The organism is Pseudokineococcus sp. 5B2Z-1 (assembly GCF_037482305.1).
Taxonomy (GTDB): Bacteria; Actinomycetota; Actinomycetes; order Actinomycetales; family Quadrisphaeraceae; genus Pseudokineococcus.
This window is the reverse complement of sequence record NZ_JBBHZG010000005.1, coordinates 43,386-100,161: the sequence shown is the minus strand read 5'-3', so window position 1 is coordinate 100,161 and position 56,776 is coordinate 43,386. Positions and strand designations below refer to the sequence as shown.

General features: G+C 76.8%; 55 protein-coding genes and 1 pseudogene (1 of these 56 running past the window's edge). 38 read left to right on the top strand and 18 right to left on the bottom strand.

Features of this window, described 5'->3' with window-relative positions:
* A protein-coding gene (gene hisS, locus WDV85_RS13470; protein WP_339571114.1) for a histidine--tRNA ligase crosses the window boundary here: on the top strand, positions 1 to 919 show its 3' portion. Its footprint begins 458 nt before the window's first position; only the last 919 of its 1,377 coding nucleotides appear in the window; the start codon falls outside the window, past its left edge; it ends in the stop codon at positions 917 to 919.
* 541 nt (positions 920 to 1,460) lie between these two features.
* A complete protein-coding gene (locus WDV85_RS13465) occupies positions 1,461 to 2,549 on the top strand; it encodes an Rv2578c family radical SAM protein (RefSeq protein ID WP_339571113.1) in 1,089 nt (362 codons plus the stop codon).
* 40 nt (positions 2,550 to 2,589) lie between these two features.
* Here the strand turns inward: WDV85_RS13465 and WDV85_RS13460 are convergent, their stop codons facing one another.
* Together WDV85_RS13460 and WDV85_RS13455 are read right to left on the bottom strand one after the other, a co-directional pair.
* Complete coding sequence (locus WDV85_RS13460; protein ID WP_339571112.1) at positions 2,590 to 3,231, bottom strand: alpha-ketoglutarate-dependent dioxygenase AlkB; 642 nt, start codon at positions 3,229 to 3,231, stop codon at positions 2,590 to 2,592.
* 78 nt (positions 3,232 to 3,309) lie between these two features.
* On the bottom strand, positions 3,310 to 3,870 hold the full coding sequence (locus tag WDV85_RS13455; protein ID WP_339571111.1) for a YbhB/YbcL family Raf kinase inhibitor-like protein: 561 nt from the start codon (positions 3,868 to 3,870) through the stop codon (positions 3,310 to 3,312).
* Between the two features lie 206 nt (positions 3,871 to 4,076).
* Here WDV85_RS13455 and aspS point away from each other — a divergent pair, with 206 nt between their 5' ends.
* From aspS to WDV85_RS13435, 4 genes are all read left to right on the top strand, one after another.
* Positions 4,077 to 5,936, top strand: a complete 1,860-nt coding sequence (gene aspS, locus WDV85_RS13450) for an aspartate--tRNA ligase (RefSeq protein WP_339571110.1) — start codon at positions 4,077 to 4,079, stop codon at positions 5,934 to 5,936.
* Positions 5,933 to 6,457 (top strand): GNAT family N-acetyltransferase, encoded by a 525-nt coding sequence (locus tag WDV85_RS13445; protein WP_171202212.1) that lies wholly within the window; start codon positions 5,933 to 5,935, stop codon positions 6,455 to 6,457. The genes aspS and WDV85_RS13445 overlap by 4 nt, the downstream gene beginning before the upstream one ends.
* Positions 6,458 to 6,663: 206 nt before the next feature.
* The gene (locus WDV85_RS13440) at positions 6,664 to 7,281 is read left to right on the top strand and encodes a DedA family protein (RefSeq protein WP_339571109.1); all 618 of its coding nucleotides are present in this window, start codon (positions 6,664 to 6,666) and stop codon (positions 7,279 to 7,281) included.
* A 52-nt stretch (positions 7,282 to 7,333) separates the two neighbouring features.
* Entirely contained in the window at positions 7,334 to 8,143 is an 810-nt protein-coding gene (locus WDV85_RS13435) for an LLM class F420-dependent oxidoreductase (RefSeq protein WP_339571108.1), read from the top strand.
* A 34-nt stretch (positions 8,144 to 8,177) separates the two neighbouring features.
* Here WDV85_RS13435 and WDV85_RS13430 read toward each other — a convergent pair whose 3' ends face one another.
* Positions 8,178 to 10,199 (bottom strand): VWA domain-containing protein, encoded by a 2,022-nt coding sequence (locus WDV85_RS13430; protein WP_339571107.1) that lies wholly within the window; start codon positions 10,197 to 10,199, stop codon positions 8,178 to 8,180.
* A gap of 95 nt (positions 10,200 to 10,294) precedes the next feature.
* A complete protein-coding gene (locus WDV85_RS13425) occupies positions 10,295 to 11,722 on the bottom strand; it encodes a sigma 54-interacting transcriptional regulator (protein ID WP_445263331.1) in 1,428 nt (475 codons plus the stop codon).
* 148 nt (positions 11,723 to 11,870) lie between these two features.
* Between WDV85_RS13425 and WDV85_RS13420 the strand changes: the two genes are divergently transcribed.
* A complete protein-coding gene (locus WDV85_RS13420) occupies positions 11,871 to 12,374 on the top strand; it encodes a DUF6328 family protein (RefSeq protein ID WP_339571105.1) in 504 nt (167 codons plus the stop codon).
* Between the two features lie 3 nt (positions 12,375 to 12,377).
* Here the strand turns inward: WDV85_RS13420 and WDV85_RS13415 are convergent, their stop codons facing one another.
* The 7 genes from WDV85_RS13415 to WDV85_RS13385 form a co-directional block, all read right to left on the bottom strand.
* Positions 12,378 to 13,160, bottom strand: coding sequence for a GNAT family N-acetyltransferase (locus tag WDV85_RS13415; protein WP_339571104.1), 783 nt, complete (start codon positions 13,158 to 13,160; stop codon positions 12,378 to 12,380).
* A gap of 205 nt (positions 13,161 to 13,365) precedes the next feature.
* Positions 13,366 to 13,632 (bottom strand): hypothetical protein, encoded by a 267-nt coding sequence (locus tag WDV85_RS13410; RefSeq protein ID WP_339571103.1) that lies wholly within the window; start codon positions 13,630 to 13,632, stop codon positions 13,366 to 13,368.
* Positions 13,557 to 14,852: a thrombospondin type 3 repeat-containing protein gene (locus WDV85_RS17170; protein ID WP_445263323.1), complete on the bottom strand. Its 1,296-nt coding sequence runs from the start codon at positions 14,850 to 14,852 to the stop codon at positions 13,557 to 13,559. Before WDV85_RS17170 ends, WDV85_RS13410 begins: the two co-directional genes overlap by 76 nt.
* Positions 14,853 to 14,984: 132 nt before the next feature.
* The gene (locus WDV85_RS13400; RefSeq protein ID WP_339571102.1) at positions 14,985 to 15,137 is read right to left on the bottom strand and encodes a helix-turn-helix domain-containing protein; all 153 of its coding nucleotides are present in this window, start codon (positions 15,135 to 15,137) and stop codon (positions 14,985 to 14,987) included.
* On the bottom strand, positions 15,080 to 15,652 hold the full coding sequence (locus WDV85_RS13395) for a response regulator (protein ID WP_339571101.1): 573 nt from the start codon (positions 15,650 to 15,652) through the stop codon (positions 15,080 to 15,082). The genes WDV85_RS13400 and WDV85_RS13395 overlap by 58 nt, the downstream gene beginning before the upstream one ends.
* Positions 15,649 to 16,200, bottom strand: coding sequence for a sensor histidine kinase (locus tag WDV85_RS13390; protein ID WP_339571100.1), 552 nt, complete (start codon positions 16,198 to 16,200; stop codon positions 15,649 to 15,651). The genes WDV85_RS13395 and WDV85_RS13390 overlap by 4 nt, the downstream gene beginning before the upstream one ends.
* Positions 16,116 to 17,024, bottom strand: coding sequence for a hypothetical protein (locus WDV85_RS13385; RefSeq protein ID WP_339571099.1), 909 nt, complete (start codon positions 17,022 to 17,024; stop codon positions 16,116 to 16,118). Before WDV85_RS13385 ends, WDV85_RS13390 begins: the two co-directional genes overlap by 85 nt.
* Positions 17,025 to 17,257: 233 nt before the next feature.
* Between WDV85_RS13385 and WDV85_RS13380 the strand changes: the two genes are divergently transcribed.
* A complete protein-coding gene (locus WDV85_RS13380; RefSeq protein ID WP_445263330.1) occupies positions 17,258 to 18,613 on the top strand; it encodes a replication-associated recombination protein A in 1,356 nt (451 codons plus the stop codon).
* Between the two features lie 39 nt (positions 18,614 to 18,652).
* Here the strand turns inward: WDV85_RS13380 and WDV85_RS13375 are convergent, their stop codons facing one another.
* Positions 18,653 to 19,720 (bottom strand): beta-carotene 15,15'-dioxygenase, Brp/Blh family, encoded by a 1,068-nt coding sequence (locus WDV85_RS13375; RefSeq protein WP_339571097.1) that lies wholly within the window; start codon positions 19,718 to 19,720, stop codon positions 18,653 to 18,655.
* 4 nt (positions 19,721 to 19,724) lie between these two features.
* Positions 19,725 to 20,732: a bacteriorhodopsin gene (locus tag WDV85_RS13370; protein WP_339571096.1), complete on the bottom strand. Its 1,008-nt coding sequence runs from the start codon at positions 20,730 to 20,732 to the stop codon at positions 19,725 to 19,727.
* A 184-nt stretch (positions 20,733 to 20,916) separates the two neighbouring features.
* Here WDV85_RS13370 and WDV85_RS13365 point away from each other — a divergent pair, with 184 nt between their 5' ends.
* Positions 20,917 to 21,372: a MarR family winged helix-turn-helix transcriptional regulator gene (locus tag WDV85_RS13365; protein WP_339571095.1), complete on the top strand. Its 456-nt coding sequence runs from the start codon at positions 20,917 to 20,919 to the stop codon at positions 21,370 to 21,372.
* A complete protein-coding gene (locus WDV85_RS13360) occupies positions 21,369 to 22,694 on the top strand; it encodes a PP2C family protein-serine/threonine phosphatase (RefSeq protein ID WP_339571094.1) in 1,326 nt (441 codons plus the stop codon). The genes WDV85_RS13365 and WDV85_RS13360 overlap by 4 nt, the downstream gene beginning before the upstream one ends.
* Here the strand turns inward: WDV85_RS13360 and WDV85_RS13355 are convergent.
* Positions 22,667 to 23,572 (bottom strand): hypothetical protein, encoded by a 906-nt coding sequence (locus WDV85_RS13355; protein WP_339571093.1) that lies wholly within the window; start codon positions 23,570 to 23,572, stop codon positions 22,667 to 22,669. The two genes, WDV85_RS13360 and WDV85_RS13355, sit on opposite strands and share 28 nt — an antisense overlap.
* Positions 23,573 to 23,683: 111 nt before the next feature.
* Here WDV85_RS13355 and rpsD point away from each other — a divergent pair, with 111 nt between their 5' ends.
* From rpsD to WDV85_RS13250, 21 genes are all read left to right on the top strand, one after another.
* A complete protein-coding gene (rpsD, locus tag WDV85_RS13350; protein WP_339571092.1) occupies positions 23,684 to 24,319 on the top strand; it encodes a 30S ribosomal protein S4 in 636 nt (211 codons plus the stop codon).
* Positions 24,320 to 24,973: 654 nt separating this feature from the next.
* Positions 24,974 to 25,330 carry a DUF948 domain-containing protein gene (locus tag WDV85_RS13345; RefSeq protein WP_171203410.1) on the top strand — a complete coding sequence of 119 codons (357 nt, stop codon included), beginning with the start codon at positions 24,974 to 24,976 and terminating at the stop codon, positions 25,328 to 25,330.
* A 1-nt stretch (position 25,331) separates the two neighbouring features.
* Entirely contained in the window at positions 25,332 to 25,604 is a 273-nt protein-coding gene (locus WDV85_RS13340) for a DUF6167 family protein (RefSeq protein ID WP_339571091.1), read from the top strand.
* 101 nt (positions 25,605 to 25,705) lie between these two features.
* Positions 25,706 to 28,381: an alanine--tRNA ligase gene (gene alaS / locus WDV85_RS13335; RefSeq protein WP_339571090.1), complete on the top strand. Its 2,676-nt coding sequence runs from the start codon at positions 25,706 to 25,708 to the stop codon at positions 28,379 to 28,381.
* Between the two features lie 116 nt (positions 28,382 to 28,497).
* On the top strand, positions 28,498 to 29,406 hold the full coding sequence (gene ruvX, locus WDV85_RS13330; RefSeq protein WP_339571089.1) for a Holliday junction resolvase RuvX: 909 nt from the start codon (positions 28,498 to 28,500) through the stop codon (positions 29,404 to 29,406).
* The gene (gene mltG, locus WDV85_RS13325) at positions 29,403 to 30,563 is read left to right on the top strand and encodes an endolytic transglycosylase MltG (RefSeq protein ID WP_339571088.1); all 1,161 of its coding nucleotides are present in this window, start codon (positions 29,403 to 29,405) and stop codon (positions 30,561 to 30,563) included. The genes ruvX and mltG overlap by 4 nt, the downstream gene beginning before the upstream one ends.
* Positions 30,556 to 31,464, top strand: coding sequence for a shikimate dehydrogenase (locus tag WDV85_RS13320; RefSeq protein WP_339571087.1), 909 nt, complete (start codon positions 30,556 to 30,558; stop codon positions 31,462 to 31,464). Before mltG ends, WDV85_RS13320 begins: the two co-directional genes overlap by 8 nt.
* A 178-nt stretch (positions 31,465 to 31,642) precedes the next feature.
* The gene (locus WDV85_RS13315) at positions 31,643 to 33,322 is read left to right on the top strand and encodes a GspE/PulE family protein (RefSeq protein ID WP_339571086.1); all 1,680 of its coding nucleotides are present in this window, start codon (positions 31,643 to 31,645) and stop codon (positions 33,320 to 33,322) included.
* Positions 33,323 to 33,373: 51 nt separating this feature from the next.
* Positions 33,374 to 34,567, top strand: coding sequence for a type IV pilus twitching motility protein PilT (locus WDV85_RS13310; RefSeq protein ID WP_339571085.1), 1,194 nt, complete (start codon positions 33,374 to 33,376; stop codon positions 34,565 to 34,567).
* 26 nt (positions 34,568 to 34,593) lie between these two features.
* On the top strand, positions 34,594 to 35,823 hold the full coding sequence (locus WDV85_RS13305) for a type II secretion system F family protein (RefSeq protein ID WP_339571084.1): 1,230 nt from the start codon (positions 34,594 to 34,596) through the stop codon (positions 35,821 to 35,823).
* Between the two features lie 212 nt (positions 35,824 to 36,035).
* Positions 36,036 to 36,485 carry a type II secretion system protein gene (locus WDV85_RS13300; RefSeq protein WP_339571083.1) on the top strand — a complete coding sequence of 150 codons (450 nt, stop codon included), beginning with the start codon at positions 36,036 to 36,038 and terminating at the stop codon, positions 36,483 to 36,485.
* A 58-nt stretch (positions 36,486 to 36,543) separates the two neighbouring features.
* The gene (locus WDV85_RS13295) at positions 36,544 to 37,788 is read left to right on the top strand and encodes a type IV pilus modification PilV family protein (RefSeq protein ID WP_339571082.1); all 1,245 of its coding nucleotides are present in this window, start codon (positions 36,544 to 36,546) and stop codon (positions 37,786 to 37,788) included.
* Positions 37,785 to 38,420, top strand: a complete 636-nt coding sequence (locus tag WDV85_RS13290) for a PulJ/GspJ family protein (protein ID WP_339571081.1) — start codon at positions 37,785 to 37,787, stop codon at positions 38,418 to 38,420. The genes WDV85_RS13295 and WDV85_RS13290 overlap by 4 nt, the downstream gene beginning before the upstream one ends.
* 44 nt (positions 38,421 to 38,464) lie before the next feature.
* Positions 38,465 to 40,147 (top strand): hypothetical protein, encoded by a 1,683-nt coding sequence (locus WDV85_RS13285; protein WP_339571080.1) that lies wholly within the window; start codon positions 38,465 to 38,467, stop codon positions 40,145 to 40,147.
* A gap of 18 nt (positions 40,148 to 40,165) precedes the next feature.
* Entirely contained in the window at positions 40,166 to 40,948 is a 783-nt protein-coding gene (locus WDV85_RS13280; protein ID WP_339571079.1) for a prepilin peptidase, read from the top strand.
* A gap of 253 nt (positions 40,949 to 41,201) precedes the next feature.
* Entirely contained in the window at positions 41,202 to 42,251 is a 1,050-nt protein-coding gene (gene pilM, locus WDV85_RS13275; RefSeq protein WP_339571078.1) for a type IV pilus assembly protein PilM, read from the top strand.
* Positions 42,248 to 43,075 (top strand): hypothetical protein, encoded by an 828-nt coding sequence (locus WDV85_RS13270; protein WP_339571077.1) that lies wholly within the window; start codon positions 42,248 to 42,250, stop codon positions 43,073 to 43,075. The genes pilM and WDV85_RS13270 overlap by 4 nt, the downstream gene beginning before the upstream one ends.
* 1 nt (position 43,076) lies before the next feature.
* Complete coding sequence (locus tag WDV85_RS13265) at positions 43,077 to 43,886, top strand: hypothetical protein (protein ID WP_339571076.1); 810 nt, start codon at positions 43,077 to 43,079, stop codon at positions 43,884 to 43,886.
* Positions 43,883 to 45,586, top strand: a complete 1,704-nt coding sequence (locus tag WDV85_RS13260; RefSeq protein WP_339571075.1) for a hypothetical protein — start codon at positions 43,883 to 43,885, stop codon at positions 45,584 to 45,586. The genes WDV85_RS13265 and WDV85_RS13260 overlap by 4 nt, the downstream gene beginning before the upstream one ends.
* A gap of 104 nt (positions 45,587 to 45,690) precedes the next feature.
* A complete protein-coding gene (gene aroC, locus WDV85_RS13255) occupies positions 45,691 to 46,899 on the top strand; it encodes a chorismate synthase (protein ID WP_339571074.1) in 1,209 nt (402 codons plus the stop codon).
* Positions 46,900 to 47,100: 201 nt separating this feature from the next.
* Positions 47,101 to 47,565: a hypothetical protein gene (locus WDV85_RS13250; RefSeq protein WP_339571073.1), complete on the top strand. Its 465-nt coding sequence runs from the start codon at positions 47,101 to 47,103 to the stop codon at positions 47,563 to 47,565.
* A 23-nt stretch (positions 47,566 to 47,588) separates the two neighbouring features.
* On the opposite strand, the gene WDV85_RS13245 is transcribed toward WDV85_RS13250, so the two are convergent.
* The 3 genes and pseudogenes from WDV85_RS13245 to WDV85_RS13235 form a co-directional block, all read right to left on the bottom strand.
* Positions 47,589 to 48,104, bottom strand: a complete 516-nt coding sequence (locus WDV85_RS13245; RefSeq protein ID WP_339571072.1) for a shikimate kinase — start codon at positions 48,102 to 48,104, stop codon at positions 47,589 to 47,591.
* 77 nt (positions 48,105 to 48,181) lie between these two features.
* Positions 48,182 to 48,598, bottom strand: a pseudogene (aroQ, locus tag WDV85_RS13240) (type II 3-dehydroquinate dehydratase); the annotation flags it as partial.
* Between the two features lie 104 nt (positions 48,599 to 48,702).
* Entirely contained in the window at positions 48,703 to 49,629 is a 927-nt protein-coding gene (locus WDV85_RS13235) for a DUF559 domain-containing protein (RefSeq protein WP_339571070.1), read from the bottom strand.
* Positions 49,630 to 49,881: 252 nt separating this feature from the next.
* Here WDV85_RS13235 and aroB point away from each other — a divergent pair, with 252 nt between their 5' ends.
* The 4 genes from aroB (at position 49,882) to nusB (ending at position 52,659) form a co-directional block, all read left to right on the top strand.
* Entirely contained in the window at positions 49,882 to 50,946 is a 1,065-nt protein-coding gene (gene aroB / locus WDV85_RS13230) for a 3-dehydroquinate synthase (protein WP_445263329.1), read from the top strand.
* A 59-nt stretch (positions 50,947 to 51,005) separates the two neighbouring features.
* Complete coding sequence (locus tag WDV85_RS13225) at positions 51,006 to 51,476, top strand: VOC family protein (protein WP_339571068.1); 471 nt, start codon at positions 51,006 to 51,008, stop codon at positions 51,474 to 51,476.
* A 195-nt stretch (positions 51,477 to 51,671) separates the two neighbouring features.
* Positions 51,672 to 52,232, top strand: coding sequence for an elongation factor P (efp, locus tag WDV85_RS13220; RefSeq protein WP_171202611.1), 561 nt, complete (start codon positions 51,672 to 51,674; stop codon positions 52,230 to 52,232).
* 1 nt (position 52,233) lies between these two features.
* Positions 52,234 to 52,659: a transcription antitermination factor NusB gene (nusB, locus tag WDV85_RS13215; protein ID WP_339571067.1), complete on the top strand. Its 426-nt coding sequence runs from the start codon at positions 52,234 to 52,236 to the stop codon at positions 52,657 to 52,659.
* Between the two features lie 289 nt (positions 52,660 to 52,948).
* Here the strand turns inward: nusB and WDV85_RS13210 are convergent, their stop codons facing one another.
* Positions 52,949 to 53,449: a transcriptional regulator gene (locus WDV85_RS13210; protein ID WP_298802979.1), complete on the bottom strand. Its 501-nt coding sequence runs from the start codon at positions 53,447 to 53,449 to the stop codon at positions 52,949 to 52,951.
* A gap of 271 nt (positions 53,450 to 53,720) precedes the next feature.
* Here WDV85_RS13210 and pyrR point away from each other — a divergent pair, with 271 nt between their 5' ends.
* The 3 genes from pyrR to WDV85_RS13195 are packed head-to-tail and all read left to right on the top strand — an operon-like array spanning position 53,721 to position 56,670.
* A complete protein-coding gene (pyrR, locus tag WDV85_RS13205) occupies positions 53,721 to 54,344 on the top strand; it encodes a bifunctional pyr operon transcriptional regulator/uracil phosphoribosyltransferase PyrR (protein ID WP_339571066.1) in 624 nt (207 codons plus the stop codon).
* Positions 54,341 to 55,294: an aspartate carbamoyltransferase catalytic subunit gene (locus WDV85_RS13200; RefSeq protein ID WP_339571065.1), complete on the top strand. Its 954-nt coding sequence runs from the start codon at positions 54,341 to 54,343 to the stop codon at positions 55,292 to 55,294. The genes pyrR and WDV85_RS13200 overlap by 4 nt, the downstream gene beginning before the upstream one ends.
* Positions 55,291 to 56,670, top strand: a complete 1,380-nt coding sequence (locus WDV85_RS13195; RefSeq protein ID WP_339571064.1) for a dihydroorotase — start codon at positions 55,291 to 55,293, stop codon at positions 56,668 to 56,670. Before WDV85_RS13200 ends, WDV85_RS13195 begins: the two co-directional genes overlap by 4 nt.
* The last annotated feature ends 106 nt before the right edge of the window (positions 56,671 to 56,776 follow it).

Here is a 56,776-nt window from a genome sequence, read left to right as displayed (position 1 = left end):
CGAGCTGCCGCTCGTCATGGCCGACGCCTTCGCCCGCCTGCCGCTGCCGCCCGTGGTCATGCAGGTCAACAACCGCCGCCTCGTCGAGGGCTTCTACCGCGGCCTCGGGCTCGCGGACACGGCCTCGGTGATGCGCGAGGTGGACAAGCTCGACAAGACCTCGCCCGAGCGGGTCCGCGCCTCCCTCGTCGACGGCGTCGGCCTGGGGGAGCGGGAGGCCGACGCCTGCCTGGCGCTGGCGACGCTGCGCGCCGAGCCCGGCAGCACCGGCTTCGTCGACGAGGTCCGCGGGCTGGGCGTGCGCGACGAGCTGCTCGACCAGGGCCTCGACGAGCTGGCCGCCGTCGTCGCCGCCACGGGGGGTGTCGGGGGCGGCTCCTTCCGGGTCGTCGCCGACCTGTCCATCACCCGCGGTCTCGACTACTACACGGGCACCGTCTACGAGAGCCGCATGACGGGTTACGAGCACCTCGGGTCGATCTGCTCGGGCGGCCGCTACGACGCCCTCGCCGACGACGGCCGGACGACCTACCCGGGCGTCGGGCTCTCCCTCGGGGTCACGCGCACCCTCGTGCCGCTGCTGCAGCGCGGGCTGCTGCGCGCCTCGCGGCCGACGCCGACGGCCGTGCTCGTCGCCGTCGCGGACGAGGAGCACCGCGCGGCCTCGGCCGCCGTCGCCGCCGCGCTGCGGGCCCGCGGCGTCGCCACCGAGGTGGCGCCGTCGGCCGCGCGCTTCGGCAAGCAGATCCGCTACGCCGACCGCCGCTCCATCCCCTTCGTGTGGTTCCCGCAGGAGGACGGCGCGCACGAGGTCAAGGACATCCGCTCCGGCGACCAGGGGCCCGCGGACCCGGCGACGTGGGCGCCGCCCGCCGAGGACGCCCGCCCGACCGTCGCCTGGCACGAGCCCACCGCCTGACGGCGGGCCGTCGCGGCCCGCCCTCAGGGACGGGTTCGGGAGGGCGAGTCGTCGCCTGTTCGCCCTCCGGGCGGTGGTCGGGAGGGCGAGTCGTCGCCTGTTCGCCCTCCGGGCGGTGGTCGGGAGGGCGAGTCGTCACCTGTTCGCCCTCCGGGCGGTGGTCGGGAGGGTGAGTCGTCGCCTGTTCGCCCTCCGGGCGGGGGTCGGGAGGGCGAGTCGTCGCCTGTTCGCCCTCCGGGCGGTGGTCGGGAGGGCGAGTCGTCGCCTGTTCGCCCTCGGGGAGGGGCTCGGGAGGGCGAGTCGTCGCCCGTTCGCCCTCGGCGCCCCTAGCGCGGACTTCGCGGGCCGACGCGCCGTGACGGCAGCGCGCGCGGACCTCGCGGGGCGGCGCGCCGCCTCGTCGCCCTCGACGTCCGCGCTCGTGGCCCCGGTCGCCGCCCCGCCTGAGCGCCGAAGTCTCGGACCACCCGAGCGCGGCGACCGCGACGCGCGGCGACGCCGATCGCTTGACGCCTCGTCGGACAGGTGTTCGACTCGCGCCGTGAGGTGGCAGACGCAGACGCTGGCGGCGGTCGACGACGGCGCGCTGCCCGGGCTGGCGGCGGCGAGCATCCCCGGGCTGCAGCGCACGGTGCGGACGCCGGAGTTCGCGGGCGTCACCTTCCACGAGGTGCGCGCCCGCAGCGCCCTCAACGCGGTGCCGGCGGGGTCGGCCATGCCGTTCCGGTGGACGGTCAACCCCTACCGCGGCTGCAGCCACGCCTGCGTCTACTGCTTCGCCCGCGGCACCCACGCCTACTTGGACCTCGACACCGGCGAGGGCTTCGACCGCGAGGTCGTCGTCAAGACGAACGTCGCCGAGGTGCTGCGCCGCGAGCTCGGCCGGGCGTCGTGGGAGCGCGAGCACGTGGCGCTCGGCACGAACACCGACCCCTACCAGCGGGCGGAGGGGCGCTACCGGCTCATGCCCGGCGTCGTCGAGGCGCTCGCGTCGTCCGGCACGCCGTTCTCCGTGCTGACGAAGGGGACGCTGCTCGCGCGCGACCTGCCGCAGCTCGCCCGGGCCGCCGGGCAGGTGCCCGTCGGGATCGGCGTGTCCCTTGCCATCTGGGACGACGACCTCCACCAGGCGCTCGAGCCGGGGACGCCGTCGCCCCGCGCCAGGCTCGAGCTCGTGCGCCGCGTCCGCGACGCCGGGCTGCCGTGCGGCGTCTTCGTCGCCCCGGTGCTCCCGTGGCTGACCGACACCGTCGAGCACCTCGACGAGGCCCTCGGGCGGGTCGCGGAGGCGGGCGCGACGGGCGTCACCGTGCTGCCGCTGCACCTGCGACCCGGCGCGCGGGAGTGGTTCTGGGCGTGGCTCGAGCGCACGCACCCGCGGCTCGTGCCGCGCTACGCCCGCCTCTACGGCCGCGGCGCCTACGTCCCGCCGCACTACCGGTCGTGGCTGCAGGAGCGGCTCGCGCCGCTGCTGGCCCGCCACGGCCTCGACCGCCAGCACGGCGGGGTCGCCCGCGGCGTCCCCGGCGACGACGAGGGCGCCTTCCCCGCCGGCAGCCTGCCGACGGGGGCGGGTCGCCGCCCGCAGGCCGTCGTCGCGGAGCCCGAGCAGCTGCCCCTCGCCCTCTGAGCGCGGCGCGTGTCCCGGGACCACCCGGGCCGCGGCGTCGTCAGCGCACGCCGCGCGGGCGCAGCTGGACGCTGACGCGGGGCCCGACCGGCCGGCTCGTCTTGGGGACGGCGTGCTCCCACGTGCGCTGGCACGAGCCGCCCATGACGAGCAGGTCGCCGTGGCCCACGGGGACGCGCAGCGCCGTCGGGCCGCCGCCGCGCGGGCGCAGCACGAGGGGGCGCGGGGCGCCCAGCGACAGGATCGCGACGACCGTGTCCTCGCGGCTCGAGCGCCCCAGCCGGTCGCCGTGCCACGCGACGCCGTCGCGCCCGTCCCGGTACAGGCACAGCCCCGCGGTGCGCAGGGGCTCGCCGAGCTCGGGGAGGTAGTGCGCCGAGAGGGCGTCGCGCGCACGGGCGAGCAGGGGGTGGGGTAGGAGCGCCTCCTCGCCGTAGAAGCAGAGCAGGCGGGGCACGTCGACCTCGCGCTCGTACATCTGCCGGCGCTCGGCCCGCCACGGCACCGCGGTGAGCAGGTGCTCGAAGAGCGCGCCCGACGACTCGACCCAGCCCGGGCGGACGTCCACCCAGGCGCCGCGCGAGAGCTCGTGCCGCACGAGGCCCTGGGTCAGCTCGCCGAGGCGGGGCCCGGCGTCCTCCGCGACGTCGTCGAGGAGGGACGGCTGCGTCGTCAGCGACATGGGCCGAGCCTACGCCACAGGTCGAACACGCGTTCGACCCGTGGCGCAGGCGGGACGGGCGCCGGGGGAGGGGGCTGGTCAGGCGTCCTGGGCCGGCAGGTCGTAGGTCGCCACGAGCGTCGCCCGGGCGAGCGTGTGCGGGAAGAGGTTGAAGCCCAGCTGCGCGGGCGGGGCGTCGGCGTCGAGGCCGAGGCTCTCGACGTCGACCGCGTGGACGACGACCCAGTAGTGGTGGGTGCGGTGCCCGGGCGGGGGAGCGGCGCCGACGAAGCCGGCGAAGCCGCCGTCGTTGCGCAGCTGGACGGCGCCCTCGGGCAGGCCGCTCGTCGCCGCGCCGCGGGGGAGCGACGTCGTGGAGGTGGGCAGGTCGGCGACGGCCCAGTGCCAGAAGCCGGACGCCGTCGGCGCGTCGGGGTCGTAGACGGTGACGGCGAAGCTCTTCGTGCCCTCCGGGGCGCCCGACCACGACAGCTGCGGGGAGACGTCCTCGCCCCCCTCGACGCCGAAGGCCCCGCTGGCGTGCCGGTCCGCGAGGCGCTCGCCCTCGGCGACGTCGTCGCTGGTCAGGCTGAAGGACGGCACCTGCGGGAGGTGCTCGTAGGGGTCGATCAGGCCTCGGCCGGTGGTCGGGTCGCTCACGGTGGTCTCCTCCTGCGGGGCGTGCGGCGGCCGCTCGGGGCGGCGCCGCCGGTCGGGGGCCATGCTCGGCGGCGCGGGCCGCCGTCGCACCTCGCCCGTAGGATCGCCGCGCCCGCCGGCGGGCGCCGGTGCTGCACCGGCGGCCGCGGGCGCGACGACCGCCCCGGTCCAGCGACGCCGGGGACACGACCCCGAGAGGACCCACCGTGCTCCGCACCCACGAGGCCGGCACCCTGCGCGCCGACCACGCCGCCGACGCCCCCGCCGCCGAGGGGACGGCGCCCGACGCGGCGACCGTGACGCTGGCGGGCTGGGTGGCCCGGCGCCGCGACCACGGCGGGGTGGCCTTCCTCGACCTGCGCGACGCCTCGGGCGTCGTCCAGGTCGTCGTCCGCGACGAGCTGCTCGAGTCCTCCGGCGCCCACGACCTGCGCAGCGAGTACGTCGTGCAGGTCACGGGCGCGGTGCGCCGGCGTCCCGCGGGCAACGAGAACCCCGACCTGCCCACGGGCGAGGTCGAGGTCGTGGCGTCCCAGCTGGTCGTCCTCTCGACGGCCGACCCCCTGCCCTTCCCCGTCGAGGCCTCCGGCTCGGGGGAGGTCGGCGAGGAGGTGCGCCTCAAGCACCGCTACCTCGACCTGCGCCGCTCCGGCCCCGCCGCGGCGCTGCGGCTGCGCAGCGCCGTCAACCGGGCCGCCCGCGGCGTCCTCGACGGCCACGGCTTCACCGAGGTCGAGACCCCGACGCTCACCCGCTCCACCCCCGAGGGCGCCCGCGACTTCCTCGTGCCGGCGCGCCTCCAGCCCGGCAGCTGGTACGCCCTGCCGCAGAGCCCGCAGCTGTTCAAGCAGCTGCTCATGGTCGGCGGCGTGGAGCGCTACTACCAGCTCGCCCGCTGCTACCGCGACGAGGACTTCCGCGCCGACCGGCAGCCGGAGTTCACCCAGCTCGACGTCGAGATGAGCTTCGTGGACGCCGAGGACGTCATCGCCCTCACCGAGGAGCTGCTCACCGCGCTGTGGCGCACGGCCGGGCACGAGATCGAGGGCCCGATCCCGCGGATGACGTACGCCGAGGCGATGGCGCGCTACGGCAGCGACAAGCCCGACCTGCGCTTCGGGCTCGAGCTCGTCGAGTGCACCGACTACTTCCGCGAGACGCCCTTCCGCGTCTTCCAGGCGCCCTACGTCGGCGCCGTCGTCATGCCGGGCGGGGCGAGCCAGCCGCGCAAGCAGCTCGACGCCTGGCAGGAGTGGGCCAAGCAGCGCGGCCACCGCGGCCTCGCCTACGTCCTCGTCGGCGAGGACGGCGAGCTCGGCGGCCCCGTGGCCAAGAACCTCTCCGAGGCCGAGCGCGCCGGGCTCGCGGCCCACGTCGGGGCGAGCCCCGGCGACTGCGTCTTCTTCGCCGCCGGGCCGGCGTCCTCCGCCCGCGGGCTGCTCGGCGCCGCCCGCCTCGAGGTCGGTCGCCGCACGGGCGCCATCGACGAGGGCGCGTGGGCCTTCGTCTGGGTGGTCGACGCCCCGCTGTTCGAGCCCGCCGACGACGCCACGGCGTCCGGCGACGTCGCCGTCGGATCGGGCGCGTGGACGGCGGTGCACCACGCCTTCACCGCGCCGACCCCCGAGTGGGTCGACCGCTTCGAGGAGGACCCGGGCGCGGCCCTGTCGCAGGCCTACGACATCGTCTGCGACGGCAACGAGATCGGCGGCGGGTCCATCCGCATCCACTCGCGGTCGGTGCAGGAGCGGGTCTTCGCCGTCATGGGCCTGGCCGAGGAGGACGCGCGGGCCAAGTTCGGCTTCCTCCTCGACGCCTTCGCCTACGGCGCCCCGCCGCACGGCGGCATCGCGCTCGGCTGGGACCGCATCTGCGCGCTGCTCGCGGGCGTCGACTCCATCCGCGAGGTCATCGCCTTCCCCAAGAGCGGCGGCGGCTACGACCCGCTCACGGCGGCGCCGGCGCCCATCACCGCCGAGCAGCGCAAGGAGGCCGGGGTGGACGCGAAGCCCCAGCCCGGCCCCGGCGAGCCGCCGACGGCGCCCGAGCGCGGCGGCACGTCGTGACCGTCGTCGTCCGCCCCGAGGGGCCCGAGGACGAGACCGCCGTCGCCGCCGTCGTCACCGCCGCCTTCACGGGGGCGGGAGCGCAGCCGGGCCCCGAGGCGGCCTTCGTGCACGAGCTGCGGCTGGAGCCGGGCGCCTACCTCGCCCGGTACAGCCTCGTGGCGGTCGACGACGGCGATGTCGTCGGGCACGTGCTGGCCAGCCGCATCCACGTCGGCCAGGCGCCGGCGCTCGCGCTGGCGCCGGTGTCGGTGCACCCGGACCACCAGAGCTCCGGTGTCGGGCGCCAGCTCGTCGAGCGCGTGCTGGCCGAGGCCACGGTGGCGGGGGAGACCCTCGTGCTCGTCCTCGGCGACCCGGCCTTCTACGGGCGCTTCCGCTTCGAGCCGGCCTCGGAGCTCGGCATCACCGGGCCCTACGCCGGGCCGGAGTTCATGGCGCGGCGGCTGGCCGCCGACGCCCCCGTGGGGGAGGCCGTCTACTCGCCCGTCTTCACGCGGCTGGAGCAGGGGCGGCTGTAGGCCCGTCGCGCGCCGGCCGTGGCGCGGGCCTCCAGCCCGCGCACGACCGGTGGCACGGGTCGCCGGGGGAGAGGATGGGGAGGTGAGCCTCCTCGACCCCCAGCACCTGCTCGCGACCTTCGGGCTGGTGGGGCTCTTCGCCGTCCTCNGTCCCCCCCCCCCCCCCACGACCGGTGGCACGGGTCGCCGGGGGAGAGGATGGGGAGGTGAGCCTCCTCGACCCCCAGCACCTGCTCGCGACCTTCGGGCTGGTGGGGCTCTTCGCCGTCCTCTTCGCCGAGACCGGGCTGCTCGTCGGCTTCTTCCTGCCGGGCGACTCGCTGCTGTTCTCCGCGGGCATCCTCACGGCGACGTCGGCCGGCGACGCGGCCCACCTGCCGCTCGGTGCGGCGATGGCGGCCGCCGCGGCCGGGGCGCTCGCCGGCGCGGAGGTCGGGTACCTCATCGGCCGCCGCGCGGGACCGCCGCTGCTGGACCGCCCCGACCGCCCGCGCCTGCAGGCGGGGGTGCGGCGCGCCGAAGGGGTCCTCGAGCGCTACGGCTACGGCAAGGCCGTCGTGCTGGCGCGCTTCATCCCCGTGGTGCGCACCCTGATGAACCCGCTCGCCGGCGCCGTCGGCATGCGCGCCAGCTCGTTCGCGCTGTGGCAGGCCGCGGGCGGGCTCGTCTGGGCGGTCGGCCTCGTCCTCGTGGGCCACGAGCTCGGCGCGCGCATCCCGGGCATCGACACCTACCTGCTGCCGGTCATCGCCGTCGTGGTCGTCGTGTCGCTCCTGCCCTTCGCCGTCGAGCTGCTGCGCGCGCGCCGCCGCAGCGCCTCCTGACCTCTCCCGACGGCGCGCCCCACCGGGGGCAGTGCGCTCGTAGTCTCCGGGCGTGACCACCGCCGAGACCGGCCAGACCCCGGACGCCGCCCGCCCCGTGCGCGTCGGGGTGCAGATCCAGCCGCAGCACGCCGACTACGCCCAGATCCGCCGTGCCGTCGCCGCCGCCGAGGAGGCCGGCGTCGACCTGGTGATGAACTGGGACCACTTCTTCCCGCTGTACGGCGAGCCCGACGGCAAGCACTTCGAGTGCTGGACCATGCTCGGCGCCTGGGCCGAGGCCACCGAGCGGGTGGAGATCGGCGCGCTGGTGAGCTGCAACTCCTACCGGAACCCCGACCTGCTGGCCGACATGGCCCGCACGGTCGACCACGTCAGCGACGGGCGGCTCGTCCTCGGCATCGGCGCCGGCTGGTTCGAGCGCGACTACGACGAGTACGGCTACGACTTCCGCACCGCCGGCGCCCGCATCGGCGACCTCGGCGAGGCCCTGCCGCGCATCGAGGCGCGCTGGGCGAAGCTCAACCCGGCCCCCGTCCGCGACATCCCCGTCATGGTCGGCGGTAGCGGCGAGAAGAAGACGCTGCCGCTCGTCGCCCGCCACGCCGACATCTGGCACGCCTTCGGCGACGCCGAGACGGTCCAGCGCAAGGGCGCGATCCTCGACGGCTACTGCCGCGACCTCGGCCGCGACCCGCGGGAGGTCGAGCGCTCCGCCGGCGTCGAGGGCGACCCGTCCGCCGTCGGCGACGCGATGCTCGGCGCCGGCGTCACCCTCTTCACCGTGAGCACCGGCGGCCCCGACTACGACCTCGGCCCCCTGCGCGACTGGCTCGCCTGGCGCGACGAGCGCAACGCCTGACCGTGGAGGTGACGCCTCCTCCTCCGGAGCGCGGTCAGCCGCGGGAGGCGCGGGCGTCGAGGTAGTCGCTGACGACGTACTCGCCGAGCCGGTCGGTCGACGGCGCCAGCACCCGGCCGCCGTTGCGGCGGGCGAGGGCGTCCACGAAGCGGCGCAGTCCCGGGTCGTCGCCGAGGACGAAGGTGCTGATCGGCGTCCGCATCCGGGTGAGCGCGTCGACCTCGTGGACGGTCGCCTCGATGGTCTCGGGCAGGCTCGGCCACCAGAACACGGCCTCGCCGTCCTCGAGGTGCGCCGTCGGCTCGCCGTCGGTGACGACGAGGACCACCGGGTCCAGCCCGGGGTGCCGGCCGACGTGCCGGCGCGCCAGTGCGAGCGCGTGCTGGAGGTTGGTGCCCTGCACGCCGGACGGCTCGACGGCGGCGAGCTCGGCCGCCGTCAGGACCTCGGCGGTACGCCCGAAGCCGATGATCTCCAGCTCGTCGCCGGGGAACCGGGTCGCGATGAGGTGGGACAGCGCGAGCGCCGTCTGCTTCATCGGCGCCCAGCGCCCCTCGGCCACCATGGAGAACGACAGGTCGACGCACAGCGCCACGGCGGCGCCCGTGCGGCGCTCGGTCTCGACGACGGCGAAGTCCTCGACGTCGAGCGCGACGACGCCGCCGCCCGTGCGCCCGGGCGTCCCCGCCGTCCGCAGCACCGCCCGCTGGACGGTGCGGACGGCGTCGAGCGGCTGCTCGTCGCCGAACTCCCACGCGCGCCAGCTGCCCGTCGCCTCGCCGGCGGCGCCGGCCGACCGGTCGTCGTGCTGCCCCCGCCGCCCGCCGCGCAGGCGCGAGAAGACGGCCGCGAGGGCCGTCTGCCCCAGCCGGCGCATCGCCTTCGGGGTGAGGGACAGCGCGTCGGCGCCGTCGCGCGAGAGCCAGCCCTGGCGGCGGAGCTCGGCGTCCAGCTCCTGCAGCGCCCGGACGTCGGCCGCCGCCCCGGCACCGAGCTGGCGCTCGACGGCCTCCACGTCGACGTCGTCGAGCGTCGCCCCCGGGTAGTCCTGCCCCAGGGCCTGCGAGAGGGAGTCGAGGTCGGAGAGCTCGGCGAGGGCGTCGGTCGCCTCGCCCACGCCCATCGGGTCGGAGCCGGTGAAGCGCTCCCGCGAGCGCCGGTCGAGGCCCGGCCGCAGGGCGCGCAGCGCGTTGCCCAGCGCCGCCATCTCCGCCTCGAGGCCGGCGTCGCCGAGGGCGTCCGCCATGAGGTCGGAGAGCTCGGCGCGCTGCTGGGGCGACAGGGACGAGAGCATCCGGTCCATGGCCGCCTGCCGGCGAGCCAGCTCGTCGACGAGCTCCTCGACGCTCTCCGGGCGGTCGTCGCCGAAGGCGTCGCCGTGGCGCTCCATGAACTGCTCGAACTGCTCGGTCGTGTCCTCGCCGCGCGCGTGGGCGGCCAGCAGGGCGTTGAGGTCGGCGAGCATGTCCTTCATCTGCGCCATCGCGGCGGCCTGCTGGGCGCGGGCGCCCTCGGCGTCGCCTCCCTCCTCGGCGGCCCGGCGGGCCTCCCGCGCCGCGGCCAGCGCGTCGCGCAGCCCGGCGAACTGGGCGCCCATGACGTCGTCGCGCAGCTGCTCGCGGATCTGGCGGTAGAGCTGCTCGGCCACCGGGCTGCGCCACTCGTCGTCCTCGAGCTCGCGCACCGCCTCGGCCGTGTCGCGGGGGAGGTCGTCGAGGCGCTGCTCGCGCTCGCGAGCGGCGTCGTCGTCGGACATGGCCAGGGCCTCGCGCTCGGCGTCGAGGGCCTGCGCGAGCTGCTCGCGGGCGCGCTGCAGCGGCCCCGCCAGGTCGCCGGAGCGTCGCAGCTCCTTCTGCCGCCGCACCGCCCGGGCGGCGAGGTCGCGCAGCCCGCGGCGCCCGTCCTCTCCGCGCTCGAGGAGGTCGCGCAGCGCGTCGCGCACGCTGCGGCCCTCCATGACCTCGCGCCCGAGGGCGTCGACGGCGGCGCGGACGTCGAGCGGGCCGGCCAGCGGGTCGGGACCGCCGGCCCACGCGCCGTAGGAGAAGCGGGCCATGAGGACCTCCCGGGGAGGGGCGTGCGGTGCGGGACGGGCGCCGGCCCGGACCGGCCCTGGGCGGACCTGTCCGGGCGCGGACCGGGGCGGGGCGGTCAGCCGCCGTAGAGCGTGCGGGGCCCGCCGGGAGCCTCGACGACCTCCTTGCCGAGGCGCCGCAGCAGGTGCAGCCCCTCGAGGACGAGCTCGACGGCCGAGGCGGCCTGCGGGGCGCTGGGCTCGTCGCCGAAGCCGAAGGCGTCGAGCACCTGCGCGAGGCCCGGCACGGCGCCGAGCGAGGCGAGGACGTCGGCGGCCGGCACGAGCTCGCCGGTCTCGACCGTGCCACCGTCAGCGACGACGGACGTGAAGCCGGAGAGGTCGAGCCCGCGGGTGCGGCGCCGGAAGACCTCGGCCACGGCGGTGCGCCGCAGGTGCTCGAGGACGTCGTGCTCGCGGCCCTCCTCGCCGGACTCGAACTCGACCTTGCCGCGCAGCGTCGTCACGACCGAGGCGGTGTCGCCGACGCGGGCCACGGCGGGCTGCTCGCCGACGAGGGCCGAGCGGCGCAGCGCGGCGGCGGCCGTCGTCTCGGCGGCGGCGACGGCGAAGCGCGCCGAGACGCCGGAGCGCTGGTCCACCGACGGCGACTCGCGGACGGCGCGGGTGAAGCGCACGAGGACCTCGAGCAGGACGTCCGGCAGCTCGGCCGCGAGCACGGCCTCCTGCCGGACCAGCGCGACCTCGGCGTCGACGTCGAGGGGGTAGTGGGTGCGCACCTCGGCCCCGAAGCGGTCCTTCAGCGGCGTGATGATCCGCCCGCGGTTCGTGTAGTCCTCGGGGTTCGCCGTCGCGACGACGAGGAGGTCCAGCGGCAGGCGCAGGGCGTACCCGCGGACCTGGATGTCGCGCTCCTCGAGGACGTTGAGCAGCGCCACCTGGATGCGCTCGGCGAGGTCGGGCAGCTCGTTGACCACGAAGATCCCGCGGTGGGCCCGCGGCACGAGACCGAAGTGGATGGTCTCGGGGTCCCCGAGGCTGCGGCCCTGCGCGACCTTCACCGGGTCGACGTCGCCGACGAGGTCGCCGACGCTCGTGTCCGGCGTCGCGAGCTTCTCGGTGTACCGCGAGCTGCGGTGCAGCCAGGCGACCTCGAGGTCGTCGCCGTGCTCGGCGGCCAGGGCCCGCGCGGTCGCCGAGACGGGCGCGTAGGGGTGGTCGTGCAGCTCGCTGCCGGCGACGACCGGCGTCCACTCGTCGAGGAGCCCGACGAGCGTGCGGGCCAGGCGCGTCTTGCCCTGACCGCGCTCGCCGAGGAGCACGAGGTCGTGCCCGGCGAGCAGCGCCCGCTCGACCTCGGGGACGACCGTGTCCTCGTAGCCGACGACGCCGGGGAAGCGCTCGGCGGCGGTGCGGCCCTCGCGCATGGCGGCGAGGAGGTTCTCGCGCATCTCCTCGCGCACGCCGCGCAGGACGTGGCCGCTCGCGCGCAGGGCGCCCAGGGTGCGGGGGAGATCGGCGGGCGGGACGGGGTCGAGCAGCAGCTCGGTGGCGTCGACGGGGGCGGTCGCGCCGGTGGGGGCGGAGGGGGTCGGCTCAGCCGGAGGGGTCACCGCCTCACGCTACGTCCGCCCCGGGCGGCGCGCCGCGAGGGGACCGACCGCGACGGCGCGGGGGCGGCAGGATGGCGACGTGCGCGACGACGGCCCCGACCCGGCCTCCCGCTCCGCGGACGGCGAGCACCCGGTCACGTCCGACGACCTCGACCGCCGCCTCGACGAGCTCTCGGGGGAGCTGCGCCTGCTCATGCCGGCGACGACGGTGCTCGTGGCGTTCCTCCTCACCGTGCCGTTCCAGTCCGGGTGGGAGGGCGAGGACGCCACGAGCCGCGTCGCCTACCTCGTCGCCTTCCTCTCCGCGCTGGCCGCCGTGGTGCTCTTCGGCGGCGTGAGCGCCTACCACCGGCTCCGCGGCTACCCCTACGACAAGGAGGGCCTGCTGCGGACGGCGAACCGCCAGGCGGTCGGGGGCATCGCGCTGCTGGCCCTGGCGCTCGGGTCGGCGGCGTTCCTCGTCGTCCGCGTCCTCTTCGGCGACGTCCTGGCGGTCGTCGCCACGAGCGCCCTGGCGGCCCTCGCCGTCGTGACGTGGGGCGCGCTGCCCCTCAGCCGGCGCCGGCGCGCCGGGCGCCGGTAGGGGTCAGGCCGCGGCGTCGGCCGCCGGGCGCACGACCCGGGAGGAGAACCGGTGCGCCCAGGTCCACCCGAGCCGTGTGTACATCCGCCGGGCGACGTCGTTGTCGGCGTACATCCCGAGCGTGACGGCGGGCGCCTCCCGGAGGAGGTGCCGTGTCGCCCCCGCTGTGACGGCGGCGCCGAGGCCCCGCCCGCGCAGGTCGGGGTGGGTCGCCACGGACGCCAGGTGCGGCGCGGGGCCGCCGTCGTCGCCGGTCGCGGCGACGCACGCGACGACGCGGTCGCCGCGGCGGAGGCCGAACCAGGCGCGCGCGTGCGCGTCACCCGGCTGCACCGACGAGCGCGGGCTGGCGGCGGCCAGCAGCTCCTGCACCGCCGCAGCGTCCGGTCCTGGCGCCTCGCGCGTGCCGACGTCGAGGACGACGACGTGCTCCTCACCCGAGAGGGGCTGCGCCGGAGCCGACGTCGTCCACGCCCAGTCCCAGTCGTCCCCGCCGACCAGACGCGCGCCCACGGCGGGGACCTGCTCCCGGAGCCGGTCCGGGGTTCCGCGGGGCAGGGTGACGAGGGCCGGGGCCGCGTCGTCGAGCACCGCCGCGACGAGGGGCACGGCGTCGTCCGCGGGCCCGAGGACGACGAGGGACCGCCCCCGGCGGCGGTCGGCGAGCACGCCCGTCGTCGCACCGCAGCGCCAGGCGCCGTGCACGCGCGACGGCGCGAGGTGCCAGCGGAGGAACGGGACGTCCTCGGGCAGGCGCTCGACCGGCAGGGCCCGGACCTCTGTCACGCCCCGGATGCTGGCACCCGCGCCGGGGAGAGGCGCACGCCCCCTCGGCCGGACGCCGGCGCCGGGGGCGACCAGCCCACCCGCAGGTCGACCGACCACGGGTGCACAGGGGCGCGCAGGGGCGAGCGGAGCGCGAGGCGGTGCGGACGCGCGGACGGGGCCGGGCGGGAGTCCCGCCCGGCCCCGTCCAGGGGTGCGCCCGCTGCTACCTGCGGACGTCGAAGGTGGCCTTCGCCACGGCACCCCAGAAGCTCGGGTCGGAGACCGAGACCGTGTACGTGCCGTCCGTCAGCGCACCACCGGTGAGCTGGTTGGTCTTCGTCGACATCACGTAGACGTACTGCTGCGCGGTGGCGTCCCAGGTCATGAGCTTGCCGTTCGTCGCCGAGGCGGTGGTCAGCGTCTCGTTGACCGCGAAGTCGGGGACGCTGTCGCCCTTGACGAGGCTGACCGTGGGCGCGAGGCCCGCCACCGGCGCACCGCCGCAGTCCTTGACGGTGATCTTGACGGGGATGCTGCTGCCCGACTTAAGGAGCTGCGCGTCCCGGTCGTGTTGATCGGCTGGAGGATCGTGCTCGGCGTACCACCGGTGGTGAAGGCGGAGGCCGTGGACGCCGAACCGGCGCCGCCGTCGTCGTCGGTCACGGTGACGGTCGCGGCGTAGGTGCCGGCGCTCGTGAAGGTGCGGCGGGACGACACGGAGCCCGCGACGGCGCCCAGGTCGCTGCTGACCCCGTCCTGCCAGGTCACGACGGCGGTGTGCGTGTCGTCGAGGCCCGCGTCGGTGAAGGTCGCCGAGAGGTCCGCGGTGCAGGAGCCCAGGTGCCCCACCGTGACGGCGCCGACGACGGGGGCCACGTTGGCCGCGGACCACGTGAAGGTCTGCGTCGCGGGGGCGTGCTCGCCGTCGGAGGCCTGGACCGTGACCGAGCCGCTCCCGTCGTCGCGCGTGGCGTGGCTCCAGCTGAAGCGACCGCCGCCGAGGTCGACCACCGCGCCCTCGCCGGGCACCTGGGTGAGGGTGAGGCTCCCGTCGCCGTCGCCGTCCGTGAAGGAGCCCGCCGTCTCCAGGCCGGCGCCCTCGAGCCCGCTGGCGTCGGGGGCCACGAGGCCGACCGCGGGCGCGTAGGAGTTGCTGTCGCAGGCGTCGCCCAGGCCGTCGCCGTCGACGTCGTCCTGGCCGGGGTTCGCCGCGGCCGGGCAGTTGTCGGAGGCGTCGGGGACGCCGTCGCCGTCGGCGTCCGGGGCGGGCGGGGGCGGCGGAGGCGTGACGACGACGGGCGCCGTGACGTCGAGGAAGAAGTTGGAGGGCGTCGTCTGGTACTCGCCCCTCAGGTCCTGCACGGTCGAGGTCACCGAGTAGCGCCCTGCGGTGGTCGAGCTGAAGGTGACCGGCTGCGTCGTGTCGCACGAGGTGAAGACGAGCTTCGCCGGCGTCACCGTGACACCGGCCGGGACGACGAGCGTGACCGTCGCGGGCGACCCGTCCGCCGGGTCGCAGCCCTTCCCCATGGTGTCCTGGATGCGGTAGTCCACCGTCGTGGCCGTGCCGACGTCGACGGCGCGCACGTTGCCGCTCCCGCCGACGTCGTTCCCCACGTCGTTCTTGAGGGTGTCGGCGCGCGCCACACCGGCTCCCAGCATCGCCAGCGTGGTGGCCATCACGCCGAGCGTCGTCGCCCTGCGGTTCATCGCGTCTCCTCGAGGTCGGTGGCTTCGAGGAGGACTGTGCGGGTCGGCAGGAAGCGGGCACATGACCCACCGGGACCGATCTGCGCAGAGACGTCTATGCGCGAGGGACCACGTCCGCGCCGCTCCGCGGGCTCATCCGCCGTCGAGCATGCCCAGCGCGCTCGCGCGGTCGGGCGCCCCGAGCTTCCTCACCGCGTTGGAGACGTGCACGCGCACGGTGCCGGGCGTCAGGAACAGCTTCGCGGCGACCTGGTCGGTCGTGAGGCCGTCGCGCAGCAGCACCATGACCGCCTCCTCGCGCTCGGTGAGGCGGGCCGCGGCCCGGCGCCGGGGGAGCAGGGTCCGCCGGGAGCCGGCGCGGCGCGCAGCTCCTCGAGCACGCGGGCGACGAGCGCCCTCGGGAGCGCGGCCTCGCCGGCGAGGACGCCGCGCAGCGCCGCCCCCAGCCGGGCGGGGTCCATGTCCTTGAGGAGGAAGCCCCGGGCGCCGGCGCGCAGCGAGCCCAGCAGGTCCTCCTCGTCCTGGGAGGCTGTGAGCATCACGACGGCCGTCCCCGGGAGGCGGCGCGAGACCTCCTGCGCCGCCGCCACCCCCGAGCCGGGCATGTGCACGTCGAGGAGGAGCACGTCCGGCTCGTGCTCGACCGCCAGCTCGACGGCGCGGCGCGCCGTGGCGCCTTCCGCGACGACCGTGAAGCCGTCGGCCTCCAGCGCCGCCCGCACGCCCCCCCGCAGCGCCGCGTGGTCGTCGACGACGACGACCCGCACCGGCGCGGGCGGCCCGCCCCCCGCCGCGGTCACCACGCCACCGCCACCCGGGTCCCGCGGCCGGGGGCCGACTCGAGCGCCAGGACGGCGCCCATGCCCTCGGCCCGGTCGCCCATGCTCACGAGCCCGTAGCGGCCGGGCGGGACGGCGGCGGGGTCGAAGCCGGCGCCGTCGTCCTCGACGACGAGCTCCCCGGGGCGCACCAGCACGCGGAGCTCGGTGGCCCGACCGTGCCGGGCGTTCCACGCCGCCTCGCGGGCGATCCGCACCACCTGCTCGCGGTGCTCCAGGGACAAGGGCGCGCGCTGGGCCTCGCTGCGGACGTGCACCGTCATCCCGTGGCGCTCGCCCACCTCGCGCACCTCACGGGCGACGGCCGCCTCGAGGGGTTCGTCGTCGGCGGACGACAGCGCCACCACGGCCCGACGGGTCTCGGCGAGGGCCCGCTGGGCGGCGGACCGGACGGCCGGTGAGGTGCCGCCGTCGGCCCCGCTCGTCACGGCGAGGATGTAGCCGATCTCCTGGACGGCGCCGTCGTGCAGGTCACGGGCCAGGCGCCGGCGCTCGGCCGCGACGGCCACCTGCCCTGCGCCCGCCAGTAGGAGCCCACCTCGAGCAGCCCGCCCGCGAGCAGCAGCAGGTAGAAGCCGAGGCGCAGGACGTCGCCCGTGTAGAGCCACTGGCTGTAGAGGGAGGGGAAGAGCAGGTAGTTGACCCGGGACCAGGCGCCGAGCACCGCCGCGGCCGCCACCCAGCCGAGGAAGTCGTCCCCGCTGCGGCGGGCCTGCCGGGTGAGCGCCACGGCCGCCGCCGCGAAGCAGACGAGCGCCGCGGTCTGGGCGACGAGCAGCACCGGGTGGCCCTCCAGGAGCGGTTGCCCGGACCGCTCCGGGGCCGGGAGCGCCTCGACCACCGTGGGGACCGCCGCCCCGAGCGCCTGCGCGAGGGCGCCGACGCCGAGGAGGACGGCCGCGACGGCCAGCACCTGGCGCGCGGGTCGGGCGGCGACCACCTGCCGGTCCGGCGGCACGAGCGCCGCGACGAGCAGGAGCACCGCGCTGGCGAGCCGCACCACGAGCGGCGCCCACGTCGTCAGGGCGCTGCCCGGACCCGCGTCCGTGACCACGGACGCCACGGCCACGACCGAGGACGCCACGGCGAGCACGGCGACGGCGTGGGCGAGGAGCAGCTCGCGCAGGAGGCGGCTGCGCCGGAAGCGCCCGTAGAGCAGGAGGGCCACGAGGGGGCTGACCGTGGCGACGACCGTCTCGAGCACGAGGTGGCCCTCCGGGCTGCGGTAGGCCAGCGGGACCGACGGCAGGGCACCGACGACGACGGTGACGACCAGTCCCGCGACGGCGACGAGGAGCGAGCGGCGCACCGCGCGCCGGCCGGGGTCGGGCACGCGAGGAGACTGCACCACGAGGCGCCGCGCCGCGTGCCGTTCCGGGAGGACGTCGCCCTCACGGGAGGGGCGACCGGTGTGCGAGGGGGGCCGGGACGGCGCGCGGGGCGTGGCGACGCGCGTCCTAGCCTGGTGCCGTGAGCGGGCCGGACCTCTTCAGCGACGACGACGCGGCCCCCGCGGCGCCGGGCCGGCCCTCCGCCGAGGCCGCGCGCCCGCCGCTCGCCGTCCGGATGCGCCCGCGGACGCTGGACGAGGTCGTCGGCCAGCAGCACCTGCTGCGGGCGGGATCGCCGCTGCGGCGCCTCGTCGAGAGCCTCTCCGCCGCGGGCGGCGCCGACGCGCGGCCGGCCGACGGGGCGCCGCGCCGCGTGACCCGGGCCGCACCGACGTCCGTCGTGCTGTGGGGCCCGCCCGGCACGGGCAAGACGACGCTCGCGCACGTCGTCTCCCGGGCGAGCGGCGGCGACTTCGAGGAGCTGTCCGCCATCACCGCCGGGGTCAAGGACGTCCGCCGGGTCATGGACGTCGCCCGCGAGCGCCGCGACCTCCACCGACGGCGGACCGTGCTCTTCCTCGACGAGATCCACCGCTTCACCAAGGCCCAGCAGGACGCGCTGCTCCCCGGCGTGGAGAACGGCGTCGTCGTCCTCGTCGCCGCGACGACGGAGAACCCCAGCTTCAGCGTCATCTCCCCGCTGCTGTCGCGCTCGCTGCTGCTGACGCTCCAGCCGCTCGGGCCGGCCGACGTGCGCGGGCTGCTCGAGCGCGCGCTCGCCGACGAGCGCGGCCTCGGCGGCGAGGTCGCCGTCGAGGACGACGCCCTCGAGCACCTCGTCCGGGTCGCCGAGGGCGACGCCCGCCGCGCGCTCACCGCTCTCGAGGCGGCGGCGGGGGCCGCCGCGGCGGACGCCTGGGAGGCCGGGCTGGCGGACGACGAGCCCGTGCCGCTGCGCCTCGAGCACGCCGAGCGCGCGCTCGAGGCCGCCGTCCTGCGCTACGACCGCGACGGCGACCAGCACTACGACGTCATCAGCGCCTTCATCAAGTCGATGAGGGGCAGCGACGTCGACGCCGCGCTGCACTACCTGGCGCGGATGCTCGAGGCGGGGGAGGACCCGCGCTTCATCGCCCGGCGGATCGTCGTGGCGGCGAGCGAGGACGTCGGCATGGCCGACCCGACGGCGCTGCAGACGGCGGTGGCGGCCGCCCAGGCCGTCCAGCTGCTGGGGATGCCGGAGGCGCGCATCACCCTGGCGCAGGCCGTCGTCCACCTGGCGACGGCGCCGAAGTCGAACGCGGCCTACCTCGGCGTCGACGCCGCCGTGGCCGACGTGCGCGCCGGGCGGGCCGGCGTCGTCCCGCCGCACCTGCGCGACGGCCACTACGCGGGGTCCGCGCGGCTCGGGCACGGCGTCGGGTACGTGTACGCCCACGACGCCCCGCACGGCGTGGCGCCGCAGCAGCACCTGCCCGACGCGCTCGTCGGCCGGCGCTACTACGCGCCGACGGACAGGGGCGCCGAGCGGCAGATCGGGGCGCGCCTGGAGCGGCTGCGCGCGGTGCTCGAGGGGCGCGCCCGGCCCTGAGCCGGCGCCCGGTGCGGGGGCTCGACCTCCGGGAGGGGCTCAGCGGCGCAGCAGCGCCCGGTCGGCGAGGGCGACCGCCGCGGCGTGCGGCACCGTGAGGCACAGCACGAGGACGAGGGCTGCGGGCACGACGTCGCCCCCGGCGACGAGGACGAGGACGACGAGGCCCGCGAGCGCCATGCCCGTGGGGAGGGCCGCCGCACGGGCGAAGCGGCGCCCGGCCGCGTGCAGCGCCGGCGCGGTCACGGGGCGCCCGGAGCCGCCGTCGCCGTGCCGGACGGCGTCGAGCGCGAGCAGGCGCAGCAGGTGCCGCAGCGAGTGCCACAGGCCGAAGTAGGCGGCGAAGGCGGGCAGCGGCGGCGCCGGGAGGAACAGGGCGGCCAGCACGAGGGGCTCCACGGCGCCGACGGCGTCGCGGCGGCGGACGGCGAGGAGCGCCGTCGCGAGCACCGCGGCGAGGACGGGCACGAGCGCGACGCGGGCTCCGACGACGACGGCGGCGCCGGAGCCGCCGGAGAGGACGTCGAGCAGGTGCACGACGTCGGCGTGGCCGAGCGCGAGGGGTGCCGCCACGGGCACGCCGCCGAGCGCCAGCACGCGCACGGCGCCCGCGACGCGCTCACCGGCGGTCCGGCGGCTCGTGGCCCCGGTGCGCCAGCGGTGCACGACGTCGTCGGCCAGCCCGAAGTGGAGGGCGGCCAGCACGAGCAGCGCGCCGAGCACCGGCAGCGGCGCGAGGCGCAGCACGAGCACCGCGAGGGCGACGAGGCCGACGTAGGCGAGACCCACGAGGGCGCGCCCGGAGCGGCGGCGGGGCGTCAGCTCCGGCTGCAGCAGGTCGACGGCGCCGTGGGGGAGGCCGACGAGCACGGCGGCCAGGAGCAGGAGGGGTGCCGCCGCCGCGGCGAGCCCGGGGGCCAGCGCCGCGGCGGCGGGGACGACGACGGCCACGAGGGCCGCCGCCGCCAGGGGGACGGCGACGACGCCGGCGCGGAGCGGTCCGGACAGGCGGGGGAGCGCACCGGGGGCCTCGGCCCCGCCCTGCGACCACGCCCCTCCCTGCGGCGCCGGACGCCGCAGGGAGGGGCGGGGGGACGTCGTCGCCACGACGTCAGCCTCGACGGGACCGGCGCGGGCCGCCCGCGGGGGTCGCGTGCTCGGGGACGTGGCCGTTGCGCGCGGAGGCGGTCGACGGGGTCGTGCCCGCGCCGGCGAGGGCCGGCTCGGCGGGCAGCGACACGAGCTCGCCGGAGACGTACACCTCGGCGGGGTACAGGTCGGGGAGCTGGGCCGCCTCGGTGCGCGCGTCCTCGGCGGTGCGCAGCTTGGCCACCTTGTGGATGAGGACGCCGAAGCCGACCTTCGCCGTGATGTCCGCGGCGCAGAAGACGAGCTGCACCGTCACGGCCCAGCCGGCGCTGTCCGCGCCCGCCCACAGCGGCACGAGGTACAGCAGCGGGTAGGCGCCGAAGACGCTGAAGAGCAGGATGACGGCGTTGCGCAGGCTCGTGCCCGCCTCGGCGCCGACCTCGCGGCGCGTCTGCGCGTACGGCCGGTACATGAAGACGTACAGCGCGATGAAGAAGACCGTCGAGATCGCGCCCCAGACGAGCAGAGGAGCGGTGGGGTCGCCGCCGTCGAGCGTGATGGCGCCGAAGTAGCCGGTGACGATCATGAGGGAGGCGCTGGCCATGGCGCCGAAGCGCCACCAGGCGCTGCTGCGGCGGGCCAGGGTGCAGACGGCGAAGAGCTCGGCCGTGAGGATCGGCACGGTGACCGACCAGTCCATGTAGCGCAGGCCCGTGACGGAGGTGCCGGGGTCGGGGACGTAGGAGGCGCCGTCGGCCGTGGCGGTGAAGCCGGTCAGCCACGTGACGACCAGCAGGCCGTACGCCAGGGCGGCGACCCAGCAGATGCAGGCCGAGGCGATGCTCGCCGGCCGGTAGCGCTTCGAGACGTCGCTGCGCGTGGCGACGGCGTAGAGGCCGCCCGCGAACAGCGCGAACATCGAGACGGCGAAGGAGTAGAGGACGAGGTCGTACTGCCAGGCGGAGAAGGTCGAGGTGCCGGTGAAGGTCGCGCTCGTCCCGCTCGCCAGCAGTGCTGGGGCTGTGGTCATGGGGGTTCTCGATCCGGTGGGAGACGTGTGCTGTGCCGGTCGACGGCCGTCGTGCCCGTCGTGGAGCCACCGTGGCGCAACCTTTGCACCCGTGCAACATTTGCCCGAGGGGACAGTTCTGGCAGCCCTCCGGCCGCAGGGGTCGGACGTCGGTCTGGCACCCTCGGGCTCTTGAGGGGGTGCCGTGTCCGATCCAGGAGATGATCCGGTCGCCGGACCCGACTGGGAGGAGCTCTCGCACGTGCTCGTGGACCTCGTGCGCACCGCCGTCGCGTCCGCGCCGGACGCGCTGACGCCCGTGCAGCTCCGCTGCCTCGAGGTGCTCGCGGCCGCCGACGGGCGCGCGCGCGTCGGCGACCTCGCGGAGGCGCTCGGCGTCGTCGCGTCGAGCGCCAGCCGGCTCGTCGACCGCCTCGTCGCGCTCGGCCTCGTGAGCCGCCGCCAGGCGCGCGCCAGCCGCCGGGAGGTCGACGTGTCGCTCACGGCCGCCGGGCGCCGCGCCGTCCAGCGCTCGACGGCCGCCGTGACGGCGGCGCTCCAGGCGGCGACGGCGGGCATGACGCCGGGGGACCGGGAGGCGCTGCGGCGCGGCCTCGCGGCCCTCGGCACCGCCGTCGCCGCCGCGGAGGCGGCCCGATGACGTCCGACGCCCCGTCCCGGCGCGGGGACGGTCCGCGCGTCCCGGCCGAGGTCGTGCCCGCGCTCGTGTCCGCGGGCCTCGCCGTCCCGGCGTGGCGGGCACCGCAGGCGCTCCTCGACGCCGTGGGGCCGGCCGCCGGCGCCGTCCGCGCCGAGCTCCTGCTCGTCGACCACCAGCTCGTCGAGCTGCACCGCCTCGCCCGGTGGACCCCGCACGAGGAGCCGGACGACGGGGGCGACGGGGAGGAGCTGGCCCACCTCGTCGACGCCGACGACGAGGGGGCGCCGGGGGGCGTCGCCGGGGCGGCCGCCGTCGCCTTCCGCGAGCAGCGCGCCGTCGTGGCCCCGGACGGCCTCACGACGTGCCAGCCGGTCACCGTCCGCGGGCACCGCCTCGGCGTCCTCCTCGCCGAGGCGCACGCGCCCGGCCCGCCCGTCCGCGCGTGCGGCGCCGTCCTCGCTGCCGCCGCCCCCGCGGTCGCCCTCGTCCTGCGGCAGGCCGCCGAGGGCAGCGACGCCGTCGAGGTGCGCCGGCGCTCGCACGTCTTCAGCGTCGCCGCGGAGATGCAGTGGGACGTCCTGCCGCCCACGGAGCACCGGGCCCCCGGCGTCGAGCTGGCCGCGCTCGTCGAGCCGGCCTACCTCGCCACCAGCGACCTCTTCGACTGGGCCGTCGACGACGACGTCCTCACGCTCGCCCTCCTCGAGGCCGCGGGGGAGGGCCTGGCCGCCGCCCGCGCGGCCGACCTCGCCCTGGCGGCCGTCCGCCACGCGCGCCGGTGCGGGATGCCGCTCGAGGAGCAGGCCGCCACCGCCGACGACGTGCTCCGCCACCGCTCCGGGGGCGACGAGCGCGTGGGCGCCGTGCTCGTCCGGGTCGACCTGCGCACCGGCGAGGCCTCGGTCGTCGTCGCCGGCGAGGTCTCCGTGCTGCGCTGGACGGCAGGCGGTCCCGACGCCGACGCGGCGGCCCTCGAGGAGCTGGACCTCCTGCGGGGACCCGCGCTGGGCGACGGGGACGCCGACGACCGCAGCGCCGCGACGCTGCCCGTGGCGGCGGGGGACCGGCTCGTCCTGGCCTCGTCCGGCGTCCTCGAGGCCCGCTCGCCCGAGGGCCGTCCCTTCGGGGCGGCCGGTGTCGCGGGCGCGCTGCGGCGGGCCGTCGACGTCCTCGACGCCCCGCGGCTCGTGGCGCGCGCCGTCACCGACCACGCGGGTGGCGACGTCGTGCGCGACGCCACCTGTGTCGTCGCCCGCTGGGGTGACGGCGTCGCCGTCGCGGAGCCGGCGGGTCCTCAGGTGGGTGCGGCGCCGGGGGCGTAGGGGCAGCGGGCGGCGTCGCCCGCGCTGGCGCCGAGCACCATGAGGGCGAGCGCGTCGACGGCCGCGTCGGCGTCGGCCACCGGGGCCGGGAAGAGCAGGCGCAGGGTCGCCGTCGTCGCGGCTGGGCAGGCGGCGCCGTCGTGCCCCCCGCAGCGGCACCCGGACCCGAGGCCCTCCCAGGGCTCCTCGGCCCGGCACCGCAGCAGGAGACCCGTGCGGTCGGCGCCGACGCAGCGCACCTCGCTGACGCGGCCCAGGTCGCGCCCGGGGACGCCGGCGCCGCGGCCGCCCGGAGCGGGGTGGGCGTGGCCCATGGCGCGGACCAGGCCGACGAGCCGGTCGCCCAGCTCCGCCTCGACCCGCCCGAGCACGTCCGCCTCCCGAAGCGCCACCGGGTCGGGCGCCGCCGCGCGCAGGTCCTCCACGGCGACGTCGCTGCACCCCTCGGGCCAGTGCAGCCGGACGGCGGCCGCGTCGAGCAGGAGCACCCGGGCGTCGGGCCACGCCCCCGCGAGGTCCGCGAGGTCCCCGGCGGCGCACACGGCGCCCAGCGCGCCGGCGGCCTCGTGCGGCGCGGCCGGGCGCACCCAGCCGTCGACGACGACCTGCGCCCGCGGCACCGTGAGGTCGGGCAGCGCCGCCTCGACGACCACCTCGAGCCGGGCCGGAGCGTCCTGCTCACCGCCGTGCTCGAGTCCCAGGGCGCCGACCGCGGCGTCGCTGGCGACGACGACGATCTCCCCGTCCCGCGTGCGGGCGTGCAGGACCGCGACGCGCGCTCCCTCCCGCTCCCCGTCCCGGGCGGGGAGGAGGACGGCCGTCCCGGCCCCCGAGAGGGCGGTGGCGGCCACGACCGCGGCGCTCGGCAGGTGCGTCATGCAGGTGAGGCTAGCCTAAGGTGAGCGGTCGTGAGGGGACGCCAGGTCGTCCCGCCCCCGACCTCGCTGCGCCAGCCGCCCGTCCGCCCGATCCCGTCAGGAGCCCCACCCGTGTCGTCCAGCACGTCGAGCACCCGCTCGCGCCAGCAGGTCCGCCTCTCCCGCCGCCTCGGCCTCGCCCTCACGCCGAAGGCGGTGAAGCACGTCGAGAACCGCCCTTACCCGCCCGGGGAGCACGGCCGCGCCCGACGCCGCAGCGAGAGCGACTACGCCCTGCGCCTGCGCGAGAAGCAGCGGCTGCGGGCCCAGTACGGCATCCGCGAGGCCCAGCTGCGCCGCGCCGTCGACGAGGCGAAGAAGCACCCCGAGCGCACGGGCGACGTCCTCGTCCAGCTCCTCGAGAGCCGCCTCGACGCCGTCGTCCTGCGCGCCGGCCTCGCGCGGACCATCGCCCAGGCCCGCCAGTCGGTCGTGCACCGCCACGTGCTCGTCGACGGCGCCCGCGTCGACAAGCCCTCCTACCGGGTGCGCCCCGGCCAGGTCGTCGAGATCGCGCCGCGCAGCCGCGACCTGCCGCCCTTCCAGGTCGCCGCCGCCGGCGCCCACCGCGACGTCCTGCCCGACGTGCCCGCCTACCTGCGCGTCGAGCTCGCCGAGCTGCGTGCCGAGGTCGTCCGCCGCTCCGAGCGTGCCGAGGTCCCGGTGACCTGCGACGTCGCGAAGGTCGTGGAGTACTACTCGCGCTGACTGAGCACTGCTCTGGTCCGTCGTGGCCGATCCGTCATGGCCGGCGGGTCGTGGTCGGGCTGGCACGGGGCGGGCGGGTCCGGTGAGGGCACTGCCTACGCGCCCCCAGCAGCCTGACGGCCGCTGGGGACGCTCGGCTGACGTGCCCACACCGGACCCACCCACCCCTCCGCGCGTCACCTCTCGGCCGCTCGCCCCAGGGGCGGCCGCCTCAGGTGCCCCGCCGGTCCGGACTCGCGCGGCCGGTGCCACGGAAAGGAGCGGGGTGGCCGTGCTCGTGGGGGGCACGTCAGGCAGGCCGCCACCCGACCCCGCGGACCGGTGGGTCTGGGAGTGCTCGGCGCCCCGCGCGGCCGTCGCCAGTGCCCCCCACGAGCGCGGGCGCCCCGCCCGGCGACCACGCGTCGCACGGCCGCGGCGGCGTCACCCCGGTGACCACGCGTGGCGACCACGACGGGCCGCCGACCTCACGTGCCGTCGGGGAGGTCCACAGGGTCGCCGTCCGTGAGCGGGGTGCGCGGTAGGGTCGCCGCGCGCCTCGGCAGCGGGGCGGGAAGCGCCGTGCCCGCGCGCCGCCGACGGCAGGCCAGCGGCTCCCACCGAGGGGCCGCGGCCCGGTCCGGTGGTGGGCGCGGACCGACTGGAGGGATCCGGATGACCGGAGGAGACGTCGCGGGGTTCATCGCCGCGATCGCGTTCGTGCTGCTCGTGGGGCTGCTCGCGGTGCCGCTGCTCAAGCTGGGCAAGGTGCTCGACGAGACGCGCGAGGCCGTGCGCCGCCTGTCGGACGACACCCGTCCGCTCATCACCGAGACGACGACGGCCGTGACGCAGGTCAACGAGCAGATGCAGAACGTCGACACGGTGACCACGGGCGCGGCGCAGATCGCCACCAACGTGTCCGCGCTGACGGCGCTGTTCGCGGCGACGCTCGGCTCGCCGATCGTCAAGGTGGCCGCCTTCACCTACGGCGTGCGGGGCGCGATCGCCGGCCGCCGGAAGCGGGGCTGACGTGGGTCGCCTCGTCTGGATCGGCCTCGGGGCCGTGGCCGGCGTCGTGGCCGTGCGCCGCGCCGCCGGGGTCGCCCGCTCGTACACGCCGGCCGGGCTGCAGGGCCGCGCCTCCGGGTGGGCGGAGGGCGCACGCGCGTTCGCCGCCGAGGTGCGCGCCGGTGCCGCCGAGCGCGAGCAGGAGCTGCGCGTGGCCCTCGGCGTCGACGCCGGCGCCATGAGCGAGACCGAGGCGCGCGACCTCATCGACAACCCCTCGAGCCCCCGCGGCTGACGCGCCGCCCACCCCCGGCGCCGCGGGCTCCCGAGCCGCCGCCGGACCGGGGTCGGCGCCCCGCCGGGGCGTGATCGACCTCCCGACACGGAAGGCCCCCCATGGAGACCGCGGAGATCCGCCGTCGCTGGCTCAGCTTCTTCGAGGGCAAGGACCACACCGTGGTCCCCAGCGCCTCGCTCGTCTCGCCCGACCCGACGCTGCTCTTCACGGTCGCCGGCATGGTGCCCTTCATCCCCTACCTCACGGGGCGGGAGCCGGCGCCGTTCGACCGTGCGACGAGCGTGCAGAAGTGCGTGCGCACCCTCGACATCGAGGAGGTCGGCAAGACCACCCGCCACGGCACGTTCTTCCAGATGAACGGCAACTTCTCCTTCGGGGACTACTTCAAGGAGAAGGCGATCCCGTGGGCGTGGGAGCTCGTCACCACGCCGCAGGACCAGGGCGGCTACGGGTTCCGCGAGGAGGACCTCTGGGTCACCGTCTACGAGGAGGACGACGAGGCCCACCGCATCTGGACGAAGGACGTCGGCGTCTCGCCGGAGCGCGTGCAGCGGCTCGGCATGGGGCCGAACTACTGGTCGACCGGCGGGCCGGGGCCGTGCGGGCCGTGCAGCGAGATCTTCGTCGACGCCGGGGCGCGCTTCGGCCGCGACGGCGGCCCGGCGGCCGACGAGGACCGCTACATCGAGATCTGGAACCTCGTGTTCATGGAGTTCGAGCGCGGCGAGGGCGGCGGGAAGAACGGCTTCCCGATCCTCGGCGAGCTCCCGCGCAAGAACATCGACACGGGCATGGGCCTGGAGCGGGTGGCGTACCTGCTGCAGAGCAAGGACAACATGTACGAGATCGACGAGGTCTTCCCCGTCATCGAGGCGGCCTCGGCGATGGCGGGGGTGCGCTACGGCGCCGACCCGGCGTCCGACGTGCGCCTGCGGGTCGTCGCCGACCACGTGCGCAGCGGCCTCATGCTCGTCGGCGACGGGGTGCGTCCCGGCAACGAGGGCCGCGGCTACGTGCTGCGCCGGCTGCTGCGCCGCGCGGTGCGGGCCATGCGCCTGCTCGGCGTCGACGCGCCGTCGCTGGCCGAGCTGACGGCCGTGTCGAAGGAGCGCATGGCGCGCTCCTACCCCGAGCTCGAGGCCGACTTCGGGCGCATCAGCGAGGTCGTCGCCGCGGAGGACGAGGCGTTCCGGCGCACCCTCGTGGCGGGCACGACCATCCTCGACACGGCCGTGCGCGAGACGAAGCAGGGAGGCGGCACGCAGGTGCCGGCCACCCGGGCCTTCCAGCTGCACGACACCTACGGGTTCCCCATCGACCTCACCCTCGAGATGGCCGCCGAGCAGGGCGTGTCCGTCGACGAGCAGGGCTTCCGCGAGCTCATGACCGAGCAGCGCGAGCGCGCCCGGGCCGACGCGCGCTCCAAGCGCAGCGGCGCCGCGGCGACGGGCGCCTACCGCGAGGTCCTCGAGGCGAACGGGCCGACCGACTGGCAGGCCTACACGACGCTGACGACGACCGGGCAGGTCCTCGCGGTCGTCGACGGCGTCGAGCCCGTCGTGGCGGCGGGGGAGGGGCGCGTCGTCGAGGTCGTCCTCGACCGCACGCCCTTCTACGCCGAGTCCGGCGGCCAGAGCGCCGACGCCGGGACGCTCGTCTGGGACGGGGGCTCGGCCGAGGTCCTCGACGTGCAGCGGCCGATCAAGGGCCTCGTCGTCCACCAGGTGCGCGTCCTCGACGGCGAGCTGGCGCAGGGCGCGCAGGTGCAGGCGTCCGTCGACCCGCAGTGGCGCGTCGACGCCTGCCAGGCGCACTCGGGCACCCACGTCGTGCACGCGGCGCTGCGGCAGGTGCTCGGCCCGTCGGCGCAGCAGTCGGGCTCCTACAACCGGCCCGGGTACCTGCGCCTCGACTTCGCCTGGAAGGGCGGGCTGTCGGCGCAGCAGCGGCGCGACGTCGAGGACGTCAGCAACCTGGCGGTCCGCGACGACCTGCCGGTCACCGCGCAGTGGATGACGCTGCCGCAGGCGCGCGAGTGGGGGGCGCTCGCGCTCTTCGGCGAGACCTACGGCGAGGAGGTGCGCGTCGTCGAGATCGGCGGCCCCTGGTCGCGGGAGCTCTGCGGCGGCACGCACGTGCAGCGCAGCAGCCAGGTCGGCCCGCTGGTCCTCACCGGCGAGTCCTCGGTGGGCGCGGGCAACCGTCGCGTCGAGGCCGTCGTCGGCGTCGAGGGCTTCCGCTACCTCGCGCGCGAGCGCGACCTCGTGGCGCAGGTCACCGAGGTGCTCGGGGCGGGCGAGGGCGACGTCGTCACGCGCGTCCGCGACGTCGTGGGGCGCCTGCGCGACGCGGACCGCGAGCTGGCCCGCCAGCGCACCGAGCGGGTCCTGGCGGCGGCGGGGCAGCTCGCCGCGGCGCCGACCGACGTCTTCGGCGTGGCCTACGCCGGGCACGACGCCGGGGAGGTCGCCTCGGCCGACGACCTGCGCACGCTCGCGCTCGACGTCCGGGGCCGCCTGGGCCGCGACCGGCCGGCCGTCGTCGCGGTCGGCGGCGTCGCCAAGGGCCGTCCGCTGGTCGTCGTCGCGACGAACGAGCGGGCGCGCGAGTGGGGCGTCCGGGCCGGGGCCATGGTGAAGACGGCCGCCGGCGTGCTCGGCGGCGGCGGCGGGGGCAAGGACGACGTCGCCCAGGGCGGCGGCACGGACGCGTCCCGCCTCGGGGAGGCCCTCACGGCCGTGGAGCACCAGGTCGGCGCCGCGGTGACCAGCTGACGGCGGGCCCCGTGGCGAGGACGGGCCGTCCGCGGCCCCGGCGCAAGCCCGAGCGCGCGCCTCTGGTCGAGCCCGAGGCCGAGGCCGGGCGCGCAGCCGTGACGGCGACGGGGGCGGTGGCGGAGACGCCCCCGTCCGCCGCCGGGGGCGTCGCGGACGCACCGCGGGGCGTGCGCCCCGGTGTGCGGCTGGGCGTCGACGTCGGCAGCGTCCGGGTGGGGCTCGCCGCGAGCGACCCGGACGGGCTGGTCGCCACCGCGGTGAAGACGCTGGCGCGCGACCGACCGCGGCGCGACGGGGACGGGGACCGCCGGCGCGCAGTCGCCGGGGACGTCCGCGCGGAGGGGGACCCGGGGGCCGACGTGGCGCCCGCCGACCTCGTGGCCCTGGCGCGCGAGGTGCGCGAGCGGGCGGCGGTCGAGGTCGTCGTCGGGCTCCCGCGGTCGCTGTCGGGGCAGGAGGGGCGCTCCGCCGGGGCCGCCCGCCAGTACGCTGGCCGCCTCGCCGACCTGGTGGCGCCGGTCCCGGTGCGCCTCGTCGACGAGCGGCTGAGCACCGCCGGCGCCCACCGCGCCCTCCACGACGGGGGGACGGCGGGCCGTCGGCACCGCGCCGTGGTCGACCAGGTCGCCGCGGCGTGGATCCTCCAGACCGCGCTCGACCTCGAGCGCTCCTCGGGCCGGCCGCCGGGGAGCCCCGTGCGGCCGCTGGGGCCGGACGGTCGCCGACGACGCGGCCCGGCCGGCGGCAGCCCGTCGGCGAGGGGCGGCCCGCAGCAGGGGCCGGAGGAGCAGGACCAGCACGACGAGAAGGACCAGCACGGGCACCAGGACGACGAGGTCGGGAGCCGCCGGGGGGCGGGGCGCGCCGACGAGGACGCGGTGCGGGCCGAGGGCCCGCCCCCGGAGGAGGACGCCACCGTGAGCACCACCCGCCAGCCCGCCCCGCGACCGGGGCCCCGAGGCGTCGTCGGCAGCCCCGCCACCCGCTCGGTCCCCGGGCCGCCCGCCGGGGGGCCGGCGTGAGGCGACGCCGCACGCCCGTGCGCCCGGACGTCCCGCTCGTCGGCGCCGTCGCCGACCCGACCGCGCCCGACCCGGCTGGCGACGCTGCCGGGCGCCCGCGACGCCGGCGCCGCAGCGGTGCCCGTCGTGCCGTCGCGGCGCTCGTCATGGTGCTCGCGCTCGCGCTCGTCGTGGGCGCCGGCGTCGTCGGCTGGAACTTCGTCAGCCCCCTGCTGGACCGCGAGCCGGCCCCGGAGGACTACGCCGGCCCGGGCAGCGGCGAGGTGCAGGTCCAGGTCGAGCAGGGGGACACCGGCCAGGACATCGGCGAGGCGCTCGTCGAGGCCGGCGTCGTCCGGACGGTCGGGGCCTTCACCGCGGCCGCGGCCGCGGACCCCGACTCGGCGGGGATCCAGCCGGGCACGTACGCGCTGCGGGAGGAGATGTCGGCGGCCTCCGCCCTGGACCTGCTGCTGTCCCCGGCCTCGCGGGTGAACCTCGAGGTGCAGCTCATCGAGGGGCTGCGCGCCGTGGACGCCCTGGCGCAGATCGAGGCCGACACCGGTATCGCCGTCGACGAGCTGCGCGCCGCGGCGACCGACCCGTCGGTGCCGCTGCCCGCCGAGGCGCAGGGCAACCTCGAGGGCTACCTGTTCCCCGCCACGTACACCTTCGAGCCGGACGTCACGGCCGTCGAGGTCGTCTCCACCATGGTGACGCGCGCCGAGCAGGGCCTCGTCGAGGGCGGCGTCCCGCCGGAGCGGTGGCACCGCACCATGACCGTCGCGAGCCTCGTGGAGGCCGAGGCCTCCCGCGAGGAGGACCGCCCGAAGGTCGCCCGCGTCATCGAGAACCGCGTGGCGGCGGGGATGCCGCTGCAGTTCGACACGACCGTCGACTACGCCACGGGCAAGCGCGGCGTGACGACGACGGACGAGGACCGCGCCACGGACTCGCCCTACAACACCTACGTCTACCCGGGGCTGCCGCCGGGACCGATCAACTCGCCGGGGGACAGCGCCATCGCCGCGGCGTCGAACCCGGCCGACGGCCCGTGGATGTACTTCGTCGCCGTCAACCCGACGACGGGGGAGACGCGCTTCGCCGTCACCTTCGACGAGCACCAGGAGAACGTCCGGCTCTTCCAGCAGTGGCTGCGCGAGAACGGCAGTGACTGACGGGCCGCCGGCGCCGCCCGAGGGGTCGGGGGCTCGCGCCGGCGGTCCGCGGCGGGCCGCCGTCCTCGGCTCGCCCGTCGCCCACTCCCTCTCGCCGGTGATGCACCGGGCGGCGTACGCGGCGATGGCCCTCGACGGGTGGATCTACGACGCCCGGGAGGTCACCGAGGCCGAGCTGCCCGGCGTGCTCGCGGCGTGCGGTCCCGAGTGGGCGGGCCTGTCGCTGACGATGCCGCTCAAGCGGGCCGTCCTGCCGCTGCTCGACGAGCTCGACGACGTCGCCCGCGCCACGGGCGTCGTCAACACCGTCAGCTGGCGGGGTGAGGGGGCCGCGCGCGAGGCGCTCGGCGCCAACACCGACGTCGAGGGGATCGCGGGGGCGCTGGGCCCGCTCCTCGCTGCGGCGCCCGAGCACGGCGTGGTCCTCGGCGGTGGGGCGACCGGGGTCTCCGCCGTCGCCGCACTGGCGTCCCTGGGCTGCCGTCGCGTCGTCGCGCTCGTGCGCTCGCCCGCGCGGGCCGCCGCCCTCCGGCAGGTGGGTGAGCGCAGCGGCGTCGCGGTGGCGCTCGAGCCCTTCGCCGAGGCGGGCGCCCGCACGGCGGCGGCCGACGTCGTCGTCAGCACGGCCCCGGCGGGGGCGGCCGACGCCCTGGCCGCGGAGGTCGCGGCCGCAGCAGGCGGGAGCCACCAGGGCGTGCTCCTGGACGTCGTCTACGACCCCTGGCCGACCGCGCTGGCGGCGGCCTGGCGGGGCCCCGTCGTCGACGGGTTCGAGATGCTCGTGCGCCAGGCCGTGGGGCAGGTGCGGCTCATGACGGGCGTCGCGCCGTCGCCGGACCTGCTCCGCGAGGCCGGGCTGGCCGAGCGCCGACGGCGCGCCGCGGCGGCCTCGGAGCGCTGAAGGCGCGCCGGCCGCGGGGGAGCGAGGCCGCTCGGGCGGTCGCCCCACGCGCCCGGGCGTCGGCCCCGGACGCGGCTCAAGCCTCCGGCGACGCGTGCCGATGCCCCCGTCGGCCCCTCGCCGCGCCCCCCGCCGCCCCCACCCGGGCGGCCGCGGCCCGGGGCCCTGGAGGCCGCGCGTGAGGACCCGCACCCGCATCGGCGACCTGCTCGTGCAGCAGGGCGTCATCACGCCCGACCAGCTCTCGGCGGCGCTGGCCCACCAGCAGACGACGCGGCAGCGGCTCGGCCAGGCCCTCATCAGCACGCGGGCCATCACCGAGTCCCAGCTCGTCGCCACCCTGGCCGCGCAGGTGGGCCTCGGCTTCGTCGACCTCACCGAGCACCCCGTGGACCCCTCGGCCGTCGCGCGCGTCCCGGCGGTGCTGTGCCGGCGCAGCTGCCTGCTGCCCATCGGCCTCGACGAGGAGCGCCGGCTCGTCGTCGCCATGGCGGACCCGGGCGACGTCGTCGCCCTCGACGACCTGCGGAGCATCACGGGCCTCGACGTCCTGCCCGTCGTGGCCACGCGCGAGGACCTCACCGCCGCCGTCGAGCGCTTCTGCCGCGCGGACGCCGACCTCGACGACCTCACGTCGGCGATCTCCGCCGACGTCGACCCGCAGGACGACCTGTCCCTCGTCGCCGCCGCCGTCGAGGACGCGCCGATCGTCCGCTACGTCAACCTGCTCATCGACCAGGCCATCACCGACCGCGCGTCCGACATCCACATCGAGCCGGGCGAGCACGAGCTGCGCGTGCGCTTCCGCATCGACGGCGTCCTCCACGAGGTCATGCGCTCGCCCCGCTCGGTGCAGTCGGGCGTCATCTCCCGGCTGAAGATCATGGCGGACATCGACATCGCCGAGCGCCGGCGGCCCCAGGACGGCCGCCTCTCCGTGGTGCACCAGAGCCGCAAGATCGACCTGCGCGTGGCCACGCTGCCGACGGTGTGGGGCGAGAAGGTCGTCATGCGCATCCTCGACAACTCCACGGCGAGCCTCGACCTGGCCGACCTGGGCTTCAGCGACGCCAACCACGAGCGGTACGCGACGAGCTACCGCAAGCCCTACGGCATGGTGCTCGTCACCGGTCCGACCGGCTCCGGGAAGTCGACGACGCTCTACGCCACGCTCAACATCGTCAGCCGGCCCGAGATCAACGTCATCACCGTCGAGGACCCGGTCGAGTACCGGCTCCCCGGCATCAACCAGGTGCAGGTCAACCCCAAGGCCGGGCTCACCTTCGCCGGGGCCCTGCGCTCGATCCTCCGCTCGGACCCCGACGTCGTCCTCCTCGGCGAGATCCGCGACGCCGAGACGGCGACCATCGCCGTCGAGGCGGCCCTCACCGGCCACCTCGTCCTCTCGACGCTGCACACGAACGACGCGCCCTCGGCGATCACCCGGCTCACCGAGATGGGCATCGAGCCCTTCCTCGTCGGGTCGGCGCTCGACTGCGTGCTCGCCCAGCGCCTCGCCCGGCGGCTGTGCGGGCGCTGCAAGGAGGCCTACCGGCCCGACGAGCACACGCTCGCGCTGGCCGGCTACCCGCACGAGCCGGGGGCACCGCTGCCCGTGCTGCACCGCCCCGTCGGCTGCCCGCACTGCTCGCGCACCGGCTACAAGGGGCGCCTCGCCCTGCACGAGGTCATGACGGTCACCGAGGGGGTCGAGCGCCTCGCCGTCGAGCGCGCGTCCTCCTCCGACATCGCCCGCCTCGCGGCGGGGGAGGGCATGACGAGCCTGCGCGCGGACGGCTGGGCCAAGGTCGCCGCGGGGCTGACGTCCGTCGAGGAGATCCTGCGCGTCGTGGCGTGACCGCGGCCCCGGCCACCTCAAGGACGCCGTGCCCCCGCCGATGGGGGAGCCATGGAGCTGCAGCCGCTCGGCCACCCGGGCCCGTCGACCTCCTCGGCCGAGGCCCCGCGCCTCGGGGCCGCCCGCCTGCCGGAGGCGCTGCTGCCCCAGCCGCGCTCCGGCGAGAGGGGCCCGGAGGGGGAGGTCGACGTCGTCGCGGCCCTCACCGCCATGACGGCGCTCGGCGCCTCGGACCTGCACCTGACGGCCGGCACGCCGCCCATGGTCCGCGTCCGCGGCGAGCTCGCCGCGCTCGCGGGCTTCGAGGTGTGCGAGCCGGACGCGCTGCGGCGCGGCCTGTTCGGGATGCTCGCCCAGAAGCAGCGCGAGCGCTTCGAGGAGCGCCTCGAGCTGGACCTCGCGCACGCCGTCCCCGGCGTGGGGCGCTTCCGCGTCAACCTCTACAAGCAGCGGGGGAGCGTCGGCGCCGCCTTCCGCGCCATCCCCACCGAGCTCCGGGCGCTCGAGGAGCTGGGCGTCCCGCCGGCCGTCGCGACCTTCGCACACCTGCCGCGCGGCCTCGTCCTCGTCACGGGGCCGACGGGCTCGGGCAAGTCGACGACGCTCGCGGCGATCATCGACCTCGCCAACCGCACCCGGCGCGACCACATCATGACCGTCGAGGACCCGATCGAGTTCCTTCACCAGCACAAGGGCTGCGTCGTCAACCAGCGCGAGGTGGGGGAGGACACCCACTCCTTCGGCGCCGCGCTCAAGCACGCGCTGCGGCAGGACCCGGACATCATCCTCGTCGGCGAGCTGCGCGACCTCGAGACCATCTCCATCGCCCTGACGGCGGCCGAGACGGGGCACCTCGTCTTCGCGACCCTCCACACCCAGGACGCCGGGCAGACGATCGACCGCGTCATCGACGTCTTCCCCGCCGACCAGCAGGAGCAGGTGCGCGTCATGCTCGCCGGCGCCCTCCAGGGCGTCGTCTGCCAGACCCTGTGCAAGCGCGCGGACGGGCGCGGCCGGGCCGTCGCCACCGAGGTGATGATGGCCACCCCGGCGATCCGCAACCTCATCCGCGAGGGCAAGACCCACCAGGTCTACTCGGCGATGCAGACCGGCGGCCAGCACGGCATGCACACCCTCGACCAGCACCTGGCCGAGCTCGTGCGCGTCGGCGCCGTCACCTACGAGCACGCCCTGGAGAAGAGCTCGAACCCCGCCGACGTCGCCCGCCTCTGCGGCCGGGCCTGAGCCGCAGCCCGTCTGGGAGGACGACGATGGCGACCGCCACGAAGACCTACGAGTACAGCGTCCGCGACGCCTCCGGCCAGCTCGTCACGGGCTCGCTCGACGCCGCCAGCGAGGCGGCGCTCGTCACCCGCCTCAAGGGGATGGGCTACGCGCCGGTCTCCCTGCAGGAGAAGGGCGGCGGCACCGGCCTCCACCGCGAGATCACCCTGCCCGGCTCCGACCGGGTGTCGCTGAAGGACCTGGCCGTCATGTCGCGGCAGTTCGCGACGATGGTCGGCGCGGGCCTGTCCCTCGTGCGCTCGCTCGCCATCCTCGCGGACCAGAGCTCGTCGAAGGGGCTGCAGAAGGCCCTGGCCGACGTCCGGAGCCGCGTCGAGACGGGTGCGTCCCTCTCCGACGGCTTCGCTGCGCACCCGCGGGTCTTCCCGCCGCTCATGGTGAACATGGTCCGCGCCGGTGAGGTGGGCGGCTTCCTCGACACCGTGCTGCGGCAGGTGGCCGAGACCTTCGAGGCGGAGGTCAAGCTCGCCGCCAAGATCAAGTCGGCGATGACCTACCCCGTGGTCGTCTTCGTCATAGCCGTCCTGGCGACCGTGGGCATGCTCATCTTCATCGTCCCGGTCTTCGCCGGGATGTTCGCCGACCTCGGCGGTGAGCTGCCGCTCCCGACGCAGGTGCTCGTCGTCCTCAGCGACCTGCTCCGCACCCTCGCCCCGGTGCTGGTCGTGCTCGGCGTCAGCGGTGTCGTGGTCTGGGGGCGCGTCCGGCACCGGGAGGGCGTCCGAGCGGTCGTGGACCCCCTCAAGCTCCGCCTGCCGGTCTTCGGCGTCCTGTTCCGCAAGGTGGCCATCAGCCGCTTCACCCGCAACCTCGGGACGATGGTCGCGTGCGGCGTCCCCATCCTCCAGAGCCTGGACATCGTCGGGGACACGGCCGGCAACGTGGTCGTCCGTGCTGCGACGGACGACATCAAGGAGTCGGTGCGCCAGGGCCAGTCCATGACGGCGCCGCTGGCCCGCCACGCGGTGTTCCCGCCGATGGTCGTCCAGATGCTCGCCGTCGGCGAGGACACCGGCGCCGTCGACGCGATGCTGCACAAGATCAGCGAGTTCTACGACCAGGAGGTCGAGGCCACGACCGAAGCCCTGACGTCGCTCATCGAGCCGTTGATGATCGCCGTCCTGGGGTCGGTCATCGGCGCGATGATCATCGCCCTCTACATGCCCATCTTCAGCGTCTTCGAGCTCATCCAGTAGGGCCGTCGCCCAGCGCGACCCGGTGCGCCCCCGTCCGGTGGACGGGGGCGCTCGTGCGCGCGGAGCCGGGTAGGTGAAGGTGCGAAGTCGGGAGTCGGACGCCTCAAGAACAGCGGCGCGCAGCCGATCAGGAGGGGGCAAGGAGTCGCGAAGCGCAACCAGCGCGCGGGCCCACCGGGCGACTCGACCTCTTCCTCCCAGGAGTCCAGCCCATGATGGCTCGCATCCAGAAGTCGATCCGCGAGAAGGACGCCGGCTTCACCCTCATCGAGCTCCTCGTCGTCATGATCATCATCGGCATCCTCGCCGCTATCGCCGTGCCGGTCTTCCTATCGCAGCGCGCGAAGGCGCAGGACAGCGCCGCCAAGGCGGACGTGTCCACCATCGGCAAGGAGATCGCCACCTACTACGTCGACGGGACTGCGAAGCCCATCCTGAGCCAGGTCGCTGCGACGACGACGACGCGCGGCAAGTACCAGCTCACCCCGACGGGCGGTACCGCTCGGGACATCGGCGTCGCCAGCGACAACGTCGTCCTCACCGACACCTCGGCGAAGATCGTCGACGCGACAGACTGGTGCGTCGCCGTCGTCAACAGCAAGGGCGACACGAAGAACTGGAAGTACTCGGCGTCGGGCGGCCTCACCTCGGGGACCTGCTGACCGACCCAGGAGCCGGGGGCTGCTTGTCGCAGCCCCCGGCCTCACAATGGAGGCACCGGTGGTTCACGAGCGAGAGGCAGGCTTCTCCCTCACCGAGGTCATGGTGGCCGCGCTCGTCCTCGGCATCGGTGCGGCAGCCGTCGGCAGCGTGCTGATCAGCGCGCTCGGGCTCACCCGCGGCAACAACCAGCGCGTCCAGGCGGCGGCCCTGGTCACCGCTGAGGTCGAGGAGGCCCGGGGCCAGTCCGTCGACCTCCTGGCCGAGGGGCCCAGCTCCCGCACGGTCGTGCAGCAGGGGACCACCTTCACGGTCCAGCGCGACGTCGCCTGGACGACGGGCGCCGCCGGCACCGACGCCTGCGCCCAGACCTCGGCGGCCACGCTCACGAAGACGGTCACGGTCACGGTGACGTGGCCCGACATGGGCTCGACCTCGCCGGTGCGGGGCGGGACGCAGCTGGCGGCCACGCCCTCCTCGCCGCAGCTGGCGACCCTCCCAGGCGCGGTGGCCGTGCAGGTGCGCGACGCAGCCGGCGCCGGTGTCCCCGGGGCGGCGGTGGTCCTCACCGGTGCCGCGACGTCGGTCTCCGCGACCACCGGCTCGTCCGGCTGCGCCGGCTTCACGGGCGTCGAGAAGGGGATCTACCAGGCGGTGGCCTCCAAGACCGGAGCGGTCTCGCGCGGCGGAGAAGCTGCAGCCTCGACCGGCTCCTTCACCGTCCTCGCCGGACGGGTCGCGCGCCCCCGGGCCGACCTGGACACCGCTGGGGCGCTCACGATCGCCACGTCGGCGACCGCTGGAGGGACGCAACGGGCCGGCGTGCCCTTCACCCTCGACGCCGCCTTCTTCACCCCCACCACGCGGCGGCTCTTCCCCTCCTGCGCGACGCTCGCGAGCGGGACCACCCCCTGCCTCACCGAGGGTGCTGCAGGCAGCCGCACGGCTCAGCCTCTCTTCCCCGGCAGCTACCGGGTCAGCGGTTGCTCGACGTCGGTCACGGGTCCCTCCTCCACCCCGGTCGCACCCGGCGGGTCGTCGAGCGCCACGCTGGCGCTGGCCACGGCCCGGCTGACCAGCACGACCGCGGGCGGCCCGCTGCCGGCTGTCGTGCACGCCCGTCCGGCCCCGACGAGCGCCTGCGTCGGTGCGCCCGCCCTGCAGGTGGCCACCGGGTCCGCCACCACGCTGGACCTCCCGCTCACCGACGGCCCGTGGCAGTTCTCGAGCAGCAGCGCCTTCACGACCTCGGTCGCCGTCACGCTCGTCGCCTCGACGGCGACACCGGTGACGGTGGCACCGTGAGCCGGTGGATCGTCGCGTCGGCGAGACGCCGCGGCGACGCCGGGGTGACCCTGGTCGAGCTCCTCGTCGCCATGGCGGTCGGGTCGCTGCTGCTCGTCTGCCTCGCGTCCGTCTTCGCGGCGGACCTGCGGACGACCACGACCGTGCGGGACAAGACCGAGACGACGGCCGAGGTGCGCCTGGCCGCCGACGTCATCGCCCGCCGCCTGCGCGTCGCGACACCCCCGTCCTCGACGGCGCCGGCCTTCGTGACGATGACGGGCACTGAGGTGAGCTTCTACGCCAGCATCCAGGACCCGGCGGCTCTCGGGAACGCGAGCCTGCGGGCGGTCGACCCGCCGCTCACGCTCGTCACCTACCGCTACGACGCAGGGAGCGCCTGCGTGACCGAGTCACTGCTCGGCGCCGACGGCGTCCAGCGCACCACCTGCCTCATGAGGACGACGACCGCCGGCGGGGTCACCTTCTCCTACTTCGCCGAGGCGACCGGGACGACCACCGCGACCGCTGCCGCCGAGGTGCGCAGCGTGGGCATCGACGTCCGTGCCACCGCGACCTCGGGCGGGCGCGCGACCAGCTCGTCGGTGACGAGCCGCGTCACCTGCCCGAACACCGTCCCGAGGGCGGCGTGAGCGCGCCGGGGGGTGCGCTGCGCCCGTGGCTCGCACGACGGGGCGTGCTCGAGCGAGAGCGCGGTGGCGTCCTCGTCCTGGTCGTCGGCGCCGTGGCCGTCCTCACCGCCTTCGCCCTCGTGGTGCTCCTCGCCGCCGTCACGGCGGCCCCGCTGAGCCGGCGTGCGCAGGACGCTCGGACGGCGACCGCCGCCGCGCAGTCCGGCCTCGACGACTACCTGGCCCGGCTCGTCGCGAACCCGAGCTACTACGCGTCCTCGGGGACGGGCGTCGACGGGTCCAACCCCGCCTTCTCCAGCGCGGGCGCCGAGGTCCCGGGGGCGGGCGGGGCGCGCTTCTCGTACCGACTGCTGACCAGCCCGGAGCAGACCGTCCAGGACGGCGTCATCCGTCTGAGGGTCACCGGGACGTCCCGCGGGGTGGCGCGGAGCCTGACGGCCACCCTCAAGCAGTCGGGCTTCCTCGACTACGTCTACTTCTCGGACCTCGAGGTCGTCGACCCGGCGCTGGTCACGACGTCCAAGGTCAACGCCACGGTCGTGGGTCGCAGCGGGAGCTTCGCCCCGGACCCCGACGTCTACGCCGCCAAGTGCGCTTCCTACTACTACGCCGGGCGACACGACTACGGCGACCTCAACAACAGCTCGTCGGTGTACATCAGCTCCGCGCAAGAGCCCTACTACGTCCGTGACTCGAGCGGGGGGACGACGGCGAGCGCCGACCACGGGCGCACCGTGCGCTTCACCTGCGGTGCCATCTCCTTCGGCTACGGCGACGTCATCGACGGGCCCCTGCACACCAACGACGCCATGCGCATCGCGACGGGAGGGCTGCGCTTCACCAGCCCGGTGACCGAGACGAGCTGGCCGGACGGCAGCACCCCGGCGCCCCGCAGCGGTGCGCGCTACTGGGGCAACGGGAACCCCAGCAACGGCAGCGCCAAGCCTGTCTACGCCGCGCCCCTCCAGCTCCCCGGCTCCAACGGTGACCTCAAGGCGCGGATCCTCTCCGAGGGCACGGCAGCGGGCTGCACCTACGCCGGCGAGACGCGCATCACCTTCACGGGGGCCTGGATGAAGGTGCTGAGCCCGCAGACGACGGCCAGCACGCCCGGGTGCTTCGACGCGGCCCTCCGCGAGAGCGAGCAGACACTTCCCGTGCCTCCCCTGGTGTACGTCGACGACCTGCCGGGCTCGTGCCCGAGCGTCACCGGCGTCGGCTTCCCGTTGCCCGGAGAAGTGGCCGGGGGAGCCACCGAGATCGACTACGGCTGCGCCAACGGCACGGCCTTCGTCCAGGGGACGCTCGCCGGTCAGACCACGGTGGCGGCGGCGCGCGACGTCGTGGTGACCGGGGACCTCACCTACGCCACCGGCACCGGCGGGACCGACGTCCTCGGACTCATCCCCAACGGGTTCCTCTGGGTGTACAACCCGCAGACGTCGGACTCGGGTCGCCTGCTGCCCCAGCCGGTGCGGAAGATCGACGCGGGGATCCTCTCCCTGGGGCACAGCTTCGTCGTGCAGAACTACGACCGGGGAGGCGAGCTCGGCACGCTGACCGTCCGCGGGACCATCGCGCAGAAGCACCGCGGCATCGTGAAGAGCGGGGCCAACGGCTACGTGAAGGACTACCGCTTCGACAAGCGGCTGGCGAACCTCCCCCCGCCCTACTTCCTGACGCCTGCGGACTCCCCCTGGACGGTCACGCGTGTCTCGGACGGCTGAGCCCTGCGGTCGGACCTGATGACCGCGCTCGTCGTCGCCTGCGCCGCCCTGGGCCTGCTCGTCGGCTCCTTCCTCAACGTCGTCGTGCACCGCGTGCCGGCGGGGGAGTCGGTCGTCTCCCCGCCGAGCGCGTGCCCGCGCTGCGGCCACCGGCTGCGCGCCCGCGACAACGTGCCCGTCCTCTCGTGGGTGCTGCTGCGCGGGCGGTGCCGCGACTGCCGGGCGCCGATCAGCCCGCGGTACCCGCTGCTCGAGCTCGGCACCGCCGTCCTGCTCGCCCTCGTGGCCCTGCAGGTCGGCTGGTCGCCAGCGCTGCCGGCGTTCCTCTACCTCGGCTGCGTGGCGGTGGCGCTCACCGCGATCGACCTCGAGCACCACCGGCTCCCCGACGCGATCGTGCTGCCGTCGTACGTCGTCGGAGCCGTGCTGCTCGTGGGAGCGGCTGCGCTGCAGGCGGACTGGTGGGCGCTCGCGCGCCTGGGCGTCGGCCTCGCGGTGATGTGGCTGGGGTACTTCGGCCTCGCGCTCGCCAAGCCGGGCGGCATGGGCTTCGGCGACGTCAAGCTCGCCGGGCTCCTCGGCATGCACCTGGGCTACCTCGGCTGGGCCGAGCTCGCGGTCGGCGCCTTCGCGGCCTTCCTCGTCGGCGGGCTGGTCGGCGTCGTCCTGCTCGCCACCCGGCGGGCCGGGCGGAGGTCTGCGATCCCCTTCGGCCCCTTCATGCTCCTCGGCGCGGCCGTCGGCGTCGCCGCCGGGCCCGGCCTGGCCGCCGGCTACCTCGGCCTGCTCGGCGTCGCCTGACCCGTGCGCGACGCGGAGGAGACGCCACCTTCCCGGCACAGAGGCCTCCGGGGGTGGTGCAGACGTCACCTTCGCCAGGGCCAGGGCAGGGCCTCTCGGGGTGAAGGGGGCGTCACCTTCCCGAGGCGAGGACGGCGCGCGTCGGGCCCTCGGACGGCTCAAGGCCCGGACGGGGGTGCCGATGGAGCCTCGACGGCATCCGCCCGTCGCCCCACCGCCCGCGCCGCGGGCGCCGACCTCCCGGGAGGCCCCCGTGCCCCGCTCGAGCATCGGCCTCGACATCGGCACGTCCGGCGTGCGCGCCGCCGAGGTGGCGCTGACGAAGGCCGGGCCGGCGCTGGTCCGCTTCGCCTCCGTCGCGCTGCCGCACGGCGCCGTCCGTGACGGCGACGTCCTCGACGGGCCCGTCGTGACGGCTGCGCTCGAGGAGCTGTGGGCGGTCGGCGGCTTCCGGTCGCGGAAGGTCGCCGTGGGCGTCGCGTCCCAGCGCGTCGTCGTCCGGTCGGTCGACCTGCCGAAGATGCCGCCCGAGGACCTGCGCAAGGCGCTGCCGTTCCAGGTCGCCGACGTGCTGCCCATGCCCGTCGACCAGGCGGTGCTCGACTTCCACCCCGTCGAGGAGCGCACCAGCGAGGGCACCACGACGGTGCGCGGGCTCCTCGTCGCCGCCTCCGAGGACGCCGTCATGGCCCGTGTGGACGCCGTCCGCGCCGCGGGCCTGCGGGTCACGGGCGTCGACCTCGCCCCGTTCGCGGCGCTGCGCGCCGTCGCCAGCCCGGCCGGCTCCCGCGAGGGCGCCGAGGCGGTCGTCGACATCGGCGCCCGCGTCACGCAGGTCGCCGTCCACACCGACGGCGCCCCGCGCTTCGTGCGCGTCCTGCTCGGCGGCGGCGACCGCGTCGTCGACGAGCTGGTCACCTCCGGCCTCGACCCCGACGACGCCCGGCGCCTCCTGCGCGACGAGGGCGTCCACGTCGACGCCCGCGCCGACGTGGGCGACCCGCGCTCGGCCGACGTCGTGACCCGCGCCGTCGAGCGCCTCGCCGACGGCGTGCGCGGCTCCCTCGACTACTACACCGCCACCCAGGGCGGTCACCCGCTGCGCGGCGTCGTCCTCGTCGGCGGCACGGCCCTCGTGCCGGGCTTCGCCGACCTGCTCTCCGAGGTCGTGGGCCTCCCGGTCCGCCGCGGCGACGCGCTCTCGCGCCTCGTCGTCGGCCCGACGAGCGACGACGGTCCCGCGGCCGAGGTCGCGACGCTCGGCGCGGTCCCGGTCGGCCTGGCGCTGGGCGGTGCGGCGTGAGCTTCGCGAGCCCCTTCGCCGGCGGCGGCTCCGGTGCGCCGGCCTTCGCCGTCCCGGGCCAGCGGCGCCAGGACGACGCCGACGTCGAGGTCGTCCTCCTCCCGGGGGCGCCGTCCGTGGACCTCCTCCCGCGCGCCGTCGCCGAGGCCGAGCGGTTCCGCCGCCTGCAGCTCGGCCTCGCCGCCGCCCTCGGCCTCGTCGTCGTGGGCGCGGCGGCGGCCACCGTGCTGGCCGGCGCACGCGTCTCCTCCGCGGAGGAGGCGCTCGCCGGGGAGCAGGGGCGCACGGCGCAGCTGCAGGCCGAGCAGGCCCAGTTCGCCGAGGTGCCCCTCCTGGAGGCCCAGCGCACGGCGCTGACGAGCGCGCGCGACGCCGCGCTCGCGCAGGACGTGCTCTGGTACCGCTACTCCGCCCACCTCGCGAACCAGCTGCCCGACGGCATGCGCCTGACGTCCCTGACGATGCAGCTCGCGGACGGCGCGGCCGCACCCGCCGACCCGGCGGCGACCGCGACGGTCGGCTCCGTCGGCGGGGTGACGCTCTCCCTCGAGGGCACGACGGTCCCCGACACGGCCGACCTGCTCGACGTCCTGGGCCAGACCCCCGGCGTCGAGGACCCCTGGGCCGACAGCACGACGGCGGGCGCCGAGGGCGGCACGACCGTCCAGGCCCACGCCGACCTCGACGCCGCGGCCCTGTCCGGGCGCTACGCGGAGGAGGCCACGGGCGCCGACGGCGCGGCGGGCACGACCGCCGACGGCGCAGCGGTCGCGGGCGCGGGGACGCCGGTGGCCGGCGGCACGAGCGCGGCGGAGGTGGGCTGAGATGCGCCTCACCCGGACCACCGCCTGGGTCGGCGGGGCCGCCCTGCTCGGCCTCGTGCTCGTGGCGGCGACGTGGCTGCTCCTCGTGGGCCCCCGTCAGCAGCTCGCCGCGGACCTGCGCGAGCAGACCGCCTCCACCGCCGCGCAGAACGAGCTCCTCACGGCGCAGGTGCGCCGCCTCGAGGAGCAGCTCGGCGACGTGCCGACCACCCGGGCCGAGGTCGCCGCGCTGCGCGAGCAGGTGCCGGCCGACGCCCAGCTGCCGGCTCTGCTCCGGCAGGTGACCGAGCTGTCCGACCTCGCCGGGGCCCAGCTCACCGGGGTGACGCCGACCGAGCCGTCGGACGTGCCGGCCGCGGCCGCCGTCCCGGCCGAGGCCCCCGCCGACGCCTCCGCCGACGCGACCGCACCGACGACCCCCGCCCCCACCGAGCCGACCGCGCCGGGCGGCGTGCAGGTGGTGCCGGTGGCCCTCACCGCCACCGGCTCCTTCGCCCAGCTGCAGGAGCTGCTGCGGCTGGTGCAGGTCGAGCTGCCCCGCGCGCTGCTCGTGCGCAGCGTCAGCCTGACCGCGGGCGAGGGGGAGGACGCGCTGCAGCTGTCCGTCGCCGCGGACGCCCTCGTGCTGCCGACGACGCCCCAGGAGGAGCAGCTCGTGGCCCTCGCCGCTGCGGCCACCACCGCCCCCGACGAGACGGTCGGTGCCGCTCCGCGCTCCGAGCCGGCCCCCGCTCCCGCGTCGACCCCCGGCGACACCGACCCCTCCGCGGCGAGCGCCGCGGCGCCGCCCACCAGGGAGGACCCGCTGTGACCGCTGCGGACGACCACGAGCCCACGACGCCGTCCGCGACGTCGCCGTCCCTCCCGACGCCGCCGACGCCGACGGACGACGCCGTCCCGGCGCCGCGCTCGCCCGGGGTCTCGGACGCCCCGGTGGTGGCCGGGAGCTCGCCGCTCCTCGCGCCGGGCGCGAACCCCTTCGCGGGCCTGGGTCTCGGGGCGGGCGTCGCCGGGACGCCGGACCAAGCCGTCGCGGCGGCCGACCGTCCCGCCGGTGGGACGACCCTCGCCGGCGACCGCCCGCACTCGGCGCTCGGGCCGTCGCCGACGCCCGGCGGGAGCGCGCCGACGTCGTTGCTCGTGCCCTCGTCCGGTTCCCTGCCCGCTCCCCGCCAGGGCGAGCCGCTCGTGCCGTCCTCCTCGGAGGCGCCACCCGTGCCGACGGCGTCCGCCGTCACGGCGTCCCTCGCGGCGTCGCCCCCCACCTCGGCCCCCGCCGGCCGCGACGCCCGCCTCGCGACGGCGCTGGGAGCCGTCGGCGCCGCCCTGCGCCCCGCGGCGATCGACGAGCCGACCGTCCCGTCGACCGCGTCGACCGCGTCGACCGCGTCGGCTGCGTCGACCGGGTCGCTCGGGGGCTGCGCACCCGCGACCGGTGCGCGGCCGTCGGTCCTCCCGCACGCCCTGGCCGCCGCGACCGGTGCGCAGCCGTCGGGCCCGACCGCCTCGAGCCCGGTGGCCACCGTCCCGACGGCCGCGACCTCCACCGGCGTCCTCCCGGCGACCGTCGCGTCGACCGCCCCCGCGCCGCCCGCCGCACCCGCCGGGCTCGCGGGGTCCGCCGCGCCCGCCGCCACGGCGGCGCCGCAGCGCCGGCGCCGCGGGGTCCTCGTCGTCGCCGCCGCGGGTGCGGCCGCCGTCGCGGCGGCGGCGCTCGTCGTCAGCGGGCTGCCCGGCGAGCCGCCCGCCCTCGAGCCGAGCGCCCTGCCGGTCTCGTCGGTGGCAGGGACCCCCGCGCCCGCACCGGCGGCCGATCCCGCCGCCGGTGCGGCGGTCGACCCCGCCACCGGTGCGGCGGTCGACCCCGCCACCGGTGCGGCGGTCGACCCCGCCACCGGTGCGGCGGTCGACCCCGCCACCGGTGCGGCGGTCGACCCCGCCACCGGTGCGGCGGTCGACCCCGCCACCGGTGCGGCGGTCGACCCGTCCGTCGCCGTCCCGGGCGCGGACGGGGCGCCCCTGGGCGCCCAGGCGCTCGTCGACGAGCCCGCCGTCCGTGATCCCTTCGCGCCCACCGGCGCCGGCGCCGCGTCGACCGGCGCGGCTGCCGACCCGATCACGGGCCTGCCGGCCGCCTCGACCCCGGTCACCACGACGCCGGTCACCCCCCTTCCGGACGCCTCCGCCTCGGGCGCCGTCCCAGCCGCCCCCTCCACCACCCCGGTCACCACCGCCCCGGCGGTCACCGTCCCGGCCGGTCTGCAGGTCACGTGGACGGACGTGCGCGAGGGCGGTTGGTACGTCTTCACGGTGGTCGACGGCACGCAGGGCACGACGGTCGCCGCGCAGGCGGGCAGCGCCCTCGGCGTGGCGCCCCCGGCGTCCGGCGTCGTCTTCACGGGCCCCGGCACGGTGGCCGGCGACACGGGGGCCGCGGTCGACAGCGTGGGCCTCAGCACCGGCTCGACGGTCCTGCAGCTGGTCCGGGGAGAGCCCGTCACGCTGCCCTGAGGACCGTCCCCGGGAGCCGCTGTCGCTGCCCGCCGGCCCCGCTCCGCGCGCTCAGCCCGCGGACCCCCGGGCCCGGCGCGAGGCGCCGGTGCGAGGATCGCCCGGTGCTGAGGTGGCTGACGGCAGGGGAGTCCCACGGTCCGGCGCTCGTCGGCGTCCTCGAGGGGATGCCCGCGGGCGTCGCCGTGACGACGGCGGACGTGCAGGGCGCGCTCGCCCGCCGCCGCCTCGGCTACGGCCGCGGAGCGCGCATGAGCTTCGAGGCCGACGCCGTGACGCTCCTCGGCGGGGTCCGGCACGGCCTCACCCAGGGCGGCCCCGTCGCCATCCAGGTGGCCAACACCGAGTGGCCCAAGTGGGAGACGGTCATGGCCGCCGACCCGGTCGACGAGGACGTGCTCGCCGCCCAGAAGCGGGGTGCGCCGCTGACCCGCCCCCGACCCGGTCACGCCGACCTCGTCGGCATGCAGAAGTACGGCTTCGACGAGGCGCGCCCCGTCCTCGAGCGCGCCAGCGCCCGCGAGACCGCGGCGCGCGTCGCGCTCGGCGCCGTCGCCGCCGCCTTCCTCGAGCAGGCGGCCGGCGTCCGGCTCGTCAGCCACACCGTGGCGATCGGCACGGCCGGCTCGGCCGACGACGCCCCGCTGCCCGGGCCCGACGACGTCGCCGCGCTGGACGCCGACCCGGTGCGCAGCGTCGACCCGGCCGGCTCGGCGGCGATGGTCGCCGAGGTCGACGCCGCCCACAAGGACGGCGACACGCTCGGCGGCGTCGTCGAGGTGCTCGCCTACGGCGTCCCCCCGGGCCTCGGCAGCCACGTGCACTGGGACCGCCGCCTCGACTCGCGGCTCGCGGGCGCCCTCATGGGCATCCAGGCCATCAAGGGCGTCGAGGTCGGCGACGGCTTCCGCACCGCGGCCCGCCGCGGGTCCGCCGCCCACGACGAGATCGAGCGGGGCGACGACGGGCGCCTGCGCCGCACCACGGGCCGTGCCGGCGGCACCGAGGGCGGCATGAGCACCGGCGAGGTGCTGCGCGTCCGGGCCGCCATGAAGCCCATCGCCACCGTGCCGCGGGCCCTCGCGACGGTCGACGTCGCCACCGGCGAGGCGGCGCGGGCGCACCACCAGCGCTCGGACGTCTGCGCCGTCCCCGCCGCCGGCGTCGTCGCGGAGGCCATGACGGCGCTCGTGCTCGCCGAGGCCCTCGTCGAGAAGTTCGGCGGCGACTCCGTGGCCGAGACCCGCCGCAACGTCGAGGCCTACCTCGCCGCGCTGCCGGACGAGCTCCGCTCGCAGGTGACGTCCGCCTGAGGGCCCGCCCCGGCGCCCGGGCGTCCTGCCTGGGCCCCCTCGCCCGGGCTGCTGCGTCCGACCGGGGCTGAGGTCGAGCGCCGGAGGCCGGGCGGCGGCTCGGACCGGCCTGGCGACGTCCGGGCTCAAGGACGGAGGCCGGCGTGCCGATGACCGCCGCGGAGGCTCGCCGCCGGCGCGCCCTGCCCGACGGGAGCGCACGTGGCCGACCGCCTCGCCCACCGCCCGGCCGACCTCCCCGTCGAGCCGGAGGCCCCCGCCGACGCGCCGCGGGTGCCGCTCCCGCGCGGCGCGGGCACCACCACGACGGCCGCGGCTGGCGCGGTCGGCGCATCGCCGCTCGCGCGCTCTCGTCCCGCGGTCCGCGCTCCGCGGACCGCGAGGCCCCTCGCGTCACGCCGCGGCCGCCGCGCGGCCGCGCTCGCGGTGCTCGTGCTCGTCGGTGCGCTGCTCGCCGCGGCCGCCGCCCTCGCCGCCGCCGGGCCGGACGCCGCGACGGCCCTCCTCATGACCGGCCTGCACCGGCTGCCCGGGGTCGGGCCCCTGGCGGTCGTGGCGCTGGTCGGGGCGGCCGCGGCCACCGCCCCCGGCGGGTGGCGCCCGCGCGCGGCCGCCGTCTCCGTCACGGCCGGGGCCCTGGCCCTCGTCGTGTCCGTCGCCGGCTGACGAGGGCGACGTCCGGCGCGGTCCTACGCCGACATCGCCGCGAGCGCCGTCGTCACGGCGTCGGCCACCTCGGCCGGCGTCCGGCCCGCGGTCGCGACCTCGGCGGTCGCCACGTCGGCGAAGCCCGGCAGGCGGCGGACGTGCACGGCCTCCAGGTCGGGCCGGGCGAGCATCGGGCGACCGCGGTCGTCGCCCACCCGCGCCCGGGCCTCCGCCAGCGAGACCTCCAGGTGCACGACGTGCGCCCCCGGCCGCGTGGCCGGCAGCCCGCGCAGGGCCGCCGCCGTGCCGGGGTGCTCGACCGCGCCGCCGCCGAGGGAGACGACGGCGTCCTCGCCGCGCAGGAGGTCGGTGACGACCTCGTGCTCGAGGGCGCGGAAGGCCGCCTCGCCGTCGGTCGCGAAGACCTCCGCGACCGTGCGACCGGCCCGCTCGACGACCACCTCGTCGGCGTCCCGGAAGGGCAGGTCGAGCCGCTCGGCGAGCAGGCGACCCACCGTGGTCTTGCCCGCGCCGAGGAAGCCGACGAGGACGATCACTCGTCCGCCGCGGGGCCGTCGGGGGAGGCGCCGGGGGCCGCGCCCGCGCCGTGCGCCGGCGTCGTGCCCGTCGCCTCCGCGAGCCAGCGCAGCGCCGCCCGGTAGCCGCCCGGCCCGAGCCCGGCCACCACGCCGGTCGCCACGGCGCTGACGTGGCTGTGGTGCCGGAAGGGCTCTCGCGCATGGATGTTCGACAGGTGCACCTCCACGAGCGGCGCCGTGAGCATCGCGCAGGCGTCCCGCAGCGCCACCGAGGTGTGGCTCCACGCCGCGGGGTTGAGCATCACCGGCACGCCGTCGTCGGCGGCGCCGTGCAGCCACGCGAGCATCTCGTGCTCGGCGTCGGTCTGGCGGACCTCCACCTCGAGCCCCAGCGAGGAGCCCAGCTCCCGCAGGCCCTCCGCCAGCTCGGCGTGCGTCGTCGACCCGTAGACGGCGGGCTCGCGCAGGCCCAGCCGCCCCAGGTTGGGGCCGTTGAGGACGAGCACGCGCACGAGGGCCTCCGCGGGGTCGGGTCGGACGACACCGGGATGCTCCCACGGCGTCGGCGACTGCCGCCGAGGAGGAAGACGTCGTGAGCCGCAGGAGTCACCCCAGGTCAGGAGGGCGTCGGTCGCACCCTGAGCGGCTTCGTCCTCCTCTGCGGCGGAGGACGTCGTGCGTCGGCCTGGTCGACCAGGGCTCGGACCTGGGCGGCGACCTCTTCCGGGCGCCCGACGACCTGCTCCCAGGAGAAGCGCAGCACCGCGAAGCCGGCGACGACCAGGGCGTCGTACCGCTCGCAGTCGCGGGCGAGGGCGGCGCGGGAGCCGTGCCAGGCGAAGCTGTCGGCCTCCAGCGCGATCCGGCGGTCCTCGTCGAGGAGGTCCGGGCGCACCAGGCCGAGGCGCGGCAGGACCACCGGCACCTGGGGGACGAAGAAGCCTGCCCCGGCGGCCAGGGCGGCGGCGCGCAACGCCGACTCGAACGGGTTCTCGCTGCGAGCGTCGGCGGCCTCCGCCACGGCGACGATCCGGGCGCGGCCGGCCCCGCGGAGAGCGGCGGCCGCGCCCAGGAGATCGTCGACGTCCACGAGACCGCGCCGCAGGAAGCCGTCCGCCACGCCGAGCGCCTCGGGGAAGGGCAGCGAGCGCGAGCAGTCCAGCACCGTCCGCAGCGGTGCCGTCACCAGACCGTCGACCTCGTCGGCGCGCAGGTCGGCGTAGTGCAGGCGCGTCCCCGGTGGGCACCGGCGGTGGGCGCGCCGGGGCACGGTCACGCTGCACCGGGTCGGGCGGTGCAGTGGGTCGACCATCCAGAGCTGGGCGGCGCTCGCGTGCGAGGCGACCCCGCGCACGGCACCGGCCGCCAGCACGGCGGGCGGCGCTCCCGCCCGGCCCCAGGCACCGCGCGCGAGCCGCACGACCTCGCCCCCGGCGGCCGCCCTCTCGAGCGCCCCCCGGCTCGTGCAGCGGAGCAGGGCGCCGCGGCTCGCGACGCCGCCGCGACGCGCCAGCTCGTCCACCAGTGCGCCGACGTCGTCCACCGGGCCAGCGTCGACCGGCGCCGCCCGCACCCGCAGCGGCCGTCCACAGCCGCCTAGTCCGCCGACGGGGAGGACGAGATCCCGGTCACAGTGCGTCGTCCCAGGTCAGAGGGTTGCGCGTCGTCGGGCGCCGTGCTTCGTCCTCCTCCACGGCGCCGTCGGCCGCGCGGTGCTGGCTAGGGTCGCCCGGTGAGCGAGGACACCGCAGCGCCCGCGTCCGCCGGCGACCCGACCGGGAGGCCGACCACCCGCATCACCGTGGCGGGGGAGCGGCCCTACGACGTGCTCGTGGGCCGCGGTCTCCTCGGCGAGCTGCCCGGCCTGCTGGGCGACGGCGTGCGCAAGGTCCTCGTCGTGCACCCGCGGGCGCTGCGCACCACGGGCGAGGCCGTGCAGGAGGACCTGCGCGCCGCCGGGTACGACGCCCTCGTCGCCGAGGTCCCCGACGACGAGGACGCGAAGTCGGCGCAGGTCGCCGCCTTCTGCTGGGGCGTGCTCGGGCAGGCGTCCTTCACGCGCACCGACGCCGTCGTCGCCGTCGGCGGGGGCACCGTCACCGACCTCGCGGGCTTCGTCGCCGCCACGTGGCTGCGGGGCGTCAAGGTCGTCCACGTGCCGACGACGCTGCTCGCGATGGTCGACGCCGCGGTCGGCGGGAAGACGGGCATCAACACGGCCGAGGGCAAGAACCTCGTGGGCGCCTTCCACCCGCCCGCCGGCGTGATCTGCGACCTCGCCGTCCTCGAGAGCCTGCCCGTGCACGACCTGCTCGCCGGCATGGCCGAGGTGGTCAAGACCGGCTTCATCGCCGACCCCGTGGTCCTCGAGCGGATCGAGGCCGACCCGCAGGCGGTGCGCGACCCGTCCTCGCCCGTGGTGCGCGAGCTCGTCGAGCGCGCGGTCGCCGTCAAGGCCGAGGTCGTCGGCCGCGACCTGCGCGACCTCGGCGACCGCGAGGTCCTCAACTACGGGCACACGCTGGGCCACGCCATCGAGCTCGTCGAGCGCTTCGCCTGGCGCCACGGCGCCGCCGTCAGCGTCGGCATGGTCTTCGCCGCCGAGCTGGCGGCGCTCGCCGGGCGCCTCGACGAGGCCGTCGTCGAGCGCCACCGCTCGGTCCTCGGGTCCCTCGGGCTGCCGCTGACCTACCGCGGCGACCGCTGGCCCCAGCTGCTGCAGGCGATGGGCCGCGACAAGAAGACGCGCGGAGACCTCCTGCGCTTCGTCGTCCTCGACGACGTCGCCCGGCCCACCCGCCTCGAGGGCCCGGACCCCCAGCTGCTCGCCGCCGCGTACGCGAGCATCAGCCGGGACTGACCACGGCTCCGCTCCCCGGTGCGCGGGCGCCGCGGCGGGTCCCGTGCGAGGTTCGGGCGATGACGACGCCCGACGGCCCGCCGACCCCCGCGCCCACCGCCACGACCGGCCGGGTCACGGCGACCGGGTACGCGCACGTGCGCGTCACGGTGACCGACATCGCCCGCTCGCGGGCCTTCTACGAGTCCGTCTTCGGCTGGGACGTCGCCCTCGAGGTGCCCGCGGACGCCGACGAGGCGACCCGGGAGCGGCTCGGCTTCCTCTTCGGCGGGGTCGTCTACGCCTTCGCCGGCGGCCTGTTCGGCCTGCGCCCGGTGGCCCCGGACGGCGACCGCTTCGACGAGGACCGCGTCGGGCTCGACCACGTCTCCTTCACCGTCGCCCAGCGCGCGGAGCTCGAGGCCGCCGCCGAGGTGCTCGACCGCCTCGGCGTCCCGCACGGGCCGGTGAAGGACGTCGGCGGGTTCAGCATCCTCGAGCTCCGCGACCCCGACGGCATCGCCCTGGAGCTCACGGCGCTCACCGGCTGAGCACCCCGGCGAGGGCCGCAGCGGCGGGGGAGCGGACGGCGCGCGCCGGAGGGGGCCGCGGACGGCGGTAGCCTGGCCCCACCGCCCCGGACGACCGCGCGCCCCGTCGCGCTCGACGGCGGCCGGCGCACCCCTCGGGGCGCGCGCCGTCGCCGCGGCCGGGCACGACCACCCGCACCCGACGGACGGACTCCCGTGGCCTCGACGAACGACCTCAAGAACGGCACCGTGCTGAAGATCGACGGACAGCTGTGGTCCGTCGTGGAGTTCCAGCACGTCAAGCCCGGCAAGGGCGGCGCCTTCGTCCGCACGAAGATGAAGAACGTGCTCTCGGGGAAGGTCGTCGACCGCACCTTCAACGCCGGCGCCAAGGTGGAGACGGCCACCGTCGACCGCCGCGACATGCAGTACCTGTACCGCGACGGCGCCGACTTCGTGTGGATGGACCCCGAGACCTTCGACCAGCTGATGGTGCCCGAGGCCACTGTCGGTGACGCCGCCAACTTCCTCCTCGAGGGCGCCACCGCGCAGGTGGCGATGCACGAGGGCGAGCCGCTCTACGTCGAGCTGCCCACCTCGGTCGTCCTCGAGGTCACGTACACCGAGCCGGGCCTGCAGGGCGACCGCTCCACCGGCGGCACGAAGCCGGCGACGGTCGAGACGGGCTACCAGATCGCCGTCCCGCTGTTCCTCGAGAGCGGCACCAAAGTCAAGGTCGACACCCGCACGGGCGACTACCTCGGTCGCGTCAGCTGACGTGGCGGCTCGCAGCAAGGCCCGCAAGCGGGCCCTCGACGTCCTCTACGAGGCGGAGCAGCGCGGGCTGCCGCCGCTCGAGCTGCTCTCGCAGCGGCTGGCGTCGACCAACCCCTCGGACCCGGGTGCGCCGCCGATGCCCGAGTACGCCGTCGAGCTCGTCGAGCTCGTCGTCGCCCACCTCGCGCGCGTCGACGAGCTGCTCGCGACCTACTCGCAGGGCTGGACGGTCGAGCGGATGCCGGACGTCGACCGCGCCGTCCTGCGCCTCGGCGCCGCCGAGCTGCTGTGGGGCGACGTGCCGGGCGCCGTGGCCGTCGACGAGGCCGTCGAGCTCGCGCGGGCCCTGTCGACCGACGACTCGCCCGGCTTCGTCAACGGGGTCCTGGGACGGCTGCTGGAGATGAAGCCGGCCCTCACGGCCTGACCGTCCGCGTCGGCCTGGGGCCGTCGCCAGGTCCGGGGTGGCCCGGTCCGCGTCCGGCTCGCCGCGGCTCCGGGCACTGGCTCGGCACGCCCGGGGCGGCTGCCGCTCGGGTCGGGGCGCCGGCCTGACGTGCCCCTCCGCCGCGTCGCCCCGGACGCTCGTGCCTCGGCGGGCCGAGCGTGTCGTCGGGCGCCCTCAGGTGCGCCAGCTCGGACGCGCGAGAGCCGCATCACCCGAGCGGGTGGTGCGGCTCTCGTGCGTCCGGGGCCTGCCCGGGGCGGGACGGGGCTCAGACGTCCGGCAGGGCCACGGCCCGCCGGGCCTCCTCGCTCAGCACGTCCCAGCCGATCAGCCGCTCGGTGAGGGCCGAGGGCGGCAGGTCGAAGATCACCGCGAGCGAGCGCAGGTCGTCGACCCTGATCGGCATCTCGTCGGACTGCTCGTCCCCGCGGGCCTCGCGGATGTCCGCGAGGTAGCGCAGCAGCGGGCCGGACTGCTCGGTGGGGACGCGGCGCAGCGCCTCCAGGTCGAGCACGAGCCGGGGCGGCGGCAGGGCCGTCTCCCCGGGCGTCGTCTCCGGCAGCAGAGCCGTGACGGGCACGTCGTAGAACTCCGCCAGCTCGGCGAGCCGCTGCACGGTGACGGCGCGGTCGCCGCGCTCGTACGAGCCGACGACGACGGCCTTCCAGTGACCCTGCGACTTGGCCTCGACGCCCTGCAGCGACAGTCCCTGGCGCGTCCGGACCGACCGCAGCCGGTTCCCGAGCACCTTCGCGTACTCCGATGCCACTGCACCCCTCCTGGTGGGCCGGGCACCGGCGCGAGGTCGTCCCGCGTCGTGCCGACCGGGCTAGATCGTCACTCAGCGTCACTGGACCGTCAAGCGCCGCCACCCGTTGGGTCCACGGGCGTCCACCCGTCGGAGGCGGCTGCCGAGGTGGGCCGGCGGAGCGCGTCCGCGGACCGGGCGCGCGGTCCGGGGCCCTCGGGCCGGCTGCTAGGTTCCGAGCGACCGACGTCCTTCAACCTCCGTCCCGAGAGGCGGGGAAGGAGTCGCCGCCATGGCGTCCGCGCGCCCGGTGCTCGAGGCCCCGGAGATCGGCCGGGTCCTCACCCGCATCGCCCACGAGGTCCTCGAGCGCAACCGGGGGGCCGACGACCTCGTCCTCCTCGGGATCCCCACCCGCGGCACCCACCTCGCGCGCCGGGTGGCCGAGCGCCTCGTGGCCGCCGAGCCCGGGGCGGGGCCCCTCGAGCAGCTCGTCGGCTCCCTCGACGTGACGATGCACCGCGACGACCTGCGCCGGAACCCCGTGCGCGCGCTGGGGCGCACGAGCCTGCCGCCCGGCGGCGTCGACGACCGCGTCGTCGTCCTCGTCGACGACGTCCTCTTCTCCGGGCGGACGGTGCGCGCCGCGCTCGACGCCCTCTCCGACCTCGGCCGCCCCCGCGCGGTGCGCCTGGCCGTCCTCGTCGACCGGGGCCACCGCCAGCTGCCGATCCGCGCCGACCACGTCGGCAAGAACCTCCCGACGGCCGCGGAGGAGAGCGTCCGGGTGATGCTCGAGGAGGTCGACGGGCGCGATGCCGTGCTCATCAGCGGCCCCGACGGCGCCCCCGACCCTGCCCCCGAGCCCGCCCGTGAGCAGGCTCCGGGGGCGGCGGACGAGGAGGGGGCCCGGTGAGGCACCTGCTGTCGGCGGCCGACCTCTCGCGCGAGGGCGCGCTCGAGCTGCTCGACGTCGCCGAGGAGATGGCCGCCACCCAGGCGCGCGAGATCAAGAAGCTGCCGACCCTGCGCGGGCGCACGGTGGTCAACCTCTTCTTCGAGGACTCGACCCGCACCCGCATCTCCTTCGAGGCGGCGGCCAAGCGGCTGTCGGCCGACGTCATCACCTTCTCCGCCAAGGGCTCGAGCGTCTCCAAGGGCGAGTCGCTCAAGGACACGGCGCTCACGCTGCAGGCGATGGGCGCCGACGCGGTCGTGCTGCGGCACAGCGCGTCCGGCGCCGCGCACCGGCTGGCGCACGCCGGCTGGTCGGGCGTCGGCGTCCTCAACGCCGGTGACGGCACGCACGAGCACCCCACGCAGGCGCTGCTCGACGCCTTCACGCTGCGGCGCCGGCTGGCCGAGCGGGCCGGCGGCGACCCGGCCCGGGTGCTCGAGGGCGCGCGGGTCGCGGTCGTCGGCGACGTGCTCCACAGCCGCGTGGCCCGCTCGAACGTGCTGCTCCTGGAGACGCTCGGCGCCGACGTCGTGCTCGTCGCCCCGCCGACGCTGCTGCCGGTCGGCGTCGGCACGTGGCCGTGCCGCACGAGCTGGGACCTCGACGCCGTGCTGCCCGAGGTGGACGCCGTCATGGTCCTGCGCGTGCAGCGCGAGAGGATGGGCGGCGGCGGGTTCTTCCCCTCCGCGCAGGAGTACACGCGGCGCTTCGGGCTCGACGCCCGCCGCCTGCGCCTCCTGCCCGACCACGCGCTCGTCATGCACCCCGGCCCGATGAACCGCGGGCTCGAGATCTCCGCGGAGGCCGCCGACAGCCCGCGCTCGACGATCGTCGAGCAGGTCGCCAACGGCGTCGCCGTGCGCATGGCCGCCCTGTACCTGCTGCTCGCCGGAGAGGACGCCGCATGAGCGCCACCGCCACGACCGGGCCCGCCACGACCACCGCGGACGGCGGGGTGCAGCCCCTGCTCGTCCGCCGCGCGCGGCTGCTCGGCGGCGAGGAGACCGACCTGCTGCTCGCGGGCGGTCGCGTGGCGCGCACCGGCCCCGGCGGGTCGCTCGAGGCCCCGGACGGCGCGCGCGTCGTCGAGGCCGCCGGCCTCGTGGCGCTCCCCGGGCTCGTCGACCTCCACACGCACCTGCGCGAGCCCGGGCGCGAGGACGCCGAGACGGTCCGCAGCGGCTCGCGGGCCGCGGCCCTCGGCGGCTTCACCGCCGTCCACGCCATGGCGAACACCGACCCGGTCGCCGACACCGCCGGCGTCGTCGAGCAGGTGTGGCGCCTGGGCCGCGAGGTGGGCCTCGTCGACGTGCGCCCCGTCGGGGCGGTCACCGTCGGGCTCGCGGGGGAGCGGCTCGCCGAGCTCGGCGCGATGGCGTCCTCCGCCGCCCGCGTGCGCGTCTTCAGCGACGACGGGAGGTGCGTGCACGACCCCGTGCTCATGCGCCGGGCGCTCGAGTACGTCCGCTCGGTCGACGGCGTCGTCGCCCAGCACGCCCAGGACCCGCGCCTCACCGAGGGCGCCCAGATGCACGAGGGCGTCGTGTCCTCGGTCCTCGGCCTGCGGGGCTGGCCCGCCGTGGCGGAGGAGGCGGTCATCGCCCGCGACGTGCTCCTCGCCGACCACGTCGGCTCGCGCCTGCACGTCTGCCACGTCTCCACCGCGGGGTCCGTCGAGATCCTGCGCTGGGCGAAGGCCCGCGGCGTCGACGTCACCGCCGAGGTGACGCCCCACCACCTGCTCCTCACCGACGAGCTCGTCCGCGGCTACGACCCCGTCTACAAGGTCAACCCGCCGCTGCGCACGCGCGCCGACGTCGAGGCGCTGCGCGAGGCGGTCGCCGACGGCACGGTCGACGTCGTCGCCACCGACCACGCGCCGCACCCGGTGGAGGACAAGGACTGCGAGTGGGCGGCCGCCGCCATGGGCATGACGGGGCTGGAGACCGCCCTCTCGGTGGTGCAGGAGGCCCTCGTCGAGACGGGACTCCTCGGCTGGGCCGACGTGGCCCGCGTCCTGTCGGGCGCCCCCGCCCGCATCGGCCGCCTCGAGGACCACGGCCGGCCGCTGGCGGAGGGCGAGCCCGCGCACCTCGTGCTCGTCGACCCCGCCGCGCGCCGCCCGGTGGTGCCGGAGCAGCACGCGACGCAGGGCCGCAACAGCCCCTACCGCGGCATGGAGCTGCCCGGCCGCGTCGTCGCGACCGTGCTGCGCGGCCGCCCGGTCGTGCTCGACGGCGCGCTCGTCGGCGACCAGCCCGACGGCGCGGCGGTCGCGTCGTGAGCCCGGCGGGCGCCCCGGCGGTCCGCGCGTGAGCGAGGAGCAGGCGGGGCTGCTCGTGCTGCTGGCCATCCCCGTCCTGTGGGCGCTCATGTGGTGGGGGTGGCGG

Excerpts from the sequence above, each read along its gene's own strand:
- WDV85_RS17170 (WP_445263323.1), bottom strand. The coding sequence starts at position 14,852 with ATGAACCGCAGGGCGACGACGCTCGGCGTGATGGCCACCACGCTGGCG.
- WDV85_RS13195 (WP_339571064.1), top strand. The coding sequence starts at position 55,291 with ATGAGCGCCACCGCCACGACCGGGCCCGCCACGACCACCGCGGACGGC.
- WDV85_RS13225 (WP_339571068.1), top strand. The coding sequence starts at position 51,006 with ATGACGACGCCCGACGGCCCGCCGACCCCCGCGCCCACCGCCACGACC.
- WDV85_RS13310 (WP_339571085.1), top strand. The coding sequence starts at position 33,374 with ATGGAGCTGCAGCCGCTCGGCCACCCGGGCCCGTCGACCTCCTCGGCC.
- WDV85_RS13370 (WP_339571096.1), bottom strand. The coding sequence starts at position 20,732 with ATGACCACAGCCCCAGCACTGCTGGCGAGCGGGACGAGCGCGACCTTC.
- alaS (WP_339571090.1), top strand. The coding sequence starts at position 25,706 with ATGGAGACCGCGGAGATCCGCCGTCGCTGGCTCAGCTTCTTCGAGGGC.
- WDV85_RS13355 (WP_339571093.1), bottom strand. The coding sequence starts at position 23,572 with ATGACGCACCTGCCGAGCGCCGCGGTCGTGGCCGCCACCGCCCTCTCG.
- WDV85_RS13265 (WP_339571076.1), top strand. The coding sequence starts at position 43,077 with ATGCGCCTCACCCGGACCACCGCCTGGGTCGGCGGGGCCGCCCTGCTC.
- WDV85_RS13280 (WP_339571079.1), top strand. The coding sequence starts at position 40,166 with ATGACCGCGCTCGTCGTCGCCTGCGCCGCCCTGGGCCTGCTCGTCGGC.
- WDV85_RS13380 (WP_445263330.1), top strand. The coding sequence starts at position 17,258 with ATGCGCCCGCGGACGCTGGACGAGGTCGTCGGCCAGCAGCACCTGCTG.
- pyrR (WP_339571066.1), top strand. The coding sequence starts at position 53,721 with ATGGCGTCCGCGCGCCCGGTGCTCGAGGCCCCGGAGATCGGCCGGGTC.
- WDV85_RS13300 (WP_339571083.1), top strand. The coding sequence starts at position 36,036 with ATGATGGCTCGCATCCAGAAGTCGATCCGCGAGAAGGACGCCGGCTTC.
- WDV85_RS13400 (WP_339571102.1), bottom strand. The coding sequence starts at position 15,137 with ATGGTGCTGCTGCGCGACGGCCTCACGACCGACCAGGTCGCCGCGAAG.
- WDV85_RS13430 (WP_339571107.1), bottom strand. The coding sequence starts at position 10,199 with ATGGCCCGCTTCTCCTACGGCGCGTGGGCCGGCGGTCCCGACCCGCTG.
- WDV85_RS13360 (WP_339571094.1), top strand. The coding sequence starts at position 21,369 with ATGACGTCCGACGCCCCGTCCCGGCGCGGGGACGGTCCGCGCGTCCCG.
- WDV85_RS13460 (WP_339571112.1), bottom strand. The coding sequence starts at position 3,231 with ATGTCGCTGACGACGCAGCCGTCCCTCCTCGACGACGTCGCGGAGGAC.
- WDV85_RS13305 (WP_339571084.1), top strand. The coding sequence starts at position 34,594 with ATGGCGACCGCCACGAAGACCTACGAGTACAGCGTCCGCGACGCCTCC.
- WDV85_RS13345 (WP_171203410.1), top strand. The coding sequence starts at position 24,974 with ATGACCGGAGGAGACGTCGCGGGGTTCATCGCCGCGATCGCGTTCGTG.